This window comes from Paenibacillus sp. GCM10028914, from assembly GCF_042666275.1.
GTDB lineage: Bacteria > Bacillota > Bacilli > Paenibacillales > Paenibacillaceae > Paenibacillus_AQ.
The window spans coordinates 1-57,671 of record NZ_JBHTFO010000011.1 but is presented as its reverse complement, the minus strand read 5'-3'; the positions used below and the strand labels follow the sequence as shown (position 1 = coordinate 57,671).

General features: G+C 43.9%; 41 protein-coding genes and 1 rRNA gene (1 of these 42 running past the window's edge). 35 read left to right on the top strand and 7 right to left on the bottom strand.

Annotated features, from left to right (window positions below; translation table 11 throughout):
* From ftsX to ACFQV5_RS10210, 5 genes are all read left to right on the top strand, one after another.
* Window positions 1-285: the 3' portion of a permease-like cell division protein FtsX gene (ftsX, locus tag ACFQV5_RS10230; RefSeq protein ID WP_379246316.1), read on the top strand. The gene continues 633 nt to the left of window position 1, outside the view; only the last 285 of its 918 coding nucleotides appear in the window; its start codon lies off the left edge, out of view; the stop codon is at window positions 283-285.
* 90 nt (window positions 286-375) lie between these two features.
* Window positions 376-1,674, top strand: coding sequence for a murein hydrolase activator EnvC family protein (locus tag ACFQV5_RS10225; protein ID WP_379246314.1), 1,299 nt, complete (start codon window positions 376-378; stop codon window positions 1,672-1,674).
* A gap of 120 nt (window positions 1,675-1,794) precedes the next feature.
* Window positions 1,795-3,264, top strand: a complete 1,470-nt coding sequence (locus tag ACFQV5_RS10220; protein ID WP_379246312.1) for a S41 family peptidase — start codon at window positions 1,795-1,797, stop codon at window positions 3,262-3,264.
* Between the two features lie 86 nt (window positions 3,265-3,350).
* A complete protein-coding gene (locus ACFQV5_RS10215) occupies window positions 3,351-4,676 on the top strand; it encodes a PDZ domain-containing protein (protein WP_379246310.1) in 1,326 nt (441 codons plus the stop codon).
* A 139-nt stretch (window positions 4,677-4,815) separates the two neighbouring features.
* On the top strand, window positions 4,816-5,898 hold the full coding sequence (locus ACFQV5_RS10210; protein ID WP_379246308.1) for a hypothetical protein: 1,083 nt from the start codon (window positions 4,816-4,818) through the stop codon (window positions 5,896-5,898).
* Window positions 5,899-5,960: 62 nt separating this feature from the next.
* On the opposite strand, the gene ACFQV5_RS10205 is transcribed toward ACFQV5_RS10210, so the two are convergent.
* Together ACFQV5_RS10205 and ACFQV5_RS10200 are read right to left on the bottom strand one after the other, a co-directional pair.
* Entirely contained in the window at window positions 5,961-6,617 is a 657-nt protein-coding gene (locus tag ACFQV5_RS10205; RefSeq protein ID WP_379246306.1) for a response regulator, read from the bottom strand.
* Between the two features lie 30 nt (window positions 6,618-6,647).
* The gene (locus ACFQV5_RS10200) at window positions 6,648-7,820 is read right to left on the bottom strand and encodes a sensor histidine kinase (protein WP_379246304.1); all 1,173 of its coding nucleotides are present in this window, start codon (window positions 7,818-7,820) and stop codon (window positions 6,648-6,650) included.
* 188 nt (window positions 7,821-8,008) lie between these two features.
* Here ACFQV5_RS10200 and ACFQV5_RS10195 point away from each other — a divergent pair, with 188 nt between their 5' ends.
* The 3 genes from ACFQV5_RS10195 to ACFQV5_RS10185 are packed head-to-tail and all read left to right on the top strand — an operon-like array spanning window position 8,009 to window position 11,305.
* On the top strand, window positions 8,009-8,944 hold the full coding sequence (locus tag ACFQV5_RS10195) for an ABC transporter ATP-binding protein (RefSeq protein ID WP_379246302.1): 936 nt from the start codon (window positions 8,009-8,011) through the stop codon (window positions 8,942-8,944).
* A gap of 41 nt (window positions 8,945-8,985) precedes the next feature.
* Window positions 8,986-10,155, top strand: coding sequence for an ABC transporter permease (locus ACFQV5_RS10190; RefSeq protein ID WP_379246300.1), 1,170 nt, complete (start codon window positions 8,986-8,988; stop codon window positions 10,153-10,155).
* Window positions 10,148-11,305, top strand: coding sequence for an ABC transporter permease (locus ACFQV5_RS10185; RefSeq protein WP_379246298.1), 1,158 nt, complete (start codon window positions 10,148-10,150; stop codon window positions 11,303-11,305). The genes ACFQV5_RS10190 and ACFQV5_RS10185 overlap by 8 nt, the downstream gene beginning before the upstream one ends.
* A 94-nt stretch (window positions 11,306-11,399) precedes the next feature.
* On the opposite strand, the gene ACFQV5_RS10180 is transcribed toward ACFQV5_RS10185, so the two are convergent.
* Complete coding sequence (locus ACFQV5_RS10180; RefSeq protein ID WP_379246296.1) at window positions 11,400-12,197, bottom strand: flagellar motor protein MotB; 798 nt, start codon at window positions 12,195-12,197, stop codon at window positions 11,400-11,402.
* Window positions 12,181-12,978: a flagellar motor protein gene (locus ACFQV5_RS10175; RefSeq protein WP_379246294.1), complete on the bottom strand. Its 798-nt coding sequence runs from the start codon at window positions 12,976-12,978 to the stop codon at window positions 12,181-12,183. Before ACFQV5_RS10175 ends, ACFQV5_RS10180 begins: the two co-directional genes overlap by 17 nt.
* Before the next feature lie 199 nt (window positions 12,979-13,177).
* Between ACFQV5_RS10175 and uvrB the strand changes: the two genes are divergently transcribed.
* From uvrB to ACFQV5_RS10140, 7 genes are all read left to right on the top strand, one after another.
* Entirely contained in the window at window positions 13,178-15,169 is a 1,992-nt protein-coding gene (gene uvrB, locus ACFQV5_RS10170) for an excinuclease ABC subunit UvrB (protein WP_379246292.1), read from the top strand.
* 116 nt (window positions 15,170-15,285) lie between these two features.
* Window positions 15,286-18,171: an excinuclease ABC subunit UvrA gene (gene uvrA, locus ACFQV5_RS10165; protein WP_379246290.1), complete on the top strand. Its 2,886-nt coding sequence runs from the start codon at window positions 15,286-15,288 to the stop codon at window positions 18,169-18,171.
* A 414-nt stretch (window positions 18,172-18,585) separates the two neighbouring features.
* Window positions 18,586-18,792, top strand: coding sequence for a DUF2759 family protein (locus ACFQV5_RS10160; protein ID WP_379246352.1), 207 nt, complete (start codon window positions 18,586-18,588; stop codon window positions 18,790-18,792).
* Between the two features lie 178 nt (window positions 18,793-18,970).
* Window positions 18,971-20,095: a S1C family serine protease gene (locus tag ACFQV5_RS10155; protein ID WP_379246288.1), complete on the top strand. Its 1,125-nt coding sequence runs from the start codon at window positions 18,971-18,973 to the stop codon at window positions 20,093-20,095.
* The gene (locus ACFQV5_RS10150; protein ID WP_379246286.1) at window positions 20,095-22,029 is read left to right on the top strand and encodes a copper amine oxidase N-terminal domain-containing protein; all 1,935 of its coding nucleotides are present in this window, start codon (window positions 20,095-20,097) and stop codon (window positions 22,027-22,029) included. Before ACFQV5_RS10155 ends, ACFQV5_RS10150 begins: the two co-directional genes overlap by 1 nt.
* 174 nt (window positions 22,030-22,203) lie before the next feature.
* On the top strand, window positions 22,204-23,292 hold the full coding sequence (locus tag ACFQV5_RS10145) for a DNA alkylation repair protein (protein ID WP_379246284.1): 1,089 nt from the start codon (window positions 22,204-22,206) through the stop codon (window positions 23,290-23,292).
* Between the two features lie 672 nt (window positions 23,293-23,964).
* Entirely contained in the window at window positions 23,965-26,478 is a 2,514-nt protein-coding gene (locus ACFQV5_RS10140) for a U32 family peptidase (protein ID WP_379246282.1), read from the top strand.
* Window positions 26,479-26,569: 91 nt separating this feature from the next.
* Here the strand turns inward: ACFQV5_RS10140 and ACFQV5_RS10135 are convergent, their stop codons facing one another.
* Window positions 26,570-27,334 carry a MerR family transcriptional regulator gene (locus tag ACFQV5_RS10135; protein ID WP_379246280.1) on the bottom strand — a complete coding sequence of 255 codons (765 nt, stop codon included), beginning with the start codon at window positions 27,332-27,334 and terminating at the stop codon, window positions 26,570-26,572.
* A gap of 88 nt (window positions 27,335-27,422) precedes the next feature.
* Here ACFQV5_RS10135 and ACFQV5_RS10130 point away from each other — a divergent pair, with 88 nt between their 5' ends.
* Together ACFQV5_RS10130 and galU are read left to right on the top strand one after the other, a co-directional pair.
* Window positions 27,423-28,151, top strand: a complete 729-nt coding sequence (locus ACFQV5_RS10130) for a CPBP family intramembrane glutamic endopeptidase (protein WP_379246277.1) — start codon at window positions 27,423-27,425, stop codon at window positions 28,149-28,151.
* Window positions 28,152-28,262: 111 nt separating this feature from the next.
* The gene (galU, locus tag ACFQV5_RS10125; protein WP_379246275.1) at window positions 28,263-29,150 is read left to right on the top strand and encodes a UTP--glucose-1-phosphate uridylyltransferase GalU; all 888 of its coding nucleotides are present in this window, start codon (window positions 28,263-28,265) and stop codon (window positions 29,148-29,150) included.
* A gap of 77 nt (window positions 29,151-29,227) precedes the next feature.
* On the opposite strand, the gene ACFQV5_RS10120 is transcribed toward galU, so the two are convergent.
* A complete protein-coding gene (locus ACFQV5_RS10120) occupies window positions 29,228-31,687 on the bottom strand; it encodes an O-antigen ligase family protein (protein ID WP_379246273.1) in 2,460 nt (819 codons plus the stop codon).
* 124 nt (window positions 31,688-31,811) lie between these two features.
* Here ACFQV5_RS10120 and ACFQV5_RS10115 point away from each other — a divergent pair, with 124 nt between their 5' ends.
* From ACFQV5_RS10115 to ACFQV5_RS10035, 17 genes are all read left to right on the top strand, one after another.
* Window positions 31,812-32,588, top strand: a complete 777-nt coding sequence (locus ACFQV5_RS10115) for an ABC transporter permease (protein WP_379246271.1) — start codon at window positions 31,812-31,814, stop codon at window positions 32,586-32,588.
* A gap of 6 nt (window positions 32,589-32,594) precedes the next feature.
* Window positions 32,595-33,839: an ABC transporter ATP-binding protein gene (locus ACFQV5_RS10110; protein ID WP_379246269.1), complete on the top strand. Its 1,245-nt coding sequence runs from the start codon at window positions 32,595-32,597 to the stop codon at window positions 33,837-33,839.
* 15 nt (window positions 33,840-33,854) lie between these two features.
* Complete coding sequence (locus tag ACFQV5_RS10105) at window positions 33,855-37,211, top strand: HAD hydrolase-like protein (protein ID WP_379246267.1); 3,357 nt, start codon at window positions 33,855-33,857, stop codon at window positions 37,209-37,211.
* Between the two features lie 27 nt (window positions 37,212-37,238).
* Window positions 37,239-38,546: a glycosyltransferase family 4 protein gene (locus tag ACFQV5_RS10100; RefSeq protein WP_379246265.1), complete on the top strand. Its 1,308-nt coding sequence runs from the start codon at window positions 37,239-37,241 to the stop codon at window positions 38,544-38,546.
* A gap of 21 nt (window positions 38,547-38,567) precedes the next feature.
* Complete coding sequence (locus tag ACFQV5_RS10095) at window positions 38,568-39,311, top strand: sugar phosphate nucleotidyltransferase (protein WP_379246263.1); 744 nt, start codon at window positions 38,568-38,570, stop codon at window positions 39,309-39,311.
* Between the two features lie 20 nt (window positions 39,312-39,331).
* Complete coding sequence (gene rfbC / locus ACFQV5_RS10090; protein WP_379246261.1) at window positions 39,332-39,880, top strand: dTDP-4-dehydrorhamnose 3,5-epimerase; 549 nt, start codon at window positions 39,332-39,334, stop codon at window positions 39,878-39,880.
* A 15-nt stretch (window positions 39,881-39,895) separates the two neighbouring features.
* Window positions 39,896-40,918 (top strand): dTDP-glucose 4,6-dehydratase, encoded by a 1,023-nt coding sequence (rfbB, locus tag ACFQV5_RS10085; RefSeq protein WP_379246259.1) that lies wholly within the window; start codon window positions 39,896-39,898, stop codon window positions 40,916-40,918.
* Entirely contained in the window at window positions 40,915-41,799 is an 885-nt protein-coding gene (gene rfbD / locus ACFQV5_RS10080; protein WP_379246257.1) for a dTDP-4-dehydrorhamnose reductase, read from the top strand. Before rfbB ends, rfbD begins: the two co-directional genes overlap by 4 nt.
* A gap of 79 nt (window positions 41,800-41,878) precedes the next feature.
* Window positions 41,879-42,808, top strand: coding sequence for a glycosyltransferase family 2 protein (locus tag ACFQV5_RS10075; RefSeq protein WP_379246255.1), 930 nt, complete (start codon window positions 41,879-41,881; stop codon window positions 42,806-42,808).
* Between the two features lie 127 nt (window positions 42,809-42,935).
* Window positions 42,936-43,847, top strand: a complete 912-nt coding sequence (locus ACFQV5_RS10070; RefSeq protein ID WP_379246253.1) for a glycosyltransferase family 2 protein — start codon at window positions 42,936-42,938, stop codon at window positions 43,845-43,847.
* The gene (locus tag ACFQV5_RS10065) at window positions 43,844-45,244 is read left to right on the top strand and encodes an undecaprenyl-phosphate glucose phosphotransferase (RefSeq protein ID WP_379246251.1); all 1,401 of its coding nucleotides are present in this window, start codon (window positions 43,844-43,846) and stop codon (window positions 45,242-45,244) included. The genes ACFQV5_RS10070 and ACFQV5_RS10065 overlap by 4 nt, the downstream gene beginning before the upstream one ends.
* Before the next feature lie 278 nt (window positions 45,245-45,522).
* Entirely contained in the window at window positions 45,523-48,831 is a 3,309-nt protein-coding gene (locus ACFQV5_RS10060) for an S-layer homology domain-containing protein (protein ID WP_379246249.1), read from the top strand.
* A gap of 218 nt (window positions 48,832-49,049) precedes the next feature.
* Window positions 49,050-49,919, top strand: a complete 870-nt coding sequence (locus ACFQV5_RS10055; RefSeq protein ID WP_379246247.1) for a phosphatidylinositol-specific phospholipase C/glycerophosphodiester phosphodiesterase family protein — start codon at window positions 49,050-49,052, stop codon at window positions 49,917-49,919.
* A 234-nt stretch (window positions 49,920-50,153) separates the two neighbouring features.
* Window positions 50,154-50,843 carry a heptaprenylglyceryl phosphate synthase gene (gene pcrB / locus ACFQV5_RS10050; protein WP_483874796.1) on the top strand — a complete coding sequence of 230 codons (690 nt, stop codon included), beginning with the start codon at window positions 50,154-50,156 and terminating at the stop codon, window positions 50,841-50,843.
* A gap of 142 nt (window positions 50,844-50,985) precedes the next feature.
* Window positions 50,986-53,313 (top strand): DNA helicase PcrA, encoded by a 2,328-nt coding sequence (gene pcrA / locus ACFQV5_RS10045; RefSeq protein WP_379246242.1) that lies wholly within the window; start codon window positions 50,986-50,988, stop codon window positions 53,311-53,313.
* A gap of 72 nt (window positions 53,314-53,385) precedes the next feature.
* Window positions 53,386-55,401: an NAD-dependent DNA ligase LigA gene (gene ligA / locus ACFQV5_RS10040; RefSeq protein WP_379246240.1), complete on the top strand. Its 2,016-nt coding sequence runs from the start codon at window positions 53,386-53,388 to the stop codon at window positions 55,399-55,401.
* A gap of 173 nt (window positions 55,402-55,574) precedes the next feature.
* On the top strand, window positions 55,575-55,769 hold the full coding sequence (locus tag ACFQV5_RS10035; protein ID WP_379246238.1) for a hypothetical protein: 195 nt from the start codon (window positions 55,575-55,577) through the stop codon (window positions 55,767-55,769).
* Window positions 55,770-55,913: 144 nt separating this feature from the next.
* Here the strand turns inward: ACFQV5_RS10035 and ACFQV5_RS10030 are convergent, their stop codons facing one another.
* Window positions 55,914-57,173: an MFS transporter gene (locus ACFQV5_RS10030; protein ID WP_379246236.1), complete on the bottom strand. Its 1,260-nt coding sequence runs from the start codon at window positions 57,171-57,173 to the stop codon at window positions 55,914-55,916.
* A 437-nt stretch (window positions 57,174-57,610) separates the two neighbouring features.
* Between ACFQV5_RS10030 and ACFQV5_RS10025 the strand changes: the two genes are divergently transcribed.
* Window positions 57,611-57,671 (top strand): 16S ribosomal RNA (locus ACFQV5_RS10025); the annotation flags it as partial.

Here is a 57,671-nt window from a genome sequence, read left to right as displayed (position 1 = left end):
ATTAGCATCATGAAACTGGTAGGAGCGACGAATAATTTCATTCGCTGGCCATTCTTTGTCGAAGGTGCACTCATTGGATTAATGGGTTCATTAGTTACGGTAGGTGTGCTGTTCCTAGGATACAGTCGCCTGCAAACCGCAGTGAAGGGTGACATCACCCTAGCGCAAAGTCTAATCCCACTTGGGGACATATGGATGCTGCTGGGAGGCTTGATCCTCCTGCTCGGAATGCTGATAGGTATTTGGGGTAGTACAATGTCCATTCGTAAGTTTTTGAAGGTATAACCTTATAACTGTTAATGAAGTCGTTTTGTTGCAATTTTTTTAATATTTTTTATTTTTACTAGAACATTTATAAAGGATGGGGAGCGCAAGTTGAAAAAGATCGCCGCCGGATTAGCCGCCTTACTATTGGCCGCAGTCGTATTCCAACCCTCTGCCGGATTTGCTGAAAATAAAACATCTGCTGATGTTGACCGTGAACTGAAAGCACTTCAGGATCAGGTCCGTCAGGCTCAAAATCAGAAGAATAAAGCTGCGGAAGCTAAGCAAGAGGCGCAGCATTATAAGAATAAGACTACGAAATCGTTGGAATATGTGATGGACCAAATCAATATCGTTAGTGATGAGCTCTCCAAGATTTCGGTGAAAATCGATGAAACGGAAGATGAGCTTCGTGTGACTACAGAAGAATTGAAGGCAGCTGAAGAACGTATTGCTGCACGAGAGAAACTTTTGGAGAAGCGTATTCGTCTTATATATATGGAAGGTGAAGTTTCCTATCTGGATGTGCTTTTGTCATCAACAAGCTTCACGGATTTCTTAGATCGTGCTGACTCACTGAAGACGATTGTAGATCAAGATCAGGATCTTCTCGTGCAGCATAAACAGGATAAGATTCTTGTGCTGGATAAGAAGAAAGAACTTGAGGGACAGTACGCGAAAGCTAAAGATCTGTACGCTCAGATGGAAGAGCGTAAACAAGAATTGGCTGAAAAAGAACAAGAGAAGAAAGTTCTCATTGCACAGTACGACCAGAAGATCGAGGTATCCGATGAAATCTCGGCTGAGCAGGAGCAGATGCTCGTGACCTTAGCTACGAAACGTTCTAACCTTCAACAAGAGAAGAATAAACTCTTAGCGGAGGAGGCAGCACGCCGAGCAGCTGCAGCTAAAGCAGCGGCTGAAAAAGCGGCAGCAGAGGCTGCGAAGAAGAAACAGCAGCAGTCAGTAGCTTCGAGCAAGCCGTCTAGTGGTGGAGGTTCGTTCTCCGGTAATGGTGGTCCGTTCGCTATGCCGATATCCGGAGCTTATCTGTCCTCACCATTCGGACCACGTACACATCCCGTTACGGGCCAAGTACAGTCCATGCATACAGGACAAGACCTTGCGGCACCTGAAGGTACAGAAATCCGCGCAGCCGAAAGCGGCACCGTGATTCTAGCTGAATGGTGGAGCAGCTACGGTAACACGGTGATTATCGACCATGGCGGTGGTGTATGGACACTTTACGCTCATATTCGCAATGGTGGTATCAAGGTAAGTGAAGGAGATCAAGTTAGTCGTGGACAGAAGATTGCAGAGGTTGGTTCCACTGGGCGAAGCACGGGTCCTCACCTGCATTTTGAAGTAAGGGTTAACGGTACTGCTGTAAATCCGGTACCTTATCTGTAGTTAAGTTGTAAGAAGAGAAAGAACCGCTGTATAAATATTCCCTGGAAGTTAAACATATACTAGTACGACCGGGAAGCTACGAAATGAATGAGCTGATACGTACAAAAGGCGGTGAAATCTATGTTGAGAAAAAGAACGGTCGTGTTTCTGGTTGTAGCTGCAATGCTGTGCGGCGGACTTCTGACGATGGTATTTACGCAGTTGCCGAATCTTGCGGGCCCGAGTGCTAGCGGTGAAGGTTTACTTGCGAGCATATCCAATAATGGGTTGGAAGAGGATGAAGCCAGAAAGATCGGTACTGCCCTCGATTTAATTGAGAGTAACTACTATCAAGACATTGATCGGGACAAGCTGGTTGATGGAGCGATTAACGGAATGATGGAAGCACTGGGTGATCCATATTCCAATTACATGGGCAAGGTTTCTGCAGCGCAATTTGAAGAGAGTATAGAGGGTTCCTTCAGTGGCATCGGTGCAGAGGTATCCTCTGTTGATGGAAATGTAGTTGTCGTTTCTCCCATCAAGGGCTCCCCTGCAGACAAAGCCGGAATCCGTGCAAAGGATATCATTTTATCGGTTAACGGTGAATCACTGCAAGGACTGGATTTGAATACTGCGGTAAATAAAATCAAAGGTCCTAAAGGTTCCGAAGCAGTCCTTAAAGTAAAACGTGCTGGTTCAACCGAACCTGTCGAATTTGTCATTATCCGAGATAACGTAAACCTGGAAACTGTTACTTCTAGAATGGAGAGCGATAAAGTTGGTATTATCGAAATCTCTCAGTTCTCTCTCAATACGGGTGAACGATTTAAGGAAGAGCTGAAGAAGCTGGAAGAGCAAGGTATGAAGGGGCTCGTGATCGATGTTCGGAATAATCCGGGTGGCGTACTTTCTGTAGTTATCGAAATTGCTGAGCAATTCGTACCGAAAGGAAAGCTGATCGTTCAAGTTGAGGACAAAGACCAGAATCGTGAGAAACATACATCTAAGGGAGGCTCTAAATCGTATCCTGTCACTGTTCTGATGAACAAAGGAAGTGCCAGCGCATCTGAGATTTTGGCAGGAGCTCTACAAGAGTCTGCTGGGGCTGTCCTGATCGGTGAAAATTCATTTGGTAAAGGTACCGTTCAGACGAGCTTTGAGAAGCAGTTCGGAGACGGAAGCTTACTGAAGGTGACAATAGCGAAGTGGCTTACCCCTAATGGAACTTGGATCCATGAAAAGGGAATCGAACCTGATCTGAAGGTCGAGCAGCCGGCCTACTTCTCGGTTGCTCCGATAGATAAAAAGAAATCGTTGAAATACGATATGAATAACTCTGACGTCATGAACGCTCAAATCATGCTGGATGCTATTGGATATAAACCTGGCCGTAAGGATGGTTACTTTGATCGTGCTACGGAAAAAGCGGTGAAGAGTTTTCAGAGCGACCAGAAGCTTAAAGCAGATGGAGTGGTGAATGCCGCAACAGCAGAAGCTTTAGAGGCAGAGTTAATCAAGGAGATACAAGATCCGAAAAATGACACCCAGTTGAACCGCGGAATCGCCGAAGTCCGGGAGGAAATCGCGGCTAAGGCGTCGAACCAGTAAGAAGGCTGAACCTTAGCCTTCTTTTTTTCTTTTAAATCGTTGAATATGTATCGAAGAGTCTTACAAGGAAGGAGTGTGGCAAACTATTGGATACAGCGAAAGAATTGCTGTGGCTCGGGATGGATGCTGGATTACAGCTGCTAATGCAGCCGTTTTATTATATTTCAATCATTTTTATTGCTTTGTTATATCGCAGACAGGTGCTATTGGAACGCAAGCTATTTCATGTTAGGTTAAATGGATGGGGTCTGCAGACGTGGAGAACGTTTGTTGGAGGGCTTGCTGCCGGAATAGCGGTTTCGATCGTGATGGCATTTCTCGGCATATCGCTCACCTTTGCGGCGGTCCTATGTATTTGGGTAACAGCCATTATACTTATGCTCTTTCGAGTTCGATTTTTATGCTTTGCTTATTCGATTGGGGTACTTGGTATCATTCAGTTTATACTTAGTTGGTTTCCGCATTGGCAGCCTGCAGGGTTCATCGGTGATGTGAAATCAACCATTGTGAGTATGGAGATTCCCTCGCTGCTCGCCTTGGCAGCAGTGCTTCATTTTGCAGAAGCTGCTCTTGTTCTATTACAGGGTTCGAAATTTGCAACACCGCTCTTCCTGGAAGGGAAGCGAGGGAAGCTTGTGGGCGGTTATAATATGCAGAGCTTCTGGCCATTGCCTTTGTTCTTGCTAATCCCCGCATCGGGTGGAGGTATGGTTTTGCCTTGGACACCTTTCTTTGGTGGTAACGGCTGGAGCAGTGGATTTAGTGTGCTGGTTCTGCCTGTACTGATTGGATTCGGAGAAATGACGCAGAGTATGCTTCCTAAGCAGAAGGTTGCCGTTACATCGAAGAGGCTCGTGATTTATAGTGCTGTGTTGCTTGCACTGAGTCTACTTGCCGAATGGTGGTCTCCGCTAATGATTGTCACTGCTGTTGCAGCACTCGTGCTTCATGAGGGTCTCGTCTGGTACAGCCGCTACGAAGAATCTCAGCGGAGTCCGGTATTTGTAAACCCAACAAAGGGGCTGCGTGTGCTTGCTGTGTTACCTGGAGGTCCTGCTGATGAGTTGGGCATTCAAGCTGGTGAGACGATCCTAAAGGTGAATGGAACGCTTATTCATAACAAGGAGCAGCTGCATGCTGCACTGAGGCAGAATTCGGCATTTTGTAAACTGGAGGTTCAGAATCACCAAGGAGAAAGCAAGTTTATGCAGCGGGCGATCTATGCAGGAGATCATCATCAGCTCGGAGCTATTGTCGCACCCGATCCGGATGATCATTTGTCAGTGAAGATGAAGCCACTCAGCTTGATAGCCATTCTGGGAATGAAGCTGAACGTACGTAATAAACAGACTGTCGTTTCAAAGCCAATAACAGATCAAGTGCCAGACAAACAGGAAACGATCGAGCTATAGAATCTATACTGCCCTCCTATTCGGAGGGCTTTTTATGTAGTTGATTGTGTGATTATGCAACTTCCATGCCCCTTGGTTCGTCAAATGATTAAATGCCCATAAATGGAAATTAAAGACGTAGCAGGGAGTTGAAGATGAAATGAAAAGCTCACATAGATTGTTAATGTTGGTACTCGGACTGTCGGTGGGACTGATGAATTCGGGCTGTACAGAGTCAGGATCGAAAGTTGCTGATCCCGGGGTTCCAGTGGTACCACCAATCTCATCAACAGCAGTGGTGGATCAGGAGATTAAGGAGCCAGATAAGAGTGGATTTCCTTACTTTGAAGGAATGGTTGCGGGTAAACGGAGTAGTGGAAAGAGCTGGAGTGTTCTCGTCATTCAAGGATTGAGTGAGAACGAAGTTGTTCATTCGAGCTGGGATGAAATTGTAGGGAAGGCCGATAGGAATCATAAAGCTGCGTTCTATTCGGTAACAAGTGAACAGTATAAGCAGCTTAAAGTGGGACAGATGGTAGGCATGAGTTCAACTCAGCAGGAAGATACATTTATTCCTCAGAGAAACACAACAGATATGAAAATTATCCAAGAACCACAACTAGTGCAAGTCACTGGTTATCGAGATGATATTGTGACGGGTAATATGTTATCGATGGACCCTAAGAAAAATATCATTTCATTAGATATCAGCAATTGGGTAAACCGGCATAACCACGGTGCTGTTAATAGTATGATGCACAGCATCAACGTTCCGATCGGCGAGGACACTGAGCTTGTGGACGCACTTGGCCGGAACATCAAGTTGTCCGCTTTAAAAGTTGGAGACAAGTTAGAAATGATACCGGCTAAGAAATGGTCTTATGATCAAATGAAAGGCATACCATTTCAGGCGAAGCAAGTGACACGACTTACGATGACGAGAAGTGAGAAGCTGGATCATATGCTGGCGAGATTTGGGCGAATCCATACGGTTGTAATCTTCGAGGAAGGGAAGGTGCCTCCTCAAGATGAAATGGACTTTGAGCGATACGTACCCGGCGCCTTCACTGGCGGAATTTCATGGGTACCTTACCGTGAAGGAGAAGCTGTGGACTATAAGAAGGAACTGATGCTTAGCGAGCTGCCTGTCATTATTGTATTTGATGATCAGGATGCGATTTATCAGACAGATTCGATTCGTGAGCTTCAGAAGTGGTTTAATGACCGGGCTGCAGAAGGCTAGAAAGTCGCGGCTGTGGAGTAACAAGATCAAATTATATTTCAGAAGAGAAAAAGGCCAACCAGTCATCGCTGGTTGGCCTGTTTGAGATAAAAAATTGCGATTTGCGTCCGATCCCGGAGGTTCAGCTTATCGAGGATCTCTGTAACATAATTCTTAATTGTCCCCTCACTTAGATAAAGCCGGCCCGCAATCTCCTTGTTTGAAAGACCGTCGGCAATGAGTGAGATGATATTTTTTTCAGCCGCTGTGAGTCCATATTGATCCAGCGCAGCAGGCTCTGGTACTTTGTTATGCTGTGCGGGACGGAGCATGCCCGTCAGCTTGCGGGCAATATCAGGATGGATCAGCATGTTGCCGTCATGGACGGTTTTAATGCCTTGAATGATACGATCTGGTGGAATGTTCTTCAGAAGATAACCACTAGCACCGTTCTGTAAAGCTTCCACAATGTAGTCATCGTCATCAAATGTAGTCAGCATGAGCACTCGCACGTCTGGGTACCGTTCCCGGATAAGCTTTGCCCCCTCGACACCCCCGCACACCGGCATGCGAATATCCATTAGTACTACGTTTACAGTCAGACCTCCCTCTAACAGCTCCAACGCTTCGACGCCGTTTGCAGCGGTCACGGTCACCTTCACTTCAGGGTCCATCCCGATTATCAGCTTCAGACTTTCCCGGATAAACGGATCATCGTCCACAATTAGTACAGAAATCATAGGAACACTCCCTCCTGTCAACTATCTCTGCTATACAATCTCGCTCTTCCGGTAAACAGGAAGTCGGGTGATGACGGTAAACGGCATCTGCGGCTGAATCTCCAGAGTACCGCCGATAACATGCGTTCGCTCCAGCATACCGCTGAGGCCTATACCTTGTTTTCCGATACCGCTATTTAGGGGAGAGGTCTCTTTAGCTGGAACCTCTCCGTTGTTCGTCACTTCCATACAGATCTCGTTATCCCGGTATGTAAGGAGCACTTCAACCTGATCAGCATGTCCGTGCCGGATAGCGTTTGTAATCGCCTCTCGGGCATTTTTGTACAGGACAACCTGCTGGCTCGGATACAGCGGATAAGGCAAGCCTTCCGTTCGCAGCCGGGTCATAATGCCTGTTTCGCGTCCGGCTTCCTCCAGCAGACGATCCAAGGCATAGGCATCTGTCATCTGCCGCCCTGGATTCATCTGTTTCACCGCAGTACGCATTTCGTCCATACTCGCTCCGAGCTGATCGCGAATCTGATGCAAGAGCTCCATGCCCCGAACCTTATCCTCTGGAACAGTGTATATAGCTGCCTCCATCATCATTTTCACCCGGATGAGCCGGTGTCCGATGTCGTCGTGAAGCTGTCTTGATATCCGGTTCCGTTCCTCTGCTTGTGCCGCACCCTCTACCTGATGGGCGAACTGCTGCATTCGGATACGCGCCTCCTCCAGTTCGAAATGTTTTCGCTTCAACTCATCATACAGCCGCTGTGTTTCCTTGTTACTTCCCGAAGTGCTGTGCAGTACTCCAATAAATACGGTAACCAGAACCAGAAGGAAATTAGCGGTGATGATCCATAAATCATCTTGACCTTGCAGCGAAACATTCAGCACCGTCAAATGGATACCGAACAGGATATAGCGAAGAGTCGGAATAGATAAGAAAAGATATGTAAAACACGTAGACAAAGATACAAAAACCATAAGCATGCCGTATTGCTGGCACATCCAACCTGAAATCATGAACTCCAGAAAAGCAGTTATGACGATGACGGGACTGGAGTTGAAGCGGGTGTAGTGACCAAGTACAGCGAAAGCCAGGAACAGCAAAGTATAAAGGGTATAACTGCCGTAATCGTCAATGGAGCCCACGTACAATCCTACAGAAGCAGGGATGATTATAAGTCCAAAACGAAGAGGAGTAAGTGAATTAGGCATAGGCATAAGGCCGTCCTTTTTCCATGAAATGGATACTGTTTAGAATAGCATCATTATATCACAACACTTGCTTCTTTCAGGAAATGACTTTAGTCACCCGGCAGGATGACTTAATCTACCTTCGCGAGAGAAATAGGGACGTTACAATGGTATCAGGATAAGGAAAACGGAAATGGGGCGAAAGAACAATGGCATTCTTACAAATGAACGACGTGGTTAAACGTTATGGAAGCAAGCTTTCGGTAGATCATCTGAACCTGAATGTGAATGAAGGAGAAATATTTGGTCTGCTAGGGCCCAACGGGGCCGGAAAGAGCACGACAATCAATATGATCTGTGGACTCCTCAAAATGGACCATGGCAGCATCGAAGTCGATGGTATCGCCATTCAGGATCGTCCTTTGGAAGTGAAAAAGAGAATCGGACTCGTTCCTCAGGATCTAGCGTTGTATGAGAATATGTCGGCTGCGGACAATATATCCTTTTTCGCTAAGCTGTACGGTCTTCGGGGAAAACTGCTGAAAGAACGGGTAGAGGAGGCGCTGACTTTTGTCGGGCTGCAGGACCGTGCGAAAGATACGCCCCAGACTTTTTCCGGCGGAATGAAGAGGAGACTGAATATTGCCTGTGCAATTATGCATCGACCAAAGCTGATCATCATGGATGAACCAACGGTCGGGATTGATCCGCAATCACGAAATCATATTTTGGACTCGGTAAGAAGGCTTAATGAAATGGGTTCCACCGTTATCTACACCAGTCACTACATGGAGGAGGTATCAGCGATCAGTGACCGCATAGCGATTATGGATAAAGGACATGTGATTGCCTGTGGGACGCAGCAAGAGCTGAGGGAGCGGGTCGCCCATGAGGAGAAAATCATACTGACCGCTGAAGGCATTATACAGGATATGGTGAATGAACTGACGATGCACCCACGTGTAGCTCGTATTATCCGGAATGAGAACGTTCTTGAGATTTATTTGCCTTCTGCGCAAAATGACCTGCAGGATATATTGTTTATTTGCAGCAAGCATGAGGCGGTTATCCAAAGTATCAAATGCGAGGAGCCAGATCTGGAGACGCTGTTTCTCAGCTTGACTGGAAGAACGCTACGGGATTAATTCCGGGCATGAATGCGAAGTGCAATGAGGGGGAGGGCAACATGGTGAATATAAGAACCATCGTATGGTTTGAATTACGGAGAATGGCTCGCAATAAGACGGTATTGTTCAATCTGTTTTTGCTACCGATGCTATTGATTTTTATACTGGGCACCGCATTGTCTAGTTTTTTCGGGAGTACGGAGACATATGTTCCAGAACAGGTAAACCTGGCGATCATCGGAGCGGAATCTGCAGATGCACTTCCCGCTAGCTTTAAGGCTTTTATCGAGTCGCCGGATATAGCTAAAGTAATGGTCACATCCATGGGCCTTACAAGAAAGGAAGCCGAAAACAAACTCAGATCTGGAAGCATTGATTTTGCCGTCACGGTACCGGGCGACCTTGATCAACAGATTGCTTCAGGCAGTAAAACCCAACTGGAAATGCTGCTTGGAAAAAATCATACGCGCAATTTAATTGCAAAGACGATGATCGGTACTTTTATGGATGAGGCTAACAGTAAGCAAGCACAAGTCTCCGTTGCCGGTCCAGAGGTGCTTGTAATGGGGCATTCTATGCAAGAGCGTCCTTCCTATGTAGAGATCGGAAAGCTGAATGATAAGGGAAAAACCTATACCGCAGCACAGTATTATGCCGCATCGATGTTAATTATGTTTCTGCTTTACTCGGGTCTGATGGCAAGCAACAGCCTGTTTAGTGAGAAAGATGGTCATACACTGTATCGTCTGCAGTCAACACCGGTCTCGAATGCAACAATTTTTGGAGGCAAGATTCTGGGCTGCAGCATCATAACATTGATCCAGGCCTTCCTCATTATTGTCGGTTCCAATGTACTGTACGGTGTAAATTGGGGGGATTATGTGTGGCTGCTTATGCTGGTATGTGTACTGATTACGCTGGCGTCTATGACGATCTCGATCATCGTTTCGATGCTTATCAAGACGTCCTCAACCGCAACGGCAATTATTCAAGCGGTAATCATAGCTATGACATTTCTAAGTGGAGGATTCACACCGCTTCCAATGGACTTTATACAGTCACTAGGCGAATTCACGCTCAATCACTGGGCCATGCAGGGCATTTTACGCATGATGCTAAATATGGAATTGTCTCAAATATTAACATGTATCGGCGTTCTAGGTACGATTTCACTCGGTTTGTCTACCGCTGCCATGATCGCTTATCGAAAGGTGGGGTACCATGCATAGTCTAACCATTGCTTGGCAGATGATCAAACGGACATTAGGCAGTAAAAAGGGCTGGATATCCTATATTATCATTCCTTGTGCAGTCGTAACTGCGGTGGTTGCGCTTCTCGGCAATGATGAGGCGACAAATGTGCCTATCCCATACGTGAATTCGGATACCGGACCTGCCGGGAAACATCTGATTGAGGAGCTGAGCCGTACCCAAACGTATATTTTGAAACCGGTCAGCACGGAAGAAGAACTTAAGGAGGGGATCATTCGGCAAAAAGGGAAGATCGGAATTACGATTCCGGAGAACTTCAGCGATACGCTGCTTGCAGGCGGTACACCCAAAGTACAAGTATATGAATTGTCTAGCAGCGAGGCCTCCTTTACAGTGAACATTGCGGTGAACGGGACGATTGGACGAATGGGAGATGCCGCGGCAATTATCAGAAATAGCGATGATAAATCCCAGGATCAGTTGGCGGTGCTGGGGAGTATTCTGGATCAGACGGCCAAACACCAAGTCGAAGCTGTAAGTACGGATATGAAGCTTTATGCCAAGCCGGGGCTAAACAATGTAACGGGCTTCACCCTCATGTTCATGATGGGTCTCATTTCAAGTGCGGTGATGTTGATCATGGAAGATAGAAGAATGCGCACCATGTCTCGTATCTTTACGGCACCAGTGCGTTCATATCAGATTGCACTCGGGAATTTTCTTGGCAGCTTTGCTCTTGGAGCTTTACAGATCGTAATTATGTTGTGCCTGACCAAATATGTGCTTGGCTATGAGTACGGAATTCCGTTCTTTACACATGTTCTGATCCTGGCAGCATTCATGCTCGTCTCAATGGGGATTGCCAGCACCATTGCGGGAATGATTCGCAATCCTCAAAATGCCGGGATGCTCAATTCCCTGATCATAACACCGACGTGTATGCTGGGAGGTTGCTTCTGGCCGCTGTCGATCATGCCGGATGTTTTGAAAAAAGCCGCAAACTTTGTACCTCAAAAGTGGGCCATTGAGGCGGTGGAAACAGCTTCAAGCGGCGGTACACTAGCGGACATCAGTCTACCGTTACTCATTCTTGGATTGATGGCTGTGATCCTGCTTGGATTAGGCTCTGTCATTCTGCGGCCAAGCGAATCGAGTGTGAATGCTTAAGAGTTAACCGGTGGAACATCAATTATATTGAGGTTTACAAGAAAAAAAGGAACGGGATCCTGTAGAGGAGACCGTTCCTTTCGTTGATTCAATGCTATTTACGCAGCTGTCTTAATACCGTAATTTCAACCCGGCGGTTTTTCTGTCGACCTTGTGCGGTATCATTATCAGCCGCTGGGCGGGTATCTGCATAACCTGCATATTGAAAGCTCTCTGGGTTTAACTTGCTCACATCCAGGAAATAGCGCAGTACAGACATCGCGCGGGCGCCTGAAAGCTCCCAATTATCTTTATAAGCTGAATATTGGCCGACCGGTACCGTATCGGTATGACCTTCTATGCTGACCGTCGTATTGAGTCCGCTGAACAGACTGGCCAGCTTGCCAAGCACCGGATCTGCCCCGTCTTTCAGTTCCGCCCTGCCTGGAGAGAACAAGAAACGGTCACTGAGGGTAATGGCTATACCCTGAGGTTCGTCAGAAATAAAAATATCGTTTTCAAGTTGGTTGTCCGTGACATATTGTTTAATTACGTTCATGAACTCCGCTAGCTCTTCTTCCTGTTGTCGGAAAGCCAGTTCTCTTTCGGTTAGTGGCTCGGGATCTTTTTCTCCCGTAGCTTGCGGTGTTGGATTCTTGTGTTTCTCTGTATCGGCCGTTCCGGTAATGCCTGATCCCTGTTCAAGAATAGAGTCTCCACTCTGGAAGGTGTGCTGCAGGGAGTCGGTAACGAGTTTGTACTTTTCGGTATCGAGCCGGCTCATCGCATACATGATGACAAAAAAGATCAGTAGTAGCGTGATCAGATCGGCGTATGTAATCATCCAGCGATCCTGCTGGCCTTCTCCACTGCTGCTTTGTTTACGGCGGCGTTTTCTAATCGGCTGTCTCATGGGTTGCCCCCCTTGCCTCCGGTTTACGGGAGTAGCTGGTGGTAGAAGTGTAGGAAGCGAGCTTTTTGCGCACGAGAAGCGGGTGCTCACCATTTTGTACAGCTAAGATCCCTTCAAGAAGAAGCTCCATATTTTGAATTTCTTCTTCAGCTCGTGCTTTAATTTTGGTTGCAATGGGAAGAAAGATAATATTGGCACTTGCGACACCATAGAGTGTAGCTGTGAAAGCTACGGCAATGGATGGACCGAGCTGAGTTGGTTCTTGCAGACTGCCCAGAACGTGGATCAGGCCCATGACGGTACCGATAATACCCATGGTTGGGGCGTAACCGCCTGCTGACTCAAATACTTTGGCATAACTTTCGTATTTCTGTTCCGTGGCTTGTATCTCAAGCTCCAGAATTTGTTGCACAAGCTCAGCATCGGTACCATCGACGACCATCTGCATGCCTTCTCGTAGAAATAGATCAGGATGGTCAGCAGATGACTGCTCGAGGGCAAGCACACCGTCTTTACGGGCTGTGGCGGCCATGCCTACGAGATCTTCAATAAGTTCCTGAGGTAAACGGGTACGGCGACCGAAAGCGATACGTAATGCTTGTGGAATTTGCGCTAAGCGGGAAGCTGGGAAGCTGATCATGACCGCAGCAAAGGTACCGCCAAATACAATCAGTGCAGCAGTTCCTTGCAAAAGTCCGCTGACATGACCGCCTTCCCACAGGAAGCCTCCGATTAATGCGGCAAGGCCAGCTAAAATCCCGATAATGGTAGTAATATCCATGTCGATAAATTGTCTCCTTTTATATAAGAATTGTGTATATATTGTTTGCATACAAAAAATGAAGAGAGTATAATAGAGGCGAACAGGCATTCTTATTTATGAAAAATTCAGGGATGAATTTCCCTTCATTATATTATCGGGAGATTTCGACATAACCTTTAGTATACCTATTCTAGACGATAAGGGTGATATTGGACAAATGAGTGATATAGTTGTCAGTACGAAATCCTTTGAGATTGAGTCGGAATTTCAGCCGCAGGGCGACCAGCCGCGTGCGATAACCGAATTGGTTGAAGGAATACAACAAGGTAAGAAGCATCAGACTTTGCTTGGTGCTACAGGAACAGGAAAGACCTTTACGATCGCGCAGACCATTGCTAAGTTAAACCGTCCAACGCTTGTCATTGCGCATAACAAGACACTAGCTGCACAGCTAGCTAGTGAGTTTAAGGAATTCTTTCCGAACAACTCCGTTGATTATTTTGTGAGTTATTACGATTACTATCAGCCAGAAGCCTACATTCCTTCCTCAGACACTTACATTGAGAAGGATTCGAGTATAAACGAAGAGATCGATAAGCTTCGCCACTCCGCCACGAGTTCACTATTTGAACGTCGTGACGTCATTATTGTGGCGAGTGTATCTTGCATATATGGTTTAGGTTCACCGCAGGAATATGGAGAACTACTACTTTCCTTGCGGGTAGGGATGGAGAAGCCGCGCAATGAGATTTTGGCGCGGCTTGTTGATATTCAATATCAGCGTAATGATATTAACTTCGTTCGCGGCACGTTCCGTGTTCGTGGGGATGTCATTGAAATTTTCCCGGCGTCCAAGGGAGAACATGCGGTTCGCGTCGAACTATTCGGGGATGAGATAGAGCGGATTACAGAGATTGATGTTCTGACCGGGGAGCTCGTTGGAGAACGCGAGCATGTCGCGATCTTTCCAGCTTCTCACTTCGTTACCCGGGAAGAGACGATGCGCCTTGCGCTCGTCAATATTGAGCGGGAACTGGAAGAGCGGCTTGAGGTGCTTCGTGCCGAGGGTAAATTGTTGGAAGCACAGCGTTTGGAACAGCGTACTCGCTATGATATTGAGATGATGAAGGAAGTCGGCTTCTGCTCTGGTATCGAGAACTATTCAGGACCACTAACGTTCCGAGAGCCTGGAGCTACGCCGTACACTCTGATGGATTATTTCCCGGACGATATGCTGATCGTTGTGGATGAGTCCCATGTGACACTGCCGCAGATTCGGGCCATGTATAATGGTGACCGTGCGCGTAAAACGGTGCTGGTGGATCACGGTTTCCGTCTGCCATCCGCACTGGATAACCGTCCGCTGAAATTTGAAGAATTTGAAGATAAGGTCAATCAGATTATTTATGTTTCAGCGACACCGGGCCCATATGAGCTGGAGCACTGTGATACAATGGTCGAGCAGATTATTCGCCCAACGGGCCTTCTAGATCCGTTGATTGATGTAAGACCGTCAGAAGGTCAAATTGACGATCTGATCAGCGAGATCCATACTCGGATCGAGCGCGATGAACGTGTGCTTGTGACGACTCTGACGAAGAAGATGGCAGAAGATCTAACAGATTATTTGAAAGAGATTGGGATCAAGGTTAGATATTTGCATTCTGATATTAAGACTTTTGAACGGATGCAAATTTTACGTGATCTCAGGCTCGGTACGTTCCATGTCTTGATAGGTATTAACTTGCTGCGGGAAGGTCTGGATCTTCCTGAGGTTTCTTTGGTTGCTATACTGGATGCCGACAAAGAGGGCTTCCTTCGTTCAGACCGCTCGTTGATCCAGACGATTGGTCGTGCGGCGCGGAACTCGGAAGGCCAGGTTATCATGTATGGTAACAAGATTACGGACTCGATGGACCGGGCGATTAAAGAGACGGAACGTCGCCGCACTGTTCAGATAGCTTACAATGAGGAGCATGGAATCACACCACAGACGATCCGTAAGAAAGTGCGTGAAGTAATCGAGGCTACGAAGGTAGCTGAGAGCAAGGCAGATTATCTCACAGGTTCTGCTGGCAAGATGTCCAAGAAAGACCGTCAAGCCGTAATTGAAAGACTTGAGGCCGAAATGAAAGAAGCTGCGAAGAACTTGCAGTTTGAACGAGCGGCGGAGCTTCGCGATGCATTGCTTGAGTTAAAGGCTGAATAAACGTTTTAATTATAGAATGGATGAACATCAGGGGGACGGCCAGACGGTCGTTCTCTTTGAAATATAAGATCTACAATATAGTTTGGCTGTGTGAAGCAGTGAGGAGATGATATCTTTTGGCAAGTGACAATATCGTGATTAAAGGCGCGCGCGCCCATAACTTGAAGAATATCGACGTAACCATTCCGAGGGATCGGTTCGTGGTACTTACCGGACTAAGTGGCTCCGGGAAATCATCGCTTGCATTCGATACGATTTACGCGGAAGGACAGCGCCGATATGTGGAGTCGTTGTCAGCATATGCGCGCCAGTTTTTAGGCCAGATGGAGAAACCCGATGTTGATTCGATTGACGGCTTATCTCCGGCTATTTCTATTGATCAGAAGACAACTAGCCGTAACCCCCGTTCCACTGTGGGGACCGTAACCGAAATTTATGATTATTTGCGGTTGTTGTTTGCTCGCATTGGTCATCCTCACTGTCCGGAGCATGGCATTGAGATTACATCCCAGACCGTTGAGCAGATGGTCGATCGGATTATGCAGTATCCAGAGAAGACGCGGCTTCAGATTCTCGCACCGGTGATTTCCGGGCGGAAGGGTGAGCACAAGACACTGTTTGCGGATATCGCGAAACAAGGTTTCGTGCGGGTGCGTGTTGACGGTGAGATGCGTGATCTGTCGGAAAGTATTGAACTGGAAAAGAACAAGAAACATACGATAGAAGTTGTGGTTGACCGGATCGTTGTTAAACCGGACATCGAAGCTCGATTGGCAGACTCCATTGAAACAGCGCTCAATCTCTCAGGTGGACAGCTACTGGTGGACATTATCGGTCAGGAAGAGCTCAGATTCAGCTCTAACTTTGCTTGCCCAATCTGTGGCTTCAGCATGGACGAGCTGTCCCCGCGGATGTTCTCCTTTAACACACCTTTCGGTGCTTGCCCAGATTGTGATGGTCTGGGAGTTGAGATGATTGTTGACCCTGATCTTCTTGTGCCTGATACAAGCAAGAGCATTGAGGACGGTGCCTTTCAAGCATGGGCTGGTGGAACATCGAACTACTATCCTCAATTCCTGAAATCTGTCTGCAAGCATTACGATATTCCGCAGGATGTTCCGGTGAGCGAGCTTAGCTCGGATCAAATGGATAAACTGTTGTATGGAACGGGCGATCAGAAGGTACATTTTAAATACGAGAATGATTTTGGACAACGCAAAGAAGCGTTTGTTACCTTTGAGGGGATTATCCCTAATCTGGAACGTCGTTATCGTGACACGAATTCTGAAGGCATTCGGGAGTATATTGAAGGTTATATGAGCTCGAAGCCTTGCGATGTATGTAAAGGACATCGTCTGAAGAAGGAAAGTTTAGCTGTAACGATTAATGGTCAGAACATGGCATACGCGACTAGTCTGTCGATTGGAGAGGCTACACGTTTCTTTGAAGGTTTGGATTTGACTCCGAAGGAGAACCAGATCGCTAATTTGATCCTTAAGGAGATTAACAGCCGTCTTGGCTTCCTTGTGAATGTTGGTTTGGATTACTTGACGCTCAGTCGTTCAGCAGGAACGCTGTCTGGTGGAGAAGCTCAGCGGATTCGGTTGGCAACCCAGATCGGGTCGAGCCTTATGGGAGTCCTGTACATTTTGGATGAGCCGAGTATTGGTCTGCATCAACGGGATAATGACCGCTTAATCTCAACACTTGAGCATATGCGTGATCTCGGTAATACACTGATTGTCGTAGAGCATGATGAGGATACGATGATGGCAGCGGACTATATTATTGATATCGGCCCAGGTGCTGGGATTCACGGCGGTCAGATTATTGCTCAAGGTACACCGAAAGAGATTATGGAAGATAAGAATTCACTAACTGGGCAGTATCTTAGTGGACGCAAGTTCATTCCGGTGAACAGCAAGCGCCGCAAGACGGATGATCGCTGGCTCGAGATTCGGGGCGCCAAGGAGAACAACCTTAAGAATATCAATGTCAAAATTCCGATCGGTGTCTTTACTGCGGTTACCGGTGTATCCGGCTCTGGTAAATCAACACTAGTGAACGAAATTCTATACAAAACTCTTGCCCGTGACTTGAACAGAGCCCGAGTTCGTCCAGGTCAATATAAAGAGATGCGCGGTCTGGAACATATCGAGAAGGTTATCGATATTGACCAGTCTCCGATCGGTCGGACACCACGTTCTAACCCGGCTACCTATACCGGGGTGTTCGATGACATTCGTGATATCTTCTCCCAGACGAACGAAGCGAAGGTTCGCGGCTATAAGAAAGGTCGTTTCAGCTTCAACGTAAAGGGCGGCCGCTGTGAGGCATGCCGTGGAGATGGGATTATCAAGATTGAAATGCACTTCCTGCCGGACATTTATGTACCATGCGAGGTATGTAAAGGGAAACGATATAATCGGGAAACGCTGGAAGTGAAGTATAAAGGGAAGAATATTTCCGATGTCTTGGAAATGACAGTTGAAGATGCTACGGAGTTCTTCGTGAACATTCCGAAGATTCACCGGAAGATGCAGACCCTTATGGATGTAGGCTTAGGTTATATTAAGCTTGGTCAACCTGCTACGACTTTGTCGGGTGGGGAAGCGCAGCGTGTGAAGCTTGCTTCCGAGTTATATCGCCGCAGTACGGGCAAGACGATGTATATCCTAGATGAACCAACAACGGGTCTGCATGTCGATGATATCGACCGCTTGCTTGTCGTTCTGCATCGACTGGTGGATTCGGGTGAGTCGGTCCTTGTGATTGAACACAATCTTGATGTCATTAAGACAGCGGATTACTTGATCGACCTTGGGCCAGAAGGCGGCAGCGGTGGTGGTACCATTATTGCTACTGGTACACCGGAACAGATCGTGAAGGTACCTGAATCTTATACCGGCAAATATCTGAAACCCGTTTTGGAAAGAGACACCAAGCGGACTGAGGATATGAATCGAGAGAATGCGGTTAAGGAAGAGTCGGCAGTGAAATAAATGAAGCTAGTATGACTCGATTAAGTTGCTAGATTAATTTTAAGCGGTCTTTGCCTATGTATAAATGGATGTGTGACGGGTAATCATTCTGCGTGGGAAAGGCTTAATCAAGAACTTTAAAAGCGAAGTCCGTATCAAATAGGGCTTCGCTTTTTTGTACAGACTTAAGGGAGATTCCAAAATGATAGATTGGATTAGCCTCTAAATATCTAGTGAAATGGGATTGGTCAAGGAACGAGATCACGAAACAAACGAAATAATGGGTAAATATGAGAAAAAAATATGACTTTTTTACCTTTTTTGGAATGAAACACTTGCAACAAAGCGTAGGCGCGGATAACATAGAAGAAGATGTGTACAATTTCCTGAAAAACCCACGAGGAGGTACGTTCCATGTTCCTTGCAGATGCACCCATGTTTCTTGCAGAAGCAGCCGAAACCGGTTCCAACTTTAAGACATTTGATATTTTCATGATTTTGTTTACGATTTTGATCTTTATCGGTGTGGTTCGCTTGCTAACTGCCCGCCAGAAAAATAAATTCGCAATTGGTTTTGGACTGGTGAGTCTGTTAGTGTTTCTTTATTCGGACTATGCGATGATTACCAATTGGTTTAATTAGGGAATGGACTAGTAGAATGACGTCCCGCTGTTAAGACAGCGAGGACGTCTTTTTCGTGTCATTGTTCACAATAGGTTAAAGAGATTGCATATTAACAGGAAAATAAAGGTAGAATTTAGGACTTTCAGCAATGGTACAGGCCATGACCCTGTGATAGATTGAAGAGTACACATAGCGATTGCAGTTTAACGTTTGGAGAGGAACGGGTGAAGAGATGGATTTTTCGGGGAAAAGAAAAGCAGTAAACACATTGCTAAGTTTGACGCTGCTGCTCGTTGTGGGATTGTCCAGTGGCACTGTAGCGTTAGCAGAAGCAAAATCAGCGAGTAATAATACAGCTAACAAGGGATATACATATGCACAGGATCCGGTTCCACAGGTAATTAAGACGTTGTCACCGTCGGTTGTCGGGATTATTGGCAAAACAGCTGCAGGAAGCTCCGGAAGCAGTGAAGACCGTTACAATTTGGCTCACGGAACAGGAGTTATCTTCAAAGCAGATGGATGGATTATAACGAATGCGCATGTTGTGAATGGGCTTACTGGCATTACAGTGGTTACTTCCGACGGTAAGACATACAAAGCAAACAAAATATTCAGTGATACCATTAGCGATATTGCATTGGTGAAAATTAACGCCAAATCCTTAACGCCAGCTCAATTTGCAAAAAGCAGCAATATGGCCCAAGTCGGTGAGAAAGTTATTGCGATTGGTACGCCGATATCCTTCTCACTCCGAAATTCTGCCACAGTAGGTGTCGTTAGTGGACTTGACCGGAGTGTCGATAGTTCATATCGTCTGATCCAGACGGATACAGCGATTAACCCGGGGAACAGTGGAGGACCGCTGGTTAACCTAAAAGGTGAGGTCATCGGAATTAACAGTATGAAATTTGCGGCAGTTGGAATTGAAAATATGGGCTTTTCTATTCCGGCTGAAACGGTTCGGTATGTGGCAGGTCATCTTCTTAAATATGGTGAAGTGAAGCGTGCATCCTTGGGACTTGAACTGGAAGAAAGCTGGTCTGCTATCGTAGGTCTGCCTAGTGATGACCCGCTCACAGTAACGAAGGTGACTTCAAACCAGGCTAAGAAAGCTGGAATTAAGGAAGAGGATGTCCTCTACGCTATCAATGGTAAACGCGTGTACTCCATTGTGGATATAAATGAAATGCTGAAGAGCTTTATGCCTGGAGCGAAGGTGAACGTACTGATGCAGAGTGACGGGGATATAGTGAACCGCAGCCTTACACTCAGTAGCGGGGTTGTTACAGCGGCAGGATCAGCAGGGGAGGAACTGTAATGGTGAGAGAAGAGAGAACCGTTCATAACAATAAAAAATGGCGTACAACCTCTGCACTGCTAGCAGCTCTTGTGTTAAGCACTTCCTTGTCATTACCGGTATGGGCAGATTCGATTGAGACACGGGTTCTCACGCTGCAAAAAGGAAGCAGTGCAGCTGTTGTGAATGGCAAATCTTATTCCATTGCAAAGCCGTATATCAAGCAAGGGGTTGTAATGGTTCCTGTCGGAGTGTTCAAAAAAGCTTTTGGCAGCGTCATTCGATTGGAAGGCAATAATCGCGTTCGTGTTCTACAAGGCCCGCATGTTGTAGTCATGTCTATTGGCAGTACCACGGCTTGGGTTGACGGCAAGAAGATCGCGCTTCCCGTCGAGCCTCAAATGGTGTCTGGTACGCTGATGGTTCCTTTGCGGTCGGTCGCACAAGGCATCGGAGCTAAAGTCAGCAAGGACAAGAACGGTAAGCTCAGTATTAGCTTGGTTGTAACGGATAAAGAAGGTACCCCGACAACAAATACCGGTATCGACAGTACGGCAGGCAAAACACGAATTGGTAACAGCTATTACGAATGGAGTATGAATTATCCTTCGGGTATGGTTATCGGAGGCGGTGCAGACAATGAGAGCGTTTCGGCTTTTGCTGATGCTACCGGACGCTACTATCTGGAAGTACATGCCACGGCGCAGCAAGTAGAACTGGATACTGATGATCTTTTGCAGAGAATAGAGAAGGATGCCCAGAGTTCGGGAGACGTTGTGCTGGATAGTGAGACGGTAACTCAGGTATCCGTACCTTATGCACGGGTCATCTCCAAGGATTCCGAAGGCATCCTATGGGAAGTCCGGGCGTACTATGCCAATAACAAGGTGTACGAGATCTATTTTGCCGATGGGGACGCCTCGCATTATAAGGACTTGGATTATTACGCCGGACTGCTGAATTCATTCAAGCCATCATTTAATGTGGGCGATAAAAGCTTGAAGGATCTTTCATCGATAGAAAATGGACTTCGTAGTGTTATGAATACAGACTATGGCATTGTCGCTAGTGTCCCTGCCGATTGGAAAGTTGACAATCAAGCGATGTTTTATGGAGATGAGGAAAATGGTTATCTGTCCATTCGTGTAACTTCTGCTCCCAAGGGACAAGAGGGAACACTTGAAGGATGGGCCGATCAGATGAAGAGCTGGATCGGTGAAGCCTTTGTGCCGGGATCATACGAGATTGCCTCTTTAAAGCCAGTTGAAATTTCCGGTGGGAAGGGTCAGATTCAAGAAATTCGTTATAACTATGGCGACGGATGGACGACAGAGTATCAAGTTATGCTTCAAAATAACGGCTACCGCTATTATTTAGAATATAACGTGCCAGAAGGAAAAGAAGAGACCGCTAGAGCATGGGATGATGTTCTAAAGTCCATCTATATCGATTATGAAGCTGTTCCTTCTAACTTTGGACGGATTGGCGAAGAAGCATTTTTGATGGATAAGTCAAAAGTGACGGCCAGAAGCTCGAAAGCCTATCAATATAAAGTGTCCATTCCGCGTTACTGGACTGCGATTAATGATCGCTATGAATCTTACAGGGTGGAATATGGGTTCATTGGCGGTAGGTTTGAAATATTGTCTGAGCGGGAGACCGATGCGGAGAACGTGATCAGTGAATTGAAACAGTATTTCAATGAAGCGGCAACGAGTAAGAGGAATAAGGTTAAACTGCTAAGTACAGAGAATATCACCTTTGCCGGTGTTCCAGCGGTATCATTCAAATCTCACCATGTTCAAGATAATATTGGGTATACATCCAGGGATATTGTTTTTGAGAGTGGTGGTGTGACATATACGATATCTACCGCAATTAATGATGCGAATGCTACAGAAGCACAAAACCAGGCAATTGAGAAGGCGCTCGCGTCGTTTGAACTGCTCAAATGAGCACAAGACCGAATGCAAAATGTTATACTAGGACAAGAGTTATCTGAAATCAGATAGAATTTACGAATGAAGAGCCAATCAGTTAACGACTGCTTGGCTCTTTGTATCTTCACTTGTGCGTGTGTATCGATGAATATATTTAAATTTTCTTTAAGAGGAAGAAGTGATAGGAAAATGAGAGAGAGTTTAAAGGATATGTTCTCGGCATCGTTTGTAGGTTCATTTGCCGATAAAGTGAAAGCGAAGTATCCGGTGTTTGATAAGGAACAATTTCTAGCGTTAGTATTTGACGAGACGTGGGAGTCGGAGGAGTTTAAGCAGCGCATACGTCATATTGCCCATGCATTAACGAAGACACTGCCGCCTTCCTATCGGGAAGCTTTAGACATTTTATATGAGGTGGCCCCGGAGTGCAGGGGAATTGAGCATTTGTTTATTCCTGACTTCGTTGAAATTAACGGTATGTCAGATATTGAGCAATCGATACAGGCGCTGGAATTGTTCACGACGTTCTCAACCGCAGAGTTTGCTGTTCGGCCGTTTATAATAGCGCATCAGGATCAAATGCTAAACCAGATGATGGAGTGGGCTAAAAGCGACAATGAGCATGTGCGCAGGCTTGCTAGTGAAGGGAGCAGACCGCGTCTGCCGTGGGGACAGCAGCTTCCGGAGCTGATTCGTGATCCTCGCCCTGTTTTGCCGATTCTAACGTTATTGAAGGAAGACCCATCACTTTATGTGCGGAAAAGCGTGGCTAACCACCTTAACGACATTTCGAAGGATCACCCGGAACTCGTGCTAGACCTGGCAAAAGAATGGTATGGCAATCATCCGCTAACGGATTGGATTGTTAGACATGCGCTGCGTACGCTGCTCAGACGTGGGGATATACGGGCACTTGCTGTGTTCGGCTACGAAGAGCTTGAAGAGAATAGCATAGATGTGATTGGGCTGCATCTGGAGTCAGAAGTTATTTCTGTGGGTGAGGATTTGGTATTTTCCTTTACTTTATTGAACGGGAGTGAGCAGTCACGCTCGCTTCGAATCGATTATGAGATCGGTTATATGAAGGCGAATGGGAAGCAAGCGCCTAAGCGGTACAAATGCTCTGATAAAATGTATAATCCAGGCAGGCATCATGTGAAGAAAAAACTGTCCTTTAAAGTTATTTCAACGCGCCGTTTCTATCCGGGCGAACATAGCTTGGACATACTGGTGAACGGGAAGCGTATGGCGTCTGTTTCGTTTGTGTTGGAGGTTTAGCGTGCAAGGGAATTAAGCATAGTTGTTTTGGTGATGAAGAATGAAATGAATTGCCAGTGCGTGAGCATAAAATAGATCTGGAGTGCTTACGTTTTGGTACGAGACACGAGATTATGAGGCTGTGTGTCGTCACGCTGAACATATGACATATCTGTCCGTAACGGACACACGATCCGTTATTTGGAGTAGATTGGTCAATTAGAGTATGTTAACGGACTGAAAGGCCGTTATTTGTACTTTATCAAGCAAAATTGGGGTTATTGAGAGGAAATAACGGAATCTCAGTCCGCATTAATGGTAAAACAGGATGAGTTTAGGCAAATAGCGGAATGTCAGTCCGTCAAAAGCTACGCCTAGGAGATATCTCGTTCTGATCACGATCTCTTAACGGTCTGAATTGTGGATATAAGTTAAATAGAGTGTTTTTGTGTTGAAAAGCTTAGCTCATGCTTCCGATGTAGCTTTCCATATGAAATTAGCATTTCATAGAAAAGCTTTTAGTATATCCCCACTTTTGGTACACTAGAAAGGTTGAGGAATCATCCATGTAATAACGGGTATGATGGAGTTAGAGAGCGTTAAGTGATCGATAGATGACGTTCGACATGATGTTTTTCTGAAAATAGTGAAATTTACAGTAACCGGTGGGGATGCCGGTTTGGGAGGATATAGATGGATACAAAGGTTTTGCGAAGAGAAGACGTGGAGCTTCTGGCACCTGCGGGAGATTGGGATTGTATGCGGGCTGCCGTAGCGAACGGTGCGGATGCGATCTTTTTCGGGGTTGAGAAATTTAACGCACGTGCACGTGCGAACAACTTTCGGATGGACGAGCTGCCTGAGATTATGGCATTCCTGCACAGCTATGGTGTGAAAGGATTTCTGACGTTTAATATTTTGGTATTTGAGAATGAGTTGGAGGATGCCAAAGAACTGATCGACGCTTGTGTCGACGCTGGGGTCGACGCGGTGATCGTGCAGGATCTTGGGCTAGTGAAACTGATCCGCGAAATTTCGCCGGATTTCCCAATTCACGGTTCAACACAAATGACGATTACTTCACCGGAAGCGGTAGAGTTTACGAAGCCTTTTGATATGGAACGGGTCGTACTTGGTCGTGAGAATAATCTGAAGCAGATTCAAAAAATCGGCGAGCAGGCGAAGTTGCCAATGGAAGTGTTTGTACACGGTGCGCTGTGTGTATCTTACTCTGGTCAATGCCTGACATCCGAAATGTGGGGCGGACGTTCAGCCAACCGCGGCGAATGCGCGCAGGCATGCCGTCTTCCATACGACCTTATGGTCGATGGTGAACAGAAGCCGATGGGAGATGTAGCGTACCTGCTGTCACCAAAAGATTTAGCGGCTATCGACCTTATGCCTGAGCTGATCGAAGCGGGTGTGACTTCCTTTAAAATCGAAGGACGTCTGAAAACGCCTGAGTACGTGGCGAATGTAGTCAGTAAATACCGGAAGGTCATCGATCAGTATTTTGACGGGGATGAATCGAAGCCGAGCCAAGAAGATATTCGAGAGCTGCAACAGAGCTTTTCTCGTGGCTTTACACACGGTTTCTTGGAGGGGACGAATAACAAGAAGCTGGTTGATGGCACATTCCCGAAAAGCCGGGGTGTATACTTGGGCCGGGTTGAGCAAATTCTCCGCGATGGTGTGGTATGTAAGCTGGAAGCACCGCTGAAGCGGGGCGACGGTATTGTGTTTGACGCTGGGGATCCGACGAAGAAGGAAGAAGGCGGCCGCGTGTACGATGTACGTCGTAAAGGCGTGAAGCTCGAAGGCGAAGCTCAAGAAGGCTGGATTATCGACATCGTGCCGGGTCGTAGTGACGTAGATCTGCGCAAGCTGCATGTTGGAGACCGGATTTGGAAGACCAATGATCCAGCTCTTGATAAGCGTCTGCGTCAAACTTTTGAGACGGATAAACCGTATCGGGTGTTCCCGGTACATGTGCGTGTGAGCGGCCGTCCTGGACAGCCGCTGTCCACATGGTGGACCGATGTGCAGAAAGGCACGACGGTCCAAGTGGATTCGGAGCTGGAACTGGAGATCGCTCAGAAGCGGCCGATGAACCGAGAGCTTCTCGAGGAGCAGTTTGGCCGCCTGGGCGGAACGGTGTTCCAGCTGGAGCAGCTTGACGTCGAGTTGTACGGAGACGTCATCGTCCCTATGCGCGAGCTGAACAGCATCCGCCGCCGTGCGGTGGAGCTGCTCGCAGGCGAGCGGCCGAAACCGCCCGTGTATGTGAAACGGGCGGTGTCGGTTTATGGCGATGCGGCGAAGCCAGCAGCGCCAGTTGCGCGCGGTGAAGCGCAGCTTACCGCGCTATGCCGCAGCCTAGCGCAGGTAGAGGCTGCGCTCGAATCCGGCGTGGAGATGATTTACGCCGACTTCGAGTTTATTAAGCAGTTCCCGGCAGCAGTAGAAGCCGTGCACGCTGCTGGCAAGCAGATTGCGCTGGCTACGCCGCGCATTCATATGCCAGGCGAGAACGGCTATCACAACAACATCCTGCGCCTTCAGCCGGATGCCGTGCTGGTGCGCAACACCGGTGCGCTGTATTTCTACCTGCGCCACCGGATGGAGAATCCCGATAAGAAGCATCCGCGTCTGATCGGTGATTTCTCACTGAATATTGCGAATCATAAAGCGGTCGATCTATTCCTTGAAGCGGGTTGTGACGCGGTTACACCGTCGTATGACCTAAACATTCAACAGATGATCGACCTGCTTGGCAAGGCTGACACGTCCAAGATGGAGATCGTGATTCATCAGCATTTGCCGATGTTCCATACGGAGCACTGTGTATACTGCACATTCTTGAGCGAAGGAACGGACTTCACGAACTGTGGCCGTCCTTGTGAGGAGAAGCGTGTATCGCTCCAAGACCGGATCGGTATGTCCCATCCTGTACGGGTGGATGAAGGCTGCCGCAATACGGTATATAACGCTATCGAGCAGTCGGGTGCGGAATACTTGGCTAACTTTATGGAACTCGGTGTATCTAGCTACCGGGTAGAATTCCTTGAAGAGACTCCAGAACAAGTGCATGAGGTTATTGATCTTTACAACCGCGCTCTTCGTGGTGAGATCAGCGGCACCCAAGTATGGAAGAAGCTGAAAGCGACGAACCAGTTGGGTGTAACACGTGGACAATTGGTGAAGTAAGTAGAAGTAGATTACGAAGCTTATTAAATATACAGAAGAGCACGAGAGGGGATAGAAAACCTCATCGTGCTCTTTTTTTACAAAGCTAGCGCTATTTATTAGGCACCGTGCCTACTTCCGTTTGTTTATCTATCTCCAATGCATAGGCAATGCACCGTTCTACAAACTCCAGCACTTCCTCCGATACCGGATACAGACCTGATTCCTCGGCTGGCTGTTTCCGTACTTCCCAGAATTTATTCATTAATTCCTCGTCACCACCAAAAGTTTCGTTCGAAACCTCAATGAGCTCGGAAGCAATCTGATATCCTTCGTCTGATTCCGGTTTAATGGAATACTCAAGACACCAATCTATCCGCTTAAGAAGTGAGATATACTGCTGTGTGACTCGATCGCTGTTGCCCAAGTTAGGCAGCGCTTGCTGTAAGAACTGACGTTCATCCTCTTCAAAATAATCCATCCACTTCTTGGAGCTGGTCTTTGCTGTCTGGACGAGAGAGGATACCTTTTCCCAAGAAAGTGATCCTTCTAGATCAATCATATTAATCAATGAAGTTGTGTTGCTGATACTAGTCTGAAGTAAGGTCAGCTGCTCTTGCAGATGATTGTGGTGTGCGACTAAAATATGCCGCAAAGACAGCTTCTCTAGCAGATTTTGAATATCTTCAAGCGGTAGAGAGAGGGATTTGAGCAGGATGATTTTTTCAAGGGTAAATAGATCTTCCTCTGCGTAGTAACGACGACCGTTATCGTCTTTGTGGCTTGGGGTAAGAAGTCCGATCTGATCATAATAGCGAAGTGTGCGGACGGATACATTACTCTGCTTAGCGACTTGCCCGGTTGTCCATCGGTTCATGTGAAACCTCCTGAAAAAAATGCTTGAAGGTAACGTTCCGTCACCTAATACACTGGAATTATATCACAGTAGATAAAGGGGTATGAGTATGAACAGCAGTGTAGAGAAATGTGTAGGGAAGTCCGTAGAGAATTGGAAGCTTAAAGATCCATGGACATGGAGAGAGTTTGCGGCGTTGCTGTTGCTTGAGTTTGGATTTGTTATCGGATTATTAAAGTTTGCTGTAAAACCTCTGTATACATATTGGCTTGGGGACGAGCTTTACTCAGGAACATTGACAGGTCTCACCATAGCGATTGTTCTTTTGGGAGGTGTTTATTTGATTGCACTTCGTCCCAAGCAGTTATCTTGGAGGGAACTCGGAGTAAGAGCATTTCCGGCAAAAGATTGGGGACGCATCCTCCTATGGACGGTAGTTTTAATCATTGGCAGTGTACTGGTTATGGAGCTTACCAATCTTTTGGGTAATACATATGAGAATAGTAAAACAGAAGCAATGCAGCAACATGTCACCTTTGTCACCGTCTTGATCGCTTTCGTATCCGCGGCGATCATCTCACCGCTTTATGAAGAAATTTTCTATCGGGGATTCATTTATCGCTGGCTGCGTACACGACTCTCTATGCGCTGGGCGATCATCTTAAGCTCACTAATCTTTACAATTGTTCATATCCCAACTTATAATGCGATGCCCGTAAACTTTATAAGCGGAATTGTTTTTGCCTGGGCCTATGAAAGAACGAATTCGATATGGCCGGCGGTTATTGTCCACGGGCTGGTTAATGGGATTGCAGTGGTGTTGACAGTGACAGTTTAGCGGAGAACAAAAGAAAATATTACGATAATATGCCAATATAGGATAATTTTCGATATAATAGCACAATGGAATAGTAGCGAACATAGTATGTGTAGAAAAGGAGACTTTTTGATGGAAATCCGTAAAGCCATCATTCCAGCAGCGGGACTCGGTACGCGGTTTCTGCCCGCAACCAAAGCCATGCCTAAAGAGATGCTTCCGATCGTGAATAAACCAACGATTCAGTATATCATTGAGGAAGCAGTAGCCTCGGGAATTGAGGATATTATCATTGTGACGGGTAAGGGGAAGCGAGCCATCGAGGATCATTTTGACTCTTCCTTCGAACTGGAGCATAACCTAGCTGAAAAAGGAAAATGGGGATTGCTTGAAGAAGTACGTCGTCCTTCCGAAATGGCAGACATCCATTACATTCGGCAAAAAGAGCCAAAAGGTCTCGGTCATGCCATTTGGTGTGCTCGAAAGTTTATCGGTGACGAGCCCTTTGCTGTTTTGCTAGGAGACGATATTGTGGAGTCTGAAGAACCGTGTTTAAAACAGATGATGAATGTCTATGATATCTATCAAACAGCCGTTGTTGGTGTTCAGCCTGTGCCCTGGGATGAGGTAGGACGCTATGGGATTGTGGATGGTATTGAAAAAGCAAAGCGAATTTATGAGACATCCAGGCTGGTAGAGAAACCGGTCAGAGATCAGGCTCCTTCTAATCTGGCTATTATGGGACGCTATATTTTAACTCCTGATATCTTTGATATTCTAGAGGCGCAAGAAGCGGGCAAGAATGGAGAGATTCAGCTAACAGATGCATTATCAACACTATCACAAAGAAATCCGATCATGGCGTATCATTTTGAAGGCATGCGCCATGATGTGGGTGAGAAGCTTGGTTTTATAAAAACGAGTTTACATTACGCTCTGCAGAATGAAGAGCTGCGTAAAGATCTGTTGAAATACATGCATACGATCCTGAGTCATGAGCATTTACAAAGTCATAAATAATAGGTACTTATTCCGGAAAGTAAAAACAGGGCAGCTTTTAGTAGAATTCATTCTACCGGAGCTGCCCTGCTTCTTTTTTAGAATTGTAGCTCAGCTAATTGCTGAATTTGCTGTTTAGCATTCGGGTTGATCTTCATCAGTTTATCTAGGAGAGCCTCATCGCTTTGACCTTGCTTTTGGAGGGAGGCAAGGTACCATTGGGTGATATCTTGACTAGCCGTCTCGGATAAGTCTTCTTGAATTCCAATCTTCAGCGCAGCTGCTGCCTGATCTGGCTGATTTGTCATAAAGTACATTTTGCCCGTGTTAAGAATCATATCAGGGGTATTTTCAAATGCACGACCTTGCAATTGTCCTTCAGGAAGCGTTGCGAGATGCTTGATTCCTGCCTGAACTTCTTCAAAAGCTTCAGTTCCACGCTTGAAGTACTTGTCTTTCACTGCTGTCTCGCCGGTACCCAGCGCTTGATAGCCCAAGTCAAAGGCTTGATTGATAATTCTTTCATACCATTCAATATCCCATTTGAACTTATAGGCATTATCCACGAGCAGATCGAAAGCTTTATCCTTCTCATTCTTCAGCTCATGCCCCTGGATTAGTCGATTGATCATGAACTTGTTGTACGGCTCGTCTTTACGGGCTTTGTTCAATAGTTCAACCGACAAATTATAGAAGCCCTCATCTTGTGTCTGCTTATAAGCAGAGTGATATAGAGAGGATAAGAGAAGCACGGAGTCTGGATGGCTTGGTCGAATACTCAAGTCTTTATCCAGTGGTTCCTTAATCTCTTCAAAGGATTGACTTGTCTGAGCTACCTTCCGAGCTTCCAATGCTGCGTCGCTTGCCTGAATATATCGAATGGATGTAATCAGAACCACCACCGCACCAATACCTACAATAGCACTATAAACGCCTCTGGCTGTACTGTCTTTCATCTTCCATTTCGTCAGCGGTTTGCTCTCCATAACAGCGGCCATTCCACCGAGTCCAAGGAATACTAGAATTCCCATGAATACATAACTCATATTAAAGTCCAGAATACTATGCATCAATATCGACAACACGATTATTAGGTATAAGAAGTGAGAGTTACGGCCTTCTTCATCAGCCTTAATATAGCCACGAATATACTTGAAGAAAATAAACAGGATAAACGACATGAAAACTAGGAAACCAACAATCCCGACTTCGATTAAATACTGTAAGAAGAAGTTGTGAGCCTGACGACTCGTATACGGGTTATTTTGATACTGCTCGTAAAGTGAGGCCCAAGCCCCACCACCGGCTCCAAAGATCGGATAATCGGCAACAACCTTCATAGCATCCTTGTAGAATGTAAAACGCTCCAGAACACTGTGTTGGTTAAAGTTGATGTTGTCCAGACGGGTAGCGATGTTCTGTGGCAGAATGTTCTTCAGACTAGTGCCGATGAACAAGAAAATCAGAAGGCCACCGACAACAATCGACCCTACCGGAATCCAAAGATTCGAGCTTTTTCTTGCAGACCATTTGCTCAAGCCTTTTTCTAGCATTGGAGCGACAAATCGCTGAATGAGCCACCCAAGTAAGCCTACTACAATAGACACACCAAGTAGAATCCCCCAGCCCTTAAGCGCACTGCTACCACTAAACTTCTCATTCAACTGCAATCCCAGTTCCGTAACTGGCTTGGAGATAAGGAGTGAGGCCACACCTGAAATTGCATAGTATAGAATCCATAATATTTGCTTCGATGGCTTAAGAAACATCAGTAACAGAACAAATACTACAGGCAGCATAACAAGACCGCCCCGAGACAATGTCAACAGCAAAGATACAATGATCGGTACCAGCATAAAGCTGTGGAATACCTGGCTGTACCACTTACGTGAAGTAGTAATAAAGAAGACTGCTGCGAATAAAAATGCCATCAAAAAGGCGGCATAGGTATTAGCATACTGAAAAACGGAAGTTAGACGAAGGCCGTTAGAGTCAACCATTACAGCGTTCGTATAGATCCCGTTCATAACGGTGTTCGAGAACCATTTTGCAATAGCGCCAGCGGTTTTCCCCTGACCGAACCAGTGCAATAACCCAAACCCTACGATAAGGTAGGCCACTGCCATCACCGTCGCTTGAATCACCCGGTTGCCCTTTTTGTCGCGGAGCAGATATAACCCGATGACGAACATAATGGCATAAATACATTGGATGATGACCATGTTCATGGCGAGATAGTGGGAAGCAGCACTGATTAACGAAACTACATAAGTTAAGGGCAGTAGCAGAACCCCTACCATTAGCCAATCCCTCTGATCATCTAACCGGATGCTTTTATAGTACTGGGCAATCCATACAAACAATAGAATACAAGATAACGCAGATGCCCAAAAGATAGGCTTCTCAAACTCTAGCATTTGGCCGTTAAATAGGGCTGTCTGGAACGGAGTCCAGGTTAAAAACAAAATAAGACTGGTTAATAATACCCAGAAAAATCCTGACGATTTTTCGACTTTCCTCGACGTTTTGGTAAGTTTACCGTATACTGGATTAGACAAAGTTTCCAATTCCCCTTATGTTAAGATATGACATTATTTTATCACAAGGATTTGATGATTAGGAACTTTTTATATAAATTGCTTGGTTGGTTACTACATTTTAATTTGAGGAGAATAACAAAGAATGGTTGACAATCTTAAAAGGCTATATGAATATAAATCGCTACTAATCAATTTTACTAACAAGGAAATTAAACTTAAGTATAAGAACTCCATTTTGGGATTTTTGTGGTCTTTTTTAAATCCATTAGTTATGCTAGGGATATATACATTTGTTTTTAAATATGTAATAAAAATCCAGATAGAAGATTTTGAGTTGTTTTTATTTTCCGGATTAATATCGTGGACTTTTTTAAATTCAACAATTGTTATGTCTTCGAATTCATTAATAAATCAGGGAAATTTAATAAAAAAAGTTTATTTTCCGAGGGAAGTTATACCGCTTAGTGTGGTCTTTTCTAACTTTATAAATTATATGGTTATGATTGTAATCATTTTTCTAGCAACCCTACTAATTCAGGGCGAAGTATCCTCTCACATTTATTTGTTGCCTTTAATAATCGGGATTACAATTCTTTTTACTACAGGTTTATCGTTAATTGTGTCAATAATGACAGTGAAATATAGGGATGTATCTTATTTGGTAGAGGTCTTACTGCTCTTTTTATTTTATATGACACCGATTGTTTATAGTCAAGAATTGGTGCCAACAGAGTATTTATATCTAATTTCATTAAATCCGTTTAACTGGATGGTAAGTTTGCATCGTGCTGTTTTTTTACCTGGTATTAATTTTGAATGGACAGATTTCAACGCTCTTTTTGTTGTTTCTTTATTAGTTTTTTGGATCGGATATTCGCTTTTCAAGAAGAAAGAAATGAGTATCGTAGAAAAATTATAAATAAGGGTGACTAATTTGGTGGAAGTTATAGAGTTCAAGAAAGTTACAAAGACTTTTAGTGAGGCTGAACGAATCCATAGTTCCTTGAAGGAAAAATTCACGAATTTGTTTAAAGAGAATACCAGACAAATATACAGGAAACACAAAGTATTAGCTGATATTAGTTTCACTATTAAAGAAGGGACTACCACAGGAATCATAGGTGAAAATGGTAATGGTAAAAGTACAATATTGAAACTAATATCAAACATTTACGAGCCAGATGATGGGGAAGTTCAAGTTATAGGGAAGGTTGCTTCCCTGCTTGAGATAGGTGTAGGCTTTCAGCCTGATCTTACTGGGAAAGAAAATATTTATCTTTATGGTTCTATATTAGGCTTATCAAAGCAGCAAATTCGACAAAAATATGAAGAGATTGTAGCCTTCTCGGAACTTGTGGGATTTATGGATACGCCCGTAAAACATTACTCATCAGGAATGTATATGCGTCTAGCATTTTCTGTCGCTATTCATGTAGATCCTGATATTGTTCTTATTGACGAGGTACTTGCTGTAGGTGATGAGATTTTTCAAAAAAAATGCATGTCAAAGATTGATGAGTTACAAAAAAAAGGAAAGACAATCTTATTTGTGTCACACGACTTAAACGTTGTTCGTCGTATTTGTGATAAGGTTATATATCTTAAAAAAGATGGATCCATTGAATATGGTGATACTGACAAAATAGTAAATTTATATTTAGCAAACATTTATCAAAAGGACATAAAGAGTTCAATAATTGATACTTCAGTGTCTAATGATACGAATAGATGGGGAACTAAATCGTTAGAAATTACTAATGTGAAATTCCTGAATTCCACAACTGGTAAAGAAAGAAACGTGTTTGTAACAAATGATGACATAGTAATTAGCCTTTCAGTGAAGAGAAATGATCTGCTCGTTAACAAAGCTGTTGTTGGGTGTGCGTTTTTTTCGAAAGGTATTGGAGAGCCAGTTTATCTAGTTGATCGCAATAGTTTCTTGGACAGTAAATTGCTTGATTTGTCTGATGAGGAAAATGATATAAGTATAAAATTTACTGCAAAAAATATCCCCTTTCTATCTGGTGAATATTTGGTGAGTGTAGTTGTTTATGATGAAACTTGTCAAATCCCTTTTGACCACCAACATCAATATTATAGACTTGAAATAATTAATAATAGAGAGCAGATGCCCAGTCTAGTTCATGTGGAATTTGATTGGGAGTTTTAAAGAGGAGTGAGATGTTTGAAATTTGAGGAAGTAAGCTTTGATATTTATCAAAAATATACTGTTTTATGTGATTTTATAAATTCTTTTAGAAAAAACAATGAATCTTACCGAATATTAGAGGTTGGTGGGAGAGGCTCTTGGTTACACCAATTATTGCCCAATGACACTGTTTACTGTCTTGACACTCAGCATCTAGAAATGGAGAATTTTATTCTTGGTGATGCAACAAAGATGGACTTCGAAAATAATAGTTTCGATTTCGTTGTATCTGCTGATGTTTTAGAACATATAGAAGGCAGTAAACGACAGAGCTTTATAAAAGAACACTTGAGATGTGCAAAGATAGGCGCTTTGATTATTGCCCCATTTAAAAGTGAATTGGCCAAGATTGAAGAAGGAAATATTAAAAATAATTATTTGAAGCTTAGCGCTGGGGAAGAATATAAATGGTTGGTTGAACATGAGGAGTTTGGTCTGCCTGATCAAGAAAAAATTGTTGATTTCTTGGATTTAGAACATTTTCAGTATGAAGTGAATTACTTTGGATGGTCTCCTTTATGGAACTTTATGCTTAATATTTCCCACCATATTGTGTATTTCAATTGGAAATATGGAGAAGTTTATAAAAAGTTTAACGAACTTAATCGTTATTTTAATTTGGAGTTGTCGCAGTATGATTGTAGCCCTATAAAAGAACAAAATTATAGGTTTGCAATAAAATTATATAAAAATCATCAAACGTATGTAAGTCTATCAAAAAACATTTATGAGGCACCCGTAAACATTTGGAGTGAATTATCTCATAAAATCTGGAGCGTTATGACTGAGTTATCCTTGAATAAAGACTTAGAAATAAGTCAGAAGAATAAGGAAATTTTTGATTTTGATAACAAAGTTAGCGATTTAGTTAATTCAAATTATGACATGAATATAAAATATGAAGCCTTGGAGAAGAGTTTTGAAAAAATCCAAGATGAGGTGGACAAACTGACTTCTAACCTAAAATTGAAAGAAAGAAAAATAAATGAATTAACAGAGGGAAATAAAGAAATACAAGAGCAATTAAATGAAAGAGATGAAGAAATAGGTGAACTGAGAACTGAAATCGAATATTTGAAAGAGAACAAAGAATTGCTCAATGCTGTTATTTCGGAAAAAAATAAAGCGATAGAACAACTGAATAATCGGACATTAATTTATGAAAACTCTACCTCTTGGAGAATGACAAAGCCTTTACGTAATGTTGGTACAATAATGAGAAAGCTGAAAAATTACCCGAAAGGCACTGTTATTAAAGCTAAGAAAATCGTTAATTACTGTGTTGCTGATAAAGTGAAAAAATTAAATGATATCTTGAGATTAAATAATATTGATAATTACACCAAAATAAGCTTTGATATGTTTGATACTCTTGTATTTAGAAAAGTTGATCCACCTGAAAATGTCCATAAACTTTCAGCAGAGTTTATACATAATTTATTGCTAAAAGAAGGAATTTTAACTTATTCAGTGGATGAAGTATTAAATATTAGATATGAAGAAGAATGGAAGCTTAGAAATAACCAAGTGCAAATTGGTTTTGACTTAGAATGTTGTTTTCAAGAATTAATTTACTCATATCTTGTTCGTATAAATGGAGAAAGTTTTGCGAAAAAATACAAGGAGGAAGTTGAAAGATTTGAAATTGAAACAGAGCTTGCGGTTCTATACGCAAATCCTGAGGCAGCTGAAACATTAAGCCAGTTGAAAAACTTGGGTAAAGAGATTATTGTCATATCGGATATGTATCTTGAAAATGAAGTTTTAATTGAAATACTAACTAAATGTGGGTTAATAGAATTTATTGACGAAGTCTATGTATCTAATAATTTTAATTTATCTAAGGGGAGTGGGAGATTATTTGAAAAGCTCCTAGAACTAAAATGTATAGATAAAGATAGATTACTTCACGTTGGAGATAATTATATTTCAGACTATAAGGTACCTAAGAACTTAGGTCTGAATTCAATATGGTACTATTCAAAAATTAATAATAAGAGGAGAAAAGAAATAAGAAATAGTATTAATTCGGGCAATATACTTCGACTTGCAGGAAAATCTAATTTATCAGATTCCGAGAAATCGAATTACTATAGACTAGGATTTGAACTACTAGGACCTGTATATGTTGGTTATATCGATGAACTAATACGATTAATGATTAAAAAAAAAGCAACAGATGTTTTTTTTCTTGCTCGTGAAGGATATTTATTTATTAAACTGTACGAAAAGTTAAGGCAATCTAATAAGTATTTGCATAATGAATTGCCTGACGGCAAATATCTATATATCAGCAGATTAACCTCCTCTCTACCTTCTGTATATCGTTTTGGCATAAGAGAAATAAGAATGGGACTTTGGAAGGTTAATCCTAAAGGCCTTGCATCAATATTGTCCACGTTTAACTTGAAACTATCAGAATTTATTGAATACGCTAAGACATATGGTTTTAATCATATAGAAGAACCAATATATGACCCAATGAATGATATCAGGCTGCACAATTTTATTGATGACTACAGGGTTCAAGAAGTAATTGAAAAGGAAAAAAACAGACAAAAAAATTTATTGAAAAAGTACCTAGGACAGAACGGCTTCTTTGGTAAAAATAAACGTGCAGTATTCGTTGATATTGGTTGGAGTGGAACAATACAGCATAATATAGGAAGGGCCTATATCGATGATGAAAACTTCCCTGAATTATATGGATATTATTTCGGTAGAAACTATGACTATCATCTAAGATATATCCATCATGAGAAAATGATATTTGAACAAGGATTTTCATATGATTTTGAATCATATAAACATAGTAACTATATTACGGAATTCCCTCAATTATTTGAGCAATCAGCTACAGCTCCCCATGGTTCTACAATTGGATATCAGGAAGACCCAGAAGGTATTATAATACCAGTTTTAAAAAATACTGGGGATGATCGTCTTGTTGAACAAACTCAAAATTCAGTTGTTAGCGAGATACAAAGAGGGATATTAGATTTTGCTGATATGCAAGTAAAAGTTAGCAACTTTTCGTATATTGACCATAATCAATTTAAATCTAATGCACTAAATAAATTGGAAAGATTTATAAAAAATCCTTCTAGACAAGAGGTACAGATGTTTGAACAGTTAAACCATAGCGAAGACTGGGGGGCGAGCAAAAGTATTAAATTGGTAAATCCTAAAATCAATTTGTCTACTTTCCTGAGTAAGCAAAAATTAAAAAATGAGTTAAATGCCGCCTTCTGGAAACAAGGTTCATTGAAGCTAAGTGGTATCCCTGGCATAGTCAAACTTTACAATTTTGCTAATTCAAAGAGACGAAGTTAACTGATTGCTAGTATTGAGGTGGTCTGATTGAAAACAAGAGTAATAATTATATCTCCAGAAGTTATAGGGGAGAATATGTCTGGTCCCGCAATAAGATACTTGAACTTTTCACTTGAACTTTCAAAAAAGTACGAAGTTTATTTGTTGGGGAGTAGCTCACATTCTTCATTAAACAGTTCAATATCAGTATTGAACTTTACTGAAGAAATCGTAAAAAAATTGATCAACCAGAAGTGTGCAATAATAACTCAAGGAAGAGTGATTTGGGAAAATAAATATATTAAAGGACTAAATGTACCGATAGTTATTGATCTGTATGACCCATTTATATTAGAAAATCTGGAGACGAATAAAGGAGATTCAAGATATAAAGAAAGACTGCATGAGGCATCTTTATCTATCTTACTTGAACAGTTAGCTATTGGGGATTACTTTATTTGTGCTTCCGAGAAACAAAGGGATTTTTGGATCGGTATGTTAGCTTCCATAAACAGAGTTAATGCACTTGAATATGATGTAGATCCAACTCTACATCATATTATAGATATAGTCCCCTTTGGCTTAGATTCGGATCCACCAATTAAAACCAAGTCTGTTATCAAAGGTGTTATTCCGAATATTAATCATGATGATATTGTTTTATTGTGGGGTGGAGGAGTTTGGGACTGGTTGGATCCCGTTTTGGCAATTGAAGCAATGAAACAAATAAAAACAAGCAATGATAAAATTAAATTGTTATTTATGGGAATCCGCCCACCTAATAATACAGCTGGGATGAGAAAGGTAGCTCTTATTCAGGAGATGAGTGGTAATTATAGTCTAACTGGGAATACAGTTTTCTTTAATGATTGGGTTAGTTACGAAGAAAGGCATAACTATCTATTGGAAAGCGATATAGGCCTTAGTTTACACCAAAATCATCTTGAAACGCGGTTTTCATTTAGAACACGAATGCTAGATTATATTTGGTGTGAGCTTCCAACGATATCGACAAGAGGGGATGTTTTTTCAGAGATTATCTTTCAACACCAAATAGGAGAAGTTATAAAAGAGGAAGATGTGGAAGGTCTAGTAAATGCTATTCAGAATGTTTCTATTAAAAATAAAATATATAAGGATAATTTTCAACAATTAAAAAAACGCATGACATGGGAGGAGGCAGTCAAACCACTAATTGGTTATCTAGAAAGTCCGCAATTATCGATTGGTAAATCAAAAACACTTACAATAAAAAGAATGAGTAGACTAATGTATTACTACTATAAGACTGTAAGTTTACTTAAGGATAAAGAATATAGATCCTTTTTGGAAAAGGTAAGAAACGTTCTAAAATAACTTATATTGAGGATATAATACATGAAAGCTATAATCCTAGCAGGTGGTACAGGCTCGCGCCTCTATCCTTTAACTAAGGTTACTAACAAGCATCTCCTTCCTGTTGGAAGATACCCTATGATCTTTCATGCTGTCCAGAAACTTCGGCAAACTGGCCTTATAGATATCCTCATCGTCACTGGTAAAGATCACATGGGTGATGTCGTTAACCTACTTGGCAGTGGCCGTGAAATGGGAGTCTCATTTACATACAAAGTGCAAGACGAAGCTGGTGGTATAGCACAGGCTCTTAGCTTAGCTGAACACTTTGTTGCGAATGATCAAATGGTTGTAATCCTTGGAGATAACGTTTTTGAGGATGATATCACACCTTTTGTAAACAATTTTAAAGGTCAGAACAAAGGTGCCAAAATTCTAATCCAGCAGGTAGAAGATTCGACTCGCTTTGGAGTCCCTGAACTTCAAGGGGATCAAATCATCTCTATCGAAGAAAAACCACAATATCCGAAGTCCAACTACGCAGTTACCGGTATTTATATGTTCGATCATACGGTTTTTGATATCATCAGAACATTAAAGCCCTCAGCTCGCGGAGAACTTGAAATCACTGATGTCAATAATGCATATATTGAAAGAGGAGAGCTTACTTTTGACGTCCTCCAGGGTTGGTGGACTGATGCAGGTACCCATGCTTCGTTAGCTCGAGCAAGTGAACTTGCTAAGGATATCGTTTTTGGCGAAGAGTTTGGTAAGCTAAAATTGTAAATAAAGGAGTGTATAGAGTAATGAAGAAGACTCCTCTAATACTGAATGGCGCTAGCCTAATTGAACCGGTTGTCCACGGAGACAACCGGGGCTTTTTTATGGAAAGCTATAATGAGGACCTATTCAAACAGAATGGCATCAACCATAACTTCATCCAAGATAACCACTCTTTATCTGCTGAACCGGGAGTGCTCCGTGGCCTGCACTACCAGCTTAACCCCAAAGCTCAAACTAAACTCATACGCGTCCTTACAGGTGCAATTTATGATGTTATTGTCGATGTACGTAAAAGCTCACCAACCTTCGGTCAATGGATCGGCGTCATTCTAAGCGAACACAACCATCGTCAGCTTCTGGTCCCGAAAGGTTTTGCACATGGTTTCTGTACGCTTGTTCCGAATACGCAAGTGTTATACAAAGTGGATGAGTATTATTCCCCTGAACATGATCGAGGCATATTATGGAATGATCCATCTTTAGCGATTGATTGGCCTACATCCAGTCCCATTCTATCAGATAAGGATCAGCGTCATCCATTACTTCAAGATGCGGAATTGAATTTTGATTAGGGGGATTTATTTATTATGAAACTTCTTGTAACCGGCGGTGCTGGGTTTATTGGCAGTAACTTTGTTTTATATATGATGCATCAGCATCCCGACTACCAAATTATTAATATGGATGCGCTAACGTATGCGGGTAATCTCGAGAACTTACAATCCGTTGAAAATGAATCAAACTATACATTTATTAAGGCTGATATATCAGACAAAGTGGCCGTAGATCAAATCTTTAAAGAGGGCATTGATGTTGTCGTTAACTTTGCAGCTGAGTCGCATGTGGATCGCAGTATTTTGGAACCGGAAATTTTTGTGAACACTAACGTATTAGGGTCACAGGTGCTTTTGGATGCTGCCAAGAAATATGGCGTGACCAAGTTTGTTCAAGTGTCAACGGATGAAGTATATGGCTCGCTAGGGGAGACTGGTCTTTTTACAGAAACGACACCTCTCGCCCCTAACAGCCCATATTCCGCCAGCAAGGCAGGAGGGGATCTGCTTGTCCGTGCTTACCACGAAACCTTCGGATTGCCAGTAAATATCACTCGCTGCTCCAATAACTATGGTCCATATCAGTTTCCGGAGAAGCTCATTCCCTTAATGATATCGCGTGCCTTGAATGACGAAGCACTTCCCATTTATGGGGATGGTTTGAATATACGAGACTGGCTGTATGTAGAAGATCATTGCAGTGCGATTGATCTTGTTATTCATCAAGGCCGTAATGGAGAAGTTTACAACATCGGGGGAAATAACGAGCGGACGAACATTCACATTGTCAAAACGATCTTGGAGCAGCTTGGTAAACCAGAATCCCTTATGACTTTCGTAGAGGATCGCCTTGGCCATGATCGGAGATATGGAATAGATCCGACCAAGATCACAGAAGAACTCGGTTGGAAGCCTAAGCATAATTTTGAAACCGGTATACAGGAAACCATTGAATGGTATCTGAACAATAAGGAATGGTGGACTCGTATTCAATCTGGCGCTTATCGAGAGTATGTAACGACACAATACGGTGACCGTTTGGGTGAATCTAAATGAAAGTTCTTGTAACAGGAGCACATGGTCAGTTAGGGATAGATGTTGTTGATGTATTTAGCCAGATAGGTCATGAAGTCATTAGCTGTGGCAGAGAAGAATTAGACATAACAGATATGGATAATAGTCAACGGGTAATTATGCATCATTCTCCTGATATTATTATTCATTGCGCAGCTTATACCGCTGTAGATGCAGCAGAAACGGATATAGACGGTGCTTATCTGGTCAATACCGTGGGAACACGAAATATTGCAATTGCTTCCGAGTCAGTGGGAGCTAAACTGGTGTATATCAGTACGGATTATGTCTTTAATGGTCAGGCTGATCGTCCATATCATGAGTATGACAATACAGATCCGCAGAGTATTTATGGTAAGTCCAAGCGAGCAGGAGAGCTATTGGTCCAGGAATTGACCACAAAGTGGTTCATTGTAAGAACTTCCTGGATGTTTGGATTGCACGGAAACAATTTTGTGAAAACAATGCTGCATTTAGGACGGGAAAACCGTCAACTACAAGTTGTGAATGACCAAAAAGGATCACCTACCTATACGAAAGACGTAGTACACTTTCTAGTGAACTTAACCGCTACAGAGAAGTATGGGGTCTACCACGCTTCCAATAGTGGAGCTTGTACATGGTATGAGTTTACAAAGGCTATTATTGAAGAAGCACATGAGGTGTTGGGTGTTTCCCTTCCCGCGATTCTGGAACCATGTACAACGGATCAGTTTCCTAGACCAGCACCTCGGCCTTCTAATTCTGTTCTCGAGCATGTGGCCATTCGTACGAATGGGTTTGATGAGCTACCACATTGGCGTGATGGATTAAGGCAGTTTTTACTGGATATGAAACAAGACCGTGATCTATACTTAAAATAAATACAGCGATTGATAGAGCCTGATCTGTATGATCGGGCTTTTTATTATGAATGTCTCGCTATAGGGAGGTTTCGGGTGCGTGAAGAGAGTTCAAGTATTGTTATCTACCTATAACGGTGAACGTTATATTGTAGAACAGATCGAGAGTATTATGAAACAGAGCTACCGAGAGGTAGCGGTGCTGATTAGAGATGATGGATCTACAGATGGAACCATAGAAAAGATTCAACAATTAGAGAAAACCTACCTTGGACGAATCGAGTTAATCCAGGGGGCTAATCTAGGGGTAGTAGGTAGTTTTTTTGAATTACTGATTATGTCAGACCCTCATGCTGACTATTACTGTTTCTGTGACCAGGATGACGTATGGTTTGATCACAAAGTGAAGTCCGCTGTTTCTAAACTGGACACTACTGTACATTCGGGTGAGCCGGCAATGGTATTTACTTCAACGCAGTTAACCGATGGGGAGCTGAATAGTAAAGGGATTTGGCCGAAATCTCCGCGTAGAGAGCCCTCATTCTACAATGCACTTTACGAAAATGTCGCGATTGGCGCTACAATCACGATGAACAAGTCAGCTAGAGATCTATTTGTAGATGGTAGATCTGTCGACAGTAATAAAATACTAATGCACGACTGGTGGTTCTATCTGCTTCTTTCCGCTTTTGGCAAGGTTATTTACGATCCAGAGCCATCGATGATGTACCGCCAGCATGGTAACAATGTGGTTGGAGGTAGTAATTCACTAGTCGGGAAACTAAAAAATAAACTTAATAGTTTTAAGAAGCATACGGGTAAAGAACTGCTTCTAATTCAAGCTACAGAGTTCAGAAGAATCTATGATGAACAATTAAAGCATGAGAAAAGAGAGCAGCTTGATCTCTTTCTAGCTTCCCGCCCCCGAATGATAGATCGGTTTAAGTACATTAGTAGAAGCAAATTACATAGACAATCAAGATCGGAGAGTTTGTTGTTTAAGTTTTTGATTATAATTGGCTTTATTTAAGAGGTACTTATAAAGACATTCATCAAATCTACCAATACACACCCACATTACCAAACATAACCGATTTTTCTTCCGAAATATGCTATAATGTCGATAGATTAGTAATTTTGTCAGGAGACGTTATGCAATGGATTTAAGTATATTAATCGTCAACTATAACACCTGTCAGCTGACAGTGGATTGTCTACACTCGGTGTTTGCAGCGAAGACAGAATATAGCTATGAGGTAATTGTTATCGACAACAATTCGCAAGACGCCTCAGTAGATATGATTCGAGAGCTGTTCCCCCAAGTGACACTGATCGCAAATTCGGACAACACCGGATTTGCCAAAGCGAACAACCAGGGAATGGACATTGCTGGAGGGCGTTATATATTGCTGCTCAATTCCGACACGGTAGTGCTGGAAGATACGCTGCAAACAATGATCGACTTTATGGACCGTAATCCGATAACAGGCGCCTCAGGTTGCAAAGTCGTCCTTCCGGACGGCTCGCTGGATAAAGCCTGCAAAAGAGGATTTCCTACACCATCAGCTTCCTTCTATTATGCATTTGGTCTGAGCAGGCTGTTCCCGGATAAACCGAAATTTAACCAGTATCAGCTAGGCTATCTAGATTCGGATCAAGAATATCCTGTGGACTGCCTCGTAGGTGCCTTTATGATGGTACGCAGAGAAACCATCGAGCAGGTAGGTGGTCTCGACGAGGAGTTCTTTATGTATGGGGAGGACATCGACTGGTGTTACCGGATCAAGGAAGCAGGCTGGGGAATTCATTATTATCCGCTGACTCATATCATTCATTATAAAGGTGGCAGTGCCCGCCGTCGGCCGGTAAAGATCATCTATGAGTTCCATAGAGCCATGATCCTGTTCCACCGTAAACATTATCGTAAACACTACAACATATTTGTAAATGGGGCAGTCTACACAGGTGTTGGGCTCAAAATGCTCCTAGCCTTACTGTTTAACTGGTTAAAGCCGGTTCGTCCTGCTGCGCCTTTAACTTCTGATCGCCAGGTTGAGGTGAAATTATGATCCGTAAAAATCAAGGTTTTCTCACTAAACTATATATGCTAACAGACTTTGCTTTCGTGCAGATCTCTTTCCTACTCGCCTGGTGGCTTAAATTCGAAAGTGCATTGTTTCCCTATGAGAAGCCGCTGCCTATCGAATCCTATGCGATGTGGAGTCTCGTCTATGGAGTAGTAGCTCTTGTTGTGGGGGTTATGGTGGCTCTGTATTCTCCGAAACGGAAGAAACGGTTTGCCGATGAATTTCTAAAAATATTCCAGACACACTTCGTTGGCATGTTCATCCTGCTCAGCTTGATGTTCTTTGTGAAAGAGGTCAACATTTCTCGTGTGTACTTGGCGATTTACATGGTGTTAAATGTGATGACCATCATCTTGTATCGTTATTTCCTGAAGAAGACACTTAAGCATTTCCGCGAAAAAGGGTTCAACCGCCAATTTGTTCTCATCGTAGGTGCGGGAACGCTTGGGAAGACCTTTTACAAGAACCTGAAACAGTATCCTGAACTCGGATATGAGGTAACTGGTTTTCTAGATGATTACCAGCAATGGGAAGTAGACGAAGCGAAACGTTTCAAGCCAATTCTTGGTACGGTTGATGAGCTGGCTTCAGTGCTGGAACGGGAGATCATCGACGAGGTCGTGTTAGCGTTACCGCTGAATGCCCATCACAAATACCCGAAGATTATTGCAGCTTGCGAAAAAGCAGGTGTCCGCACGCTAATCATACCGGATTTCTTCGACTTTTTGCCGGCCCGCCCAATGTTTGATAACTTTGCCGGGATGCCCATGATCAACGTACGTGACATTCCGCTGGATCTAGTTGGAAATCGTCTGTTTAAACGAATCTTTGATATTGCTTTCTCTCTTGTAGCCATCCTAATCACATTGCCGCTGATGGCGTGTATATTTATAGGGGTGAAGCTGACGTCCCCTGGACCCGTGATATTCAAGCAAGAGCGGGTGGGTCTGAACCGCCGTACTTTTTATATGTATAAATTCCGTTCCATGAAGCTATTGCCTGAAGGGATGGAGGATACAGGTTGGACGGTCGCCAATGATCCAAGGCGTACGAAGTTCGGGTCATTTTTACGAAAAACAAGTCTCGACGAACTACCGCAGTTTTTCAACGTGCTATTTGGACATATGAGTGTGGTCGGACCTCGTCCCGAGCGCCCTTATTATGTCGAGCAGTTCCGTGAGGAGATTCCGAAGTATATGGTGAAGCACCATGTTCGTCCAGGCATCACTGGCTGGGCGCAGAGTAATGGACTTCGCGGAGATACGTCCATTGAGGAACGGATCAAACATGATATTTTCTATATTGAGAACTGGTCTATCCTTTTTGACATCAGAATTATTCTCCGTACGATCCGGAATGGTTTCAAAAATGCATATTAAGCTTTTCTATAAGACTCTATTCAGTATTTCTCATTTTACAAGTTTTGATCAGATCAGCCAGAATTTCTGGCTGGTCTTTTTTTATTGCTACTACTATGACCTATTTTATCTACATATCGACAAAATATATTATATTTTTCCAAAAAACACTTGAGTTATTTTTTAGAAGGTCTATTATTAGATCTTGTAGACTATATATGGTAGGTCTTTATATTTATTGTTACTAGTCTAATAGTCTTAGAAATCACCACGATACAGACAAAGGAGAGGAAGAACTTTTGGGTAAAGTAACAGGATTCTACAAGAAGCTCATAAGTACCGCATTGGGATTCTCCCTTATGCTCTCACCATTCGCAGGTGTGAGTGCTGCAGACAACAAGGGTGAAGTGCACGAGAGTCAGTCTTTGAACGACATCTCAGGGCACTGGGCGAGCAAAACGCTTCAGAAATGGAAAGAAGAAGGTTATCTTAAAGGGGATTCATCCGGAAACCTCAATCCAGATGCTCCGATCACGAGAGCTGAACTAGCGGCAATCATTAATCGATCTTTTCAATTCGAAACCAAAGCTTCGATTTCTTACAGTGATGTGAAGAAGTCAGCATGGTATTACAACGATCTGTCCATAGCAGCCTCCCAAGGCTATATGAAGGGATATAGCAATGCAACGTTTAAACCGAACGGAAATGTAACACGACAAGAGGTTGCAGTAATACTGAGCTCCTTGTTGGAATTGAAAGCGAGTGATCCTGCTTCCGATTTTTCAGATACGGTAAACAGCCCAGCATGGAGTAAAGGTGCGATTGGTGCTGTTTCGTCGGCTGGTCTTATGAAAGGTAGTAATGGGAAATTCAGACCAACAGCAGGTGCCTCAAGAGCAGAAGCAGCCACGGTGCTCGATCGTGCACTTGAGCAGCTTAAAGCGAAAGAAGTTACCAACTATGACAAAGCTGGTACCTACGGTCCTGCCTCAGGAACAGAGAAGGTCTCTGGTTCGGTACATATTAATGCACCGGATATCACCTTGCAGAATATGATCATCGAGGGTGATCTTGTTATTGGCGAAGGTGTCGGTGAAGGTGACGTTACGCTTAACGGAGTGACAGTCAAAGGTCGTACAACGGTAAAAGGTGGGGGCAAGAACAGTATTCATGTTGTTGATTCTGTGTTAGTAACAGTCATCGTGAATAAAAAAGACGGAAGCATTCGCATCGTAACCGAAGGCAGCAGTTCCGTTTCTCAGATTACACTGCAATCCGGTGCAATTCTAGAAGAGACAGGTCTGACGGGTGAAGGCTTTAAAGATCTTTTGTTATCTGATCTTATTCCTGCAGGATCTACCGTATCACTGGCTGGACAGTTTGAAACAGTCGACGTTACAGCAGCTTCATTGAATGTGAATCTAGCATCTGGCTCTGTGGGGCAGTTGAATGTGGCAAGCAATGCTTCAGGCACAAACCTGAATGTCGGGTCTGCGGCATCTATCCTTTCACTGATTCTCAATGCAGCGGCGAATGTTGGTGGACAAGGAAGCATTGGCAGCGCGCAGGTCAACGCAACGGGCGTTTCGTTCTCTCAGCGTCCAAGTAATCTTGTGCTTGGCGATAATATTACGGTAAACGTGGGCAGCACATCTTCCAGTTCGTCTTCAGGATCAAGTAGCAATAGTGGGGGCGGATCGAGCGTTAATCCACCTCAACCAGTGATAGACCGGATCCAATTGACGAACGGACAAGCGGCGCTTCAATTCGTAAATGCGGTTCCAGCTCTGGAATTAAGTGATTTGAACGTATCTGCAACGGTTGGAGATGCGGTTTATACACTTGATGGCATTTCTTTTAACAATTCGCTTAAGCTATTGACTTTTGAGCCAATTCCACTAGCGGAGTATTATGGAGAGGCATTTGTACTTAAAGTAGCTCCTGCTGAAGGTACGACCAAGTTTACAACGACTTTAACCGGTAGTGTGGAGCTTGAAGGCTTTGAAGGTACCATCATGGACGTTGAGGAACATCCAGTGGAAGGCATGAAGATCGATTTTAGAAGAGGATTGAATAATACGACGGGCAGTATTGCAGCTACAGTAATTACTGGTGCTGATGGACGATATACAGTGAATCTGCCTGCCGGGGTTTACACAGGTCAACTTACGAAAACAGGATTTATTACGACCTATGTTGTCGGTGTTTCTTTAAGTGATAGTTTTAATCAGAATGAAGATGCAACTGCGATCAAAATACCTGCTAGTGATGAGATCCGGATTGTATTAACCTGGGGAGAAAATCCTAGGGATGAAGATTCTCATTTGCTTGGACCGACACCTAATGGACGTTCATTCCATACTTGGTATGGAGATCGTGAGACCCATTATCAAGGTGAACTCTATGCAGATCTGGATCACGATGATGTAGATTCCTATGGACCGGAAACGACGACGATTCGAAAGCGGGTAGATGGCAAGTATCAGTTCTACGTTCATAACTTTTCTAGGAATGGCTATGACGGAACAGAGACTCTACGGAACTCCGCAGCTAAGGTTGAGATTTATAGCGGAAGCACAGGCGCACCAGTGAAAACCTACCATATACCTAGAGGCGATGGTAATGAGCTTTATTGGTACGTGTTTGATATGGAAGTTGACGGAGCAGAACTGATTTTTACTGACTATAATCAATTAGTAGAAGACGAGCCGCAGTCAGACTTACCTCCTTCGATTGAATATTACTTCACGTCATATATAGAAGGAAACAAACTGGTAGATCAATCTCAGGAACTTCGAGTCCAAAGTGGATATTATAACAATACGGAAGATCAAGTATATCTTCGATTTAGTGTGGAGGGACAAGAGGATCCAAGCCTTATTGAGATGAAGACGTCTGAAGGAGAGCTGATTCCTTTTGTTACTAAGTCAAACACGATTGAAGCTGTTTACGGTTCAACGGATAACGGATTTGATCTATCTGGCCTTGATCTTCAATTTGATCTGAAGTTTAAGCAAGCAGGGTACTACACATTGAAGACTGAAATCATGGATGTGTACAGTAATGAAGTAATAGATACATTATCTAACACAGTGAACATTCAGCACGATCTAGAGGGAGTCTTGCTTAATGAAATGGGCAAGTTGCTACCGATTTCAACGGTTTCCTATATTACAACTGTTGGAGATGCCGTGTACCTAACAGATCGGAATGATCCGCTGCTGGAAGATACGAACGTAATTATCGAAGGGTTGGAACTCAGTGAACCGACCAATGTAACAACAAGTGTTTATTTGGAACAAGATCATGGTTCTATTAAACTTGTAAATTATAATGACGGTAATGAGGCTCTGATCTATACCGCAACAGTGAAACTGAAGCGTGGATCACTTACTTCAGAGTCGTACCCTATTGAAATCATTGTTCCGACGCTTGATCATCTGCTGCTTAATGCTATAACGTTTGCAGATGACCTTATTGCTAACGACTCTAGCCTGACAAGTCTGATCAGTGCTCGTGAAGCGGCACTTCAAGTAGAAACAGGCAGTAAAGATGACAAAATAACAGCCTTGAATCAATTGGTAGCATTGTTAATAGAATATCTCTAACATTCGGTCATTACTTTTAACGAATGCGCCCCCTCCTTTCATTCATGAAAGAAGGGGGCTTTTTTATCCCGGCTATTATCACCAATATCAATCGTTTCGTCTTTATAAGACCGCTAATTGATTCACTCATCCCATCACAGGCTTAATTTAAATACATAGAAGGTCTAATCCTGAACTTCAAGTGGATAAGACATCTAAGCCTGAAAGGTTGGGATAGCATGAAGCGGATTACAGCTGTATTTCTATTATTCTCTGTTATCATTGTACTCCTGTTTACTCAGTATGAGGAGGATCCGAAACAACATGGCTTTACAGCTTATCGTCTGATCGCTCACGCCACAGGAAGTATTGAGGATCAGTACTATACCAATACATATGACGCTATGGTTGAGAATTATGGAAAAGGTACACGTGTGTTTGAAATTGACTTTATGCTCAGCGCTGATCGGAAGGTTGTTGCACGCCATGAGTGGACCAAGAGCATGACGGAACAGCTTGGTCAGCAATATAAATTGCCGGAGGATAAACAAGCAGCAAGGCTAACTCATGATGAATTTATTAATACGCCGATTCAGGATAAATATCAGCCACTGGATGTAGGCAGGGTTCTGGATTTGATGCAAAGATATCCGGATATATATATTGTGACGGACACGAAGGAGGAGAAGGATGAAGATATTCATCATCTCTTCACTGAGCTAGTAACTGCTGCGAAGCAGCGTGATCCGGAGCTGCTCGATCGAGTGGTTGTTCAAATTTATAATGAACCGATGCTTGATATCGTGGAGAATGTGTATCCATTTAAATCATTGATTTATACGCTTTATGCAACCCAGGATTCGAATGATCGAGTTGCTCGATTTGTAAAGGAGCATGAGATCGATGCCGTGACCATGCCTGAGTACCGGGTGAGCCCCAATTTTATAGCGAAGTTGAAACGAATGGGCGTTGTCACTTATGTGCATACGATTAATGACATGTCTACCGTGAACAACTATGAAAAATTGGGTGTTTACGGTGTTTATTCTGATGATATAACGGAACCAGAACTTGTAGCGAATAGCTTGCGCTATAACTTAAAGCCTTAAGTGGATCAAAAAAATCATATGCCTCTCCGCTTTCATTTGATGAAAATAAGGAGAGGTTTTTTTATTTTTCAACGTAAGAAAGCCGCATACCATACAGCCCGAAGGGAATGATGAAATGGATTTTACTTCATTACCAATAAAAATGTTCGTATTTTATGCGAACACAAATTGACTTGCTCCCGCTGCTATCATAGACTTAATTTAGTAGTAGACCGTTGACGTGGAGGAATGACGTTGAAAGACATGATAAAGCCCTGGAGGCATGTATTTAAGCTTGATCCCGAGAAAGAAATCAGTGATGATGCACTCGACGAGTTATGCATGTCGGGCACTGATGCAATAATGATAGGTGGCTCTACGGGTGTTACTTATGAGAACACAGTAGATCTACTCTCACGTGTACGTCGATACGAATTGCCTTGCGTACAGGAGGTGTCTGATCTCGAGGCGGTTGTGCCTGGTTTTGATCTCTATATGGTTCCTATGGTGCTGAATACACCGGACCCTACCTGGATTCTGGAACGACATCATCAGGGAATTGAGCGATATGGATATATGATTCCTTGGGATTTAGTAGTGACGGAGGGTTACATTGTACTAAACCCGGATGCTACTGTTGCTAAGCTAACTCGTGCAGAAGCACAGATTAACGAAGGATCAGCGGTAGCTTACGCCCAGATTGCGGACAAGCTGATGAGCTTGCCGATCGTTTATATCGAATACAGCGGTACATTTGGTAATATGGATACCGTACGTGCAGTTCGCAGATCACTGGATCATTCACAGCTGTTTTATGGCGGCGGAATTACGACGGCTGAACAAGCAGCGGAGGCAGCGACTGTTGCAGACACTGTGATTGTAGGCAATGTCGTTTACGATCATTTGCCACAAGCTATTGAAACGGTTAAAGCGGTGAAGGGTTAACCTCATTAAACATTCTGACACGATCACGAGGCCTTTCGACGAGTCGTACGTTTTTTTTCTATTATAACTAGGTAAGTATTCGTCAATAAGTCATATGAAAGTGTTCCATATATTTTACAATCAATAGGAGGCAACTGAACTAATGCAGCCCATTAACATACACGAGGCCGTCCAGCGCCTCAACCCTGAGCAGCGGAAGGCGGTCGAGGCGACTGACGGACCTCTGCTCATTATGGCCGGAGCCGGATCAGGTAAGACACGGGTGCTGACGCACCGGATCGCATATTTAATCGCAACACGCAAAGCCCCGCCATGGAGTATTTTGGCCATCACCTTTACGAACAAGGCAGCTCGTGAGATGCAGGAGAGGGTTTCTAAACTCGTTGGTGCAGAAGGCCGGGATATTTGGGTATCCACATTCCACTCCATGTGTGTACGTATCCTTCGTAAGGATATTGAACGAATCGGCTTTACCTCAAACTTCAGCATTCTGGATTCTACCGATCAGCTATCCGTCATTCGGAATTGTATGAAGCATCTTAACATCGATCCCAAAAAGTTTGAGCCGAAGGCTATTCAAGCGACGATGAGTGCGGCTAAGAACGAATTGGTATCTCCACAGCAATATGAGCAGAAAGCGGGAGATTATTTTGAATCCCTCGTTGCAAAAGTGTACACGGAGTACCAAAAACGTCTCAAGAGCAATAACTCGCTCGATTTCGACGACCTGATCATGACAACGATCCAGCTGTTTAAGGAAGTTCCGGAAGTGCTCGATTTCTATCAGCGCAAATTCCAGTACATTCACGTTGATGAGTATCAAGATACGAACCGGGCACAATATATGCTCTGCCGTATGCTCGCGGATAGCCATCACCGCATTTGTGTGGTGGGTGACAGTGATCAGTCTATCTATCGCTGGCGCGGCGCTGATATCAGCAACATTTTGAACTTTGAACAAGACTATCCGGAAGCGCGGACGATTCTGCTGGAGCAGAATTATCGTTCCACTTCGAACATATTGAACGCGGCGAATAAGGTTATCGCCTTGAACACAGGCCGCAAGCCTAAGAATCTCTGGACCGAACAGGGAGAAGGACCGAAGATCAAAGTGTTCCGTGGGGACTCTGAGCATGATGAAGGATACTTTGTAACTTCTGAAATTACCAAAAGCGTACAGACGGGCAAGTCCTATCAAGATCATGCGATTTTGTACCGTACCAACGCACAGTCCCGTGTAATCGAGGAAATTTTGATCAAGTCGGATATTCCGTATCAGATTGTCGGCGGCATTAAGTTCTATGATCGTAAAGAGATCAAGGACATTCTCGCCTACTTGCGGCTCATCTCTAACCCGGACGACGATATCAGCTTAACTCGAATTATAAATGTACCGAAGCGGAGTATTGGTGATACGACGGTTGGCAAACTCGCAGCCGCTGCGGCTGAACGTGGTACGTCCATCTTCCGAGTGCTTCAATTCGTCGACGATCTTGGTTTTGCTGGTCGTACGCGCAATGCGCTGGTTGAATTTTACGATATGATTGCTGCCTTGACCCAGATGGTAGAATTCCTATCCGTAACCGAGTTGACTGAGAAAGTACTTGAAATGTCCCAATACCGAGTAGAACTTCAAGCAGAGAACACAATTGAATCGAGATCGCGTCTTGAGAATATTGAAGAGTTCTTATCGGTTACGATGGAATTTGAGAAAAATAACGAAGACAAATCTCTCGTTTCGTTCCTCACCGATCTTGCGCTTATCGCTGATATCGATTCGATGAATGATGACGAAGAGGACCGCAGTGATGCCGTCGTACTCATGACAATGCACAGTGCCAAAGGTCTGGAGTTCCCAGTTGTGTTCATCATCGGTATGGAGGAAGGCGTATTCCCGCACAGCCGTGCTTTTTCTGATAACGAAGAATTGGAAGAGGAGCGCCGGCTCGCATACGTAGGTATTACTCGTGCAGAGAAGCAGCTGTTCCTCTCGTGTGCACGGATGCGGACCCTATTTGGTCGGACGACAGCCAATCCACCTTCACGTTTCCTAGAGGAGATACCGGAGGAGCTGAAGGAAGATACTCAGATGGCATCAGACCGTTACCGCCGTGGTGGTAATGTAGGCGGATCTTACGCTGGACGCGGCTTCAGTAGTGGAGGAGGCAGTAACTTCGGCGGAGGGCGAGCCAAGGATCTATCACTTGGAGGATCTACTGCTTCGGCTGCTGCTTCACAGAAGAGCCGTGTCACCGTTACGACTGGTGCACCTGCTCGTAAGGAGACAACTGCCGGAAGCTCAGACGGGTTTAGCGCGGGAGATAAGGTAGCTCACGGAAAGTGGGGAACCGGAACGATTGTTTCTGTAAAAGGTACAGGCAATGATATGGAGCTTCAGATCGCGTTCCCGGCACCTGTTGGTATTAAGCGTCTGCTTGCTGGTTTTGCTCCGATAACAAAAGTAGAATAGGCTACTACGATTGCTAGCTTAAACATATTATCTTTAACGGCCTTTAATTAATTGAAGGAGGATTGCCCCTGCATGGATTTCAAAGAACAAATGGAGAAGCTCATTGCGGAGCTGAATAATTACAACTACCATTACTACACGCTGGATCAGCCGCTTGTGAGCGACAAGGAATACGATGCCTTATATGATCAGTTAGTAGCGCTGGAGAAGGAGACCGGAACTGCGCTTCCGGATTCCCCTACACAGCGGGTAGGCGGAGATATATTGAAGGGCTTTACCCCGCATCGCCATTTAGCCCCGCTATGGAGTCTCGACAAGGCTCAAAATATCGAGCAGCTTCGATCTTGGCATGATCGTGTGGTCAGGCTGGTGAATGATTACAATACTAAAAATCCAAGCAATCCGCTTCCGATGCCTTGTTATGCGCTGGAGCTGAAGTTTGATGGGCTGACGCTGAACCTGACCTACAAGGACGGGAAGCTAATCCAAGCATCAACACGGGGTAATGGTGCGGTTGGAGAGGGCATACTTGCTCAAGTGAAGACGATTAAGTCTGTACCCCTGACAATCCCATACACTGAAGGGACGATCGAAGTGCAGGGTGAAGGCATTATGAATCTGTCTGTCTTAGAGAATTACAATAAGACGGCGGTCGAGCCTCTGAAGAATGCCCGTAACGCTGCTGCTGGAGCACTGCGCAACCTGAATCCGAAGGTGACAGCAGAGCGTAAACTTAATGCGTATTTTTACAATGTCGGTTATTCAGATGGCATCACGTTTGGCGATCATAAGGAAATGATGGAGTTTTTGCGGAACAACCGGTTTAAAGTGAACCCGTATATTTTCTATTTTGAGAACTTTGATGATGTTATGGAGCAGCTGGCTGACATTGAAGCGCGCCGTTCTGAGCTGGATTATCTGATCGACGGGGCGGTTTTGAAGGTGACCGACATCCGAACCCGAGAAGCGCTTGGCTATACAGATAAGTTCCCTCGCTGGGCGGTCGCTTATAAGTTCGAGGCAGAGGAAACGACGACAATCTTAGAATCCGTAACCTGGAATGTAGGACGTACTGGCAAAATCACTCCTTTAGCTCGTGTAGAAGCCGTTGAACTAGCAGGAGTAACAGTGCAGAACTGCACGCTGAACAATGTCGGAGACATTGAACGTAAAAATCTCAAGTTCGCTCTCGGTACCCGTGTATTCATCCGCCGCTCGAATGATGTTATCCCAGAAATTCTAGGTAAGGTAACGGAAGAGAATGACGGGGAGGAGATCGTATATCCGGAGCAGTGTCCTTCCTGCGGTTTCCCGCTTGAGCAACGCGGTGCGCATCTGTTCTGTAACAACAAGTCGGGCTGTAAGCCGCAAATTATCGCGCGGATTACGCATTTTGCCTCCCGTGATGCTATGGATATTGAGACGTTCAGCGAAAAGACAGCGAGTCAGCTCTACGAAGAACTTAGTGTGCGGGAGCCTGCTGATCTGTATACCTTGTCGTTTGATAGTTTGGTGAAGCTCGAGCGTTTTGGGGAGAAAAAAGCACAGAATCTGCTGGATGCGATCGAGAAGAGCAAAGAGCGGGATCTTGCCTCCTTCCTCTACGCGCTAGGTATACCGAACACCGGTAAGTCTACGACGAAGATGTTGGCAGACCATTATCGTGATCTTCATCTTGTTATGGCGGCAACCGCTGAGGAATTGGTGAATCTGCCGGATGTCGGAGCTATTGTGGCGGACAGTATCGCCGGATACTTTGCTGATCCATTTGCACAAGCGAGCATTGAGAAGATGCTGTCACTGGGTGTGCAGGCTAAAGCGCCGGAAGCGCCGCGTCCAGTAAGTACAGATTCCTATTTCAGCGGCAAAACAGTCGTTCTCACCGGTACACTTCACCTGCTTACACGTGAGGAAGCGACAGAAAGACTGGAGCGTCTGGGTGCCAAGGTTACAGGCAGTGTATCCAAGAAGACTGATCTATTGATTGCTGGAGAAAAAGCAGGCAGTAAGCTCGCTAAAGCCCAGCAGCTCGGAATCGATATCATTGAAGATGAGAATGAGTTTGTGCGCTTATTGAATGAGGAGTAGAGCGTATAGCATGATAGATATACTAAGATCCTGAATCAGTTATGGTTCAGGATCTTTTTTTTACTTTAATTCTAAACTAAGGAATCGACTGTTTCCTACATATATGTTGTAACCGGGTGTTCCATAAGTTAACATTTGTGTAAAAGGAGCAGAGAGGCAGGTGCTATTTTCGAATGAGCAATAAATATTTATATTATATCGGCATAGCCGCATTTATCATTTTCATAATATTTTTCTCTCTAAAGGGAATCTCGACTCCGGATGATAGCTTTGATGAGGTGCGTCTCAGTGTTGAATGGATTACAAAGTTTGTGTTGCCTTGGATATTCCTGTACTGGTTTGTAAAGATGGTACGCAAGATGAAATGATTTTCTTGCACATAAAAAATACACCGACACATTATGATGTGACACGGTGTATTTTTTAATATGATGATATGAACTAATGAATTAATGAAATTTTGATATATCGGTATGGACAATAGAGACGCTTACACCAACAGTGAAATAGGGCTACTCTGCAGACCACTTATTTAGCTGCGCATCTCCTGGTAGGAGCAAGGCAAGTAGACCGAGCAGTGGTAAAAAGCCTACAGCAATCATTACATTCTCAATGCCCCATGCATCTCCAAGACCGCCGAGTGCCAGTGAACCGATTCCGCCCATACCGAAGGCGAACCCAGTAATTAGGCCAGAGACAGTACCGATATTTCCCGGATAGAGCATTTGAGCGTACACAACTGTAACAGAAAAGCTGGAGAGCAGAATGAATCCCCCAAACACAAGCAATACCCCGGCCCAAAATGGCGAAGCGAATGGGAGAATGATTGCAAGCGGTGCTGTTCCGATCATAGAAAGCATGATCAGATTACGGCGTCCAAATCGGTCGGCCAGCGGCCCCCCGAAGAATGTTCCGAGAGCCCCTGAGGCTAAGAACAGAAAGATATAGATTTGAGCGTTATCTAAAGAGATTTTATAGGCATCCATCAAGTAGAATGCATAGTAACTGCTGATGGCAGCGCCGTACCAAGATCGTACGAACACCAAGGTGACCAGAATAAGGGTGGCATTGCGGATGCTTTTCCGCTTAGATGGATCCATTAGACGGGAAGTAGTTCTTTTTTTGAATGTATAGCCTGAATCCAGCATCCCCTGGTACCAACGAGCGACATATGACTGTACAATAATACCGGCTGCGGCGACGAACGTGAAACCAAGTGCACCGATTTGGCCGAAAGGAACAAATATATAACGAGTCATAAGTGGCGCCAAAGATTGCCCAGCGTTGCCTCCTACCTGAAAGATAGATTGGGACAGTCCCTTCCGCATTCCGGCTGCCATGTGTGCCACTCGCATTCCTTCAGGATGGAACGTCGCAGACCCAAGACCAATCAACACCACTGAGAAGAGCACAAGTATGTAGTTGCCTGCATACGCCAGTATGAATACACCTGCGAAGGTGAAGCACATGCCGATCGGTAATAGAATGGGTGTCGGTCTTCTGTCAGCTGCATAACCGATTACAGGCTGTATAATAGAAGAAGTGAAGTTAATGGCGAATGATATCCATCCTATTTGTGTGAAGGTGAGCAGAAGGTTATCTTTTAAAATAGGAAAAATAGCGGGTATCATGGCTTGTATTGAATCATTGAATAGATGGACAAAGCTGATCGCCAGCAATATCCGATATACTGTAGCTTGCTCTGTGCCGCTGCTCTTTGAAGGCTTTGTGGAAGAGACGGGCGTCCGCAGGCTCAGTGGTTTGTCCGACATTGTAGAATCCCCTCTCTAATATTGTAACTATTATTTAACGATGAACTTACAGTAAAACCTTTTGATTTGGAAATCAATTCATTTTTGAGTTTTAATTGTACTTATTATAGAAGAATAATCTGATGGGGTAGGTCATACTTCAAGGTCTAAATAATTGTTTTAAATTTCTTTTATAAAAAAGCTTGATAAATAACTATAAGCATGATATATTGTTTCTTGTCGCTTTTGACGCAAGGTAAACAACAGATTACACGGCGTCGAAAGTTGTCGAAAAAAGTGTTGACAGCAATCGAGACACTTGATATAATAAAAACCTACGCTGCTGAGGCGCTGATGTGAAACATCAACGACGAAGAGCGGACAAGTTCTTTGAAAACTGAACAAATGAATCACGTCAATATAAATAACGTTAGCTTCAACAATGAGCAATTCAAACTTTAATGGAGAGTTTGATCCTGGCTCAGGACGAACGCTGGCGGCGTGCCTAATACATGCAAG

Bases quoted from the DNA above. Each gene is read 5' to 3' on its own strand.
- galU (WP_379246275.1), top strand. From the start codon at position 28,263: ATGGAAATCCGTAAAGCCATCATTCCAGCAGCGGGACTCGGTACGCGG.
- ACFQV5_RS10070 (WP_379246253.1), top strand. From the start codon at position 42,936: ATGGATTTAAGTATATTAATCGTCAACTATAACACCTGTCAGCTGACA.
- ACFQV5_RS10150 (WP_379246286.1), top strand. From the start codon at position 20,095: ATGGTGAGAGAAGAGAGAACCGTTCATAACAATAAAAAATGGCGTACA.
- ACFQV5_RS10135 (WP_379246280.1), bottom strand. From the start codon at position 27,334: ATGAACCGATGGACAACCGGGCAAGTCGCTAAGCAGAGTAATGTATCC.
- ACFQV5_RS10030 (WP_379246236.1), bottom strand. From the start codon at position 57,173: ATGTCGGACAAACCACTGAGCCTGCGGACGCCCGTCTCTTCCACAAAG.
- ACFQV5_RS10180 (WP_379246296.1), bottom strand. From the start codon at position 12,197: ATGAGACAGCCGATTAGAAAACGCCGCCGTAAACAAAGCAGCAGTGGA.
- ACFQV5_RS10210 (WP_379246308.1), top strand. From the start codon at position 4,816: ATGAAAAGCTCACATAGATTGTTAATGTTGGTACTCGGACTGTCGGTG.
- ACFQV5_RS10130 (WP_379246277.1), top strand. From the start codon at position 27,423: ATGAACAGCAGTGTAGAGAAATGTGTAGGGAAGTCCGTAGAGAATTGG.
- ACFQV5_RS10220 (WP_379246312.1), top strand. From the start codon at position 1,795: ATGTTGAGAAAAAGAACGGTCGTGTTTCTGGTTGTAGCTGCAATGCTG.
- ACFQV5_RS10160 (WP_379246352.1), top strand. From the start codon at position 18,586: ATGTTTCTTGCAGAAGCAGCCGAAACCGGTTCCAACTTTAAGACATTT.
- pcrA (WP_379246242.1), top strand. From the start codon at position 50,986: ATGCAGCCCATTAACATACACGAGGCCGTCCAGCGCCTCAACCCTGAG.
- ACFQV5_RS10145 (WP_379246284.1), top strand. From the start codon at position 22,204: ATGAGAGAGAGTTTAAAGGATATGTTCTCGGCATCGTTTGTAGGTTCA.
- rfbC (WP_379246261.1), top strand. From the start codon at position 39,332: ATGAAGAAGACTCCTCTAATACTGAATGGCGCTAGCCTAATTGAACCG.
- ACFQV5_RS10055 (WP_379246247.1), top strand. From the start codon at position 49,050: ATGAAGCGGATTACAGCTGTATTTCTATTATTCTCTGTTATCATTGTA.
- ACFQV5_RS10190 (WP_379246300.1), top strand. From the start codon at position 8,986: ATGGTGAATATAAGAACCATCGTATGGTTTGAATTACGGAGAATGGCT.
- ACFQV5_RS10065 (WP_379246251.1), top strand. From the start codon at position 43,844: ATGATCCGTAAAAATCAAGGTTTTCTCACTAAACTATATATGCTAACA.
- ACFQV5_RS10095 (WP_379246263.1), top strand. From the start codon at position 38,568: ATGAAAGCTATAATCCTAGCAGGTGGTACAGGCTCGCGCCTCTATCCT.
- rfbB (WP_379246259.1), top strand. From the start codon at position 39,896: ATGAAACTTCTTGTAACCGGCGGTGCTGGGTTTATTGGCAGTAACTTT.
- ACFQV5_RS10035 (WP_379246238.1), top strand. From the start codon at position 55,575: ATGAGCAATAAATATTTATATTATATCGGCATAGCCGCATTTATCATT.
- ACFQV5_RS10205 (WP_379246306.1), bottom strand. From the start codon at position 6,617: ATGATTTCTGTACTAATTGTGGACGATGATCCGTTTATCCGGGAAAGT.
- ACFQV5_RS10200 (WP_379246304.1), bottom strand. From the start codon at position 7,820: ATGCCTAATTCACTTACTCCTCTTCGTTTTGGACTTATAATCATCCCT.
- ACFQV5_RS10195 (WP_379246302.1), top strand. From the start codon at position 8,009: ATGGCATTCTTACAAATGAACGACGTGGTTAAACGTTATGGAAGCAAG.
- ligA (WP_379246240.1), top strand. From the start codon at position 53,386: ATGGATTTCAAAGAACAAATGGAGAAGCTCATTGCGGAGCTGAATAAT.
- rfbD (WP_379246257.1), top strand. From the start codon at position 40,915: ATGAAAGTTCTTGTAACAGGAGCACATGGTCAGTTAGGGATAGATGTT.
- ACFQV5_RS10140 (WP_379246282.1), top strand. From the start codon at position 23,965: ATGGATACAAAGGTTTTGCGAAGAGAAGACGTGGAGCTTCTGGCACCT.
- ACFQV5_RS10115 (WP_379246271.1), top strand. From the start codon at position 31,812: ATGGTTGACAATCTTAAAAGGCTATATGAATATAAATCGCTACTAATC.
- ACFQV5_RS10175 (WP_379246294.1), bottom strand. From the start codon at position 12,978: ATGGATATTACTACCATTATCGGGATTTTAGCTGGCCTTGCCGCATTA.
- ACFQV5_RS10185 (WP_379246298.1), top strand. From the start codon at position 10,148: ATGCATAGTCTAACCATTGCTTGGCAGATGATCAAACGGACATTAGGC.
- uvrB (WP_379246292.1), top strand. From the start codon at position 13,178: ATGAGTGATATAGTTGTCAGTACGAAATCCTTTGAGATTGAGTCGGAA.